Here is a 57,671-nt window from a genome sequence, read left to right as displayed (position 1 = left end):
CCGTGCCGCCGCCACGGGGTCCCGTTGCGGCACCCGCGCCGCGGCGAGGTGGAACAGCGCGGTCCAGCCGAACGGCCCGCCCTGCTCGGTGGCAGCGCCGGCGTCGTCGTCGAGGTGCCGCCGCACCGCGGTCGCGTCACCGACGGCCGCCGCGGCGTACACGCTTCGGGCCGGCAGATCGGGGTGGGCACGCAGCACGTCACCGGCCGCCGACCACCTGGCGGGACCGTCGCCCTGGGAGTACGTCAGGCAGGCCTGCGAGAGGAACCGGGCGAGCGGGTCGTCGTCGACGGTGACCGTCGGGTCGCGGCGGAGCTGCTCGGCGGTACGCAGATACGACTGCAGCCGGGGCCAGCTGCTGAAGCCGACCGCGCGGGCGACGACGTGTTGTGCGGCGGTCAGCGCGAACGTCGCCGGGTGGGCGGGCGCTCCCGCCGGGTGGTGACGCGACACGCGGGCGAGGGCCTCGGGGTCGTTCGTGCGTACCGCCCGTTGCAGTCGGCGGGCGTCGCGGCGGAACCGCTCGAGCGAGGGATTGTTGGGCAGGGACGGGGCCATGGCGGCCTCCTTTCGTCGCACCCGATGTCCGCTGCGTCGGGCCGAAAGGAGGGACGGGCCGAAACGATCGTCATCCCAGGAGGGTTGAACCCGTTTCCGCGGACCGGAGGCGCCCTGGACACCGCGGCCGACGCTACCGGATCACCCCCCGTTGGGGAACCATCGACCTTCGTACACCGTGCCGAGAACCGGAATCTCGTTGAGCCGCTCCGGATTCACGGCGTAGGGATCCTCGCCGAGCACGGTGAAGGTGGCGAGCTTGCCCACCGAGATGCTGCCCAGATCGTCCTCCATCCGCCAGGAGTAGGCGGCCTCGACGGTCACTGCGCGCAAGGCGTCGTGCACCGAGATGCGCTGCTCGGGCCCGGCGACCCGACCGCTGGGTGTTCGGCGGTTGACTGCGCACCATGCCAGGGTCAGCGGGGCCGCGGGTCCCATCGGCAGATCCGAGTGGAAGGACAGGGGGATGCCGCGGCGCAGCACCGACGCCGACCGCACCATGGCGTCCGCCCGGGCCGCACCGAGGCCGTGGGCGGCGTACCTGTCGGCGAACCCGACGGGGTAGTAGGGGTTGGCCGACACGATGGCGCCGACCCGGGCGATGCGGTCGACCTGCTCCTCGGTGGAGTTGGCGAAGTGCACGATCACGGTGCGGTGGTCCGTGCGGGGATGACGGGCCATGCACTCCTCGACGGTGTCGAGCACCAGGTCGAGCGCGGCGTCACCGTTGACGTGAACGTGCAACTGCCAGTTGGTGTTCCAGTACGCCGCGGCAAACGACCGGAACACCTCCGGCTGCATCATCCACTCGCCGTGATGACACGGATCGGGTTGACCCGCGTCGTCGAGGTACGGATCGCGCATCTGCATGAGCTGACTGATGATCGCGCCGTCGGCGAACAGCTTGACCTGCTTGGGCAGCAGCCGGACCTTCCCGGTGCTCGCGCGGGCGACTTGGCGTTCGGCGTCGGCCACCGCGTCGGCGGGATCCATCCCCGCGTCCGCCTGGCTGCGGGCGTCGACGAGGAACGTCGAGAGCAACGGGGTGTCGGCGGCGCCGAGGACGTCCAGGTAGAGCTGCCACGGCTCGACGTCCCACATGATGCCGGGCTCGTTGAACGCGGTCACGCCGTTGGCGCGCAGGTAGGCCACCATCTGCCGCAACCCCGCGGCGACCCGGTCCGGCGGCATGAAGTGCGGTGCCAGGCGAGGCAACAGCAGGTTCATGCCCGACTCCCACCAATGCCCGGCCTCGACGTCGACCATGTCGCTGGCAGGCCCGTGCCCGGACATGCCGTCGGCCGTGATGCCGAGGACGTCGACGGCAGCGGAGTTGAGGAACCACTCGTGACAACTGCGCTGCCACACCGCGATCGGCCGGGTGCGGCTGATCCCGTCGAGCACCGTGCGGTCCAGCGAGCCGTGCCACAGCCGGTGATATCCCCACGAGATCAGCCACGCCCCTGGATCGTCGAGGGCTCGCTCGGCGTCGGCAAGCCGCGCGCGGTACTCCCGCTCGGTGTCCGCGGCCGGGCACCGCCGGCCGGGAAGCTCCCAGTCCTCGGTGGCGATGACGTCGGTCATCAGGGTGGTGGCGCCGAGCACCGGATGCAGGTGCTGGTCGATCAGCCCGGGCAGCAGAACCGCATCGGCGAACCGGTCGTCGACGACACCGGCGCCACGCAGCGCCTCGACCGACCCGACTGCGGTGATCCGGTCGCCGGCCACGGCGACGGCCGTCGCGGTGGGTCGACCCGGATCCATGGTGACGATTCGACGGGCGGAGAAGATCGTCGCAGGCGCGGTCACCGGGCCATCCTGACCCATTGCGCACTCGCCGCAACCGGGAACGACGTTCAGGAATCACCCAGTGCCGGCCCATACCATCAGCGCGTGCCCAGACTTCTTCGCGCAGGTGCGTTCTCGGCGGTACTCCTGTGCGTCGGCGCGGGCACGGGCGTGAACGTGGGCGTTGCCGCCGCCGAACCCGTTCCCGTCGCCGACGTGGTCCAAGCGGCGGACACCGACGACGGCTGGCACCTCAGCGCCGCGCTGACACGGATGACGATCAACTCCGTGCCCAACATGGCCGCGACGGCCTTCACCAGGGAGGGCTTCGTCACCGGAAAGGCCGCCGCCAGCATCGACGGCAACGGCGCCGTCGCCGTGAACTCGGGCACGCTGGTCTTCGGCCTGCAACTGGGCTGCCAGATCGATCTCAGCGAGGGCGGCAGCGTCGGCGGGGACGCGGACGTCGGCATCAATCCCAACTCCAGTGGCGGCGACGTGTTGAACGACGTCGGCCCCTTCGCCGATCTGGGCGGCAACGTCTCGATCAACCTCCTGCCCGGCACCATCACCAACGTCGGGCTGGGCAAGAAGACCCTCAAGGGCCGCACCGGCGAAATCGTGGTCCACGATGCGCACGTCAAGGTCGACGCCTGCGGTGGTGCCGTGGCCATCCGGTTCTTCGCCTCGGTGATGATCGACACCGACAAGTCCGACGAGAGCGTCAACGTCTACGGCGACATCCTCTCGTTGTGAGGCCGATGCGGAGGGTCACCCGGTACGCGGCGGTCGTGCTGTGCTCGGCGGCCCTGACCATGGCACCCGCCGGTGCCGCACACGCCGACTGCACGGGCGCCGGCGACTTCGGAGCGGGATCCGGCTGTCCGCCGCCGGGGGACTCGGGCGGTTCGGGCGGCGGTGACAGCTGGCCCCCCACCAGCGTGGACTGGCCGCCCGCGCAGAGTTCGAGCTCCGGGGACTCGGACGGCGGTGACGCCCACCCGCCCGCGACGCCGATCGTGCTTCCCTTCGGCCAGGCGCCGCCGCCGCCCGCCCACCCCGTGACCTCGACGACCCCCACCCCGACGCCGATCGTTCCGGTCGCCGGAGCCTCGTAGTGCGGGCGGTTCCCGGTACGTCGATACTTGTCGTCATGGCCGATGCCCCAGATACCGCCCTCGCACCCATCGGCTCGGTGCGCCGAACCCAGGTCGGCCGGGAGGCCACCGAACCGATGCGCGAGGACATCCGTCTCCTCGGCGCCATCCTCGGTGACACCGTGCGCGAACAGAACGGCGATCACGTCTTCGACCTGGTGGAGCGGGCCCGCGTCGGGTCATTCCAGGTGCGGCGGTCCGAAATCGACCGCTCGGACCTGGCCAGCCTCTTCGACGGCATCGACGTGCACGAGGCGATTCCCGTCATCCGGGCCTTCACCCACTTCGCGCTGCTGGCCAACGTCGCCGAGGACATCCACCGCGAACGACGCCGCGCCGTGCACGTCGAGGCGGGTGAGCCACCGCAGAACAGCAGCCTGGCCGCGACGTACCTCAAGCTGGAATCGGCCAAGCTGGACTCCGAGACCGTCGCCGACGCCCTCACCGGCGCGCTGGTCTCACCGGTGATCACCGCGCACCCCACCGAGACCCGCCGCCGAACGGTGTTCGACACCCAGCACCGCATCACCGAGCTGATGCGGTTGCGGATGCACGGCCAGACCCGCACCGACGACGGTCGCAGCATCGACCTCGAGCTGCGCCGCAACATCCTGGTGCTGTGGCAGACGGCACTGATTCGCTTGTCGCGGTTGAAGATTCAAGACGAGATCGAAACGGGACTGCGGTACTACCCGGCCGCCTTCTTCGAGGTCATCCCTCAGGTCAACGCCGAGGTCCGCACCGCGCTGCAGGCGCGCTGGCCCGACGCCCACGTGCTCGAGCAGCCCATCCTGCGGCCCGGGTCGTGGATCGGCGGCGACCGCGACGGCAACCCGAACGTCACCGCCGACGTGGTCCGACTGGCCACCGGCAGTGCCGCGTACACGGCGCTGGCGCACTACTTCGTCGAGCTCACCGCGCTCGAGGAGGAACTGTCGATGTCGGTGCGGCTGGTGCACATCAGCGACGAGCTGCGGGACCTGGCCGACACCCGTGGCGAACCGGCCCGCGCCGACGAGCCCTACCGTCGCGCCCTGCGGGTGATCCACGGCCGGTTGACGGCGACGGCCACCTCGATCCTGGACCGCCAACCCGAGTACCAGCTGGACCTGGGCATGGAGCGCTACGAGACGCCCGAGCAGTTCCAGGCCGACCTCGACGTGGTGGACGCGTCCCTGCGGGCGAACGGCAGCTCCCTGCTGGCCGACGACCGACTCGCCCGGCTACGGGAAGCCGTGCACGTCTTCGGCTTTCACCTCTCGGGTCTGGACCTGCGGCAGAACTCCGACGTCCACGAAGAGGTGATGGCCGAACTCCTCGCCTGGGCCGGCGTGCACGCCGACTACGCGTCGCTGTCGGAGGCGGAGCGGGTGGACGTGCTGACCGCCGAGCTGGCTACCCGCCGGCCGCTGGTGAGCCCCGGCGCGGAGCTCTCCGAGCTGGCCCGCAAGGAACTCGACATCACCGCCGCGGCGGCCAGGGCGGTCCGAGTGTTCGGCCCGCAGGCGGTGCCCAACTACATCATCTCGATGTGCCAGTCGGTGTCGGACATGCTCGAGGCGGCGGTGTTCCTCAAGGAGGCCGGCCTGCTGGACGCCTCGGGGGACGAGCCGTACAGCCCCGTCGGCGTCGTGCCGCTGTTCGAGACCATCGACGACCTGCAGCGCGGTTCGTCGATCCTGGAAGCGGTGCTGGACATCCCGCTGTACCGGGCGCTGGTGCACGCGCGCGGCGAGCAGCAGGAGGTGATGCTCGGCTACTCCGACTCCAACAAGGACGGCGGCTACCTGGCCGCGAACTGGGCGCTGTACCGCGCCGAACTCGAACTGGTCGAATCGGCGCGCAAGACCGGAATTCGCCTGCGGCTCTTCCACGGTCGCGGCGGCACCGTGGGCCGCGGTGGCGGGCCCAGCTACGACGCGATCCTGGCGCAACCCCCTGGCGCGGTGAAGGGCTCGCTGCGCATCACCGAGCAGGGTGAGGTGATCGCGGCCAAGTACGCCGAACCGACCATCGCGCACCGCAATTTGGAGACCCTGCTCGCCGCCACGCTGGAGTCGACGCTGCTCGACACCGAGGGACTGGGCAGCGCTGCCTCACACGCCTACGAGGTGCTCGACGACCTGGCCGCCCGGGCCCAGCGCGCGTACTCCGAATTGGTGCACGAGACACCGGGTTTCGTCGACTACTTCAAGGCGTCGACGCCGGTCAGCGAAATCGGTGCGCTGAACATCGGCAGCAGGCCCGCCTCCCGCAAGCCGACGACCGCGATCTCCGACCTCCGCGCGATCCCGTGGGTGCTGGCCTGGAGCCAGTCACGGGTGATGTTGCCCGGTTGGTACGGCACCGGAACGGCCTTCGAGGAGTTCATCGCCGACGGTGAGGAGGAGGCGCGGCTGGCCGTGCTGCACGACCTCTACGAGAAGTGGCCGTTCTTCCGCTCGGTGCTGTCCAACATGGCGCAGGTGCTGGCCAAGGCCGACATGGGCCTGGCGGCCCGGTACTCCGAGCTCGTCGAGGACGAGGCGTTGCGGCACAGGGTGTTCGACAAGATCGTCGCCGAGCACGACCGGACGATCGCGATGCTGCGGCTCATCACCGGCAACGACGACCTGCTCGCCGACAACCCGGCACTGGCCCGCTCGGTGTTCAACCGGTTCCCCTACCTCGAACCGCTCAACCACCTGCAAGTCGAACTGCTGCGCCGGTACCGCTCAGGCGACGAGGACGAACTGGTCCAGCGGGGCATCCTTCTCACCATGAGCGGGTTGGCGACCGCGCTGCGCAACAGCGGCTAGGCCAGCGCCCGGTAGTCGACCCGACAAGGGTCCGCCGACCGGGCGACGCCACCGATCTGCGCGGGCACCGGACGTGGATACCGGTCCCACCCCGGCGTCATGTCGTAACGGGCGAGCAGGCGGGTCGTCGCCATGGTCATCGCCGCCAGCGAGAACGGCTGCGCCGGGCACGAGTGCCTGCCGTGCCCGAAGGCGGTCACCAGCATCGGCGACGCCAACGCGGTCGCGTCGGTCAGTCGGTACCGGTGCCACCGGCCCGGATCCCAGCTCCGCAGCCCGGGAGCGGCCGAGGTGTTGAGCAACGGAAGCAGGGTGGCGATCGTCCAGCCCGCAGGCACGTCGACGACACCGGCACCGGTGTCGAAGGCGACCGGCTTCAGCACGGTGCGCGCCATGATCGAGCGTTGCGCCAGCCGGGTGCTCTCCAACGCGCAGCGCTGGGCGAGCTCGGCGTCACCGGCGGCGACGAGGCGCGCCGCGTCGGGGTGCTCGACGAGGTCGACGAGTGCCCAGCCCAGCGCGGCCATCAGGTTCGACATCGAGGCGACGTGAATCAGCGCGACGTCCATCGCGATGCCGCGGTGGCGTACGGGCGTCGGCTCCGCCGCCCACGCCGCGACGATCCGGCCGAACAGCCCGTCGTCCTGCGAGTCTCCCGAATCGACCTGCCGCGCAGCATCTCCCACGACGTCGGCGATCTCGTCGAGCGCCGCGCGCTCGACCACCTTGCCCGAGGCGGCCACCGCCGCCATCGCGTCGGGGTGCACGAACGCCTCCGACCCGTCGAGGACGTCGAACGCGCGCACCAACCGCTCGAAGATGTCACCGTCGGCGCAGCCCGGCCCCGCCCACGACGCCAACCCCATCCGGTGACCCAGCCGCCGCGTCAGGGCGAACAGCTCGACCGAGCCCCGCTCGCCCAGTTCGGCCTCCGTCACGTCGAGGGCGTGGTTCAGATGGGCCAGATGGGACGAGACGTCGTCGCGCCGGAACAACGAGTCCGGCAGCATTCGCCGGCCCACGAACACCTCGTCGGGCAGTTTGCGCCGCAACATCAGGTAGTCGGCGACACCCTTGCTGGCCGACTCCTCGGGCAGTGCGTAGAACGACTCGACGCCGGTCGGCGAGAACGTGAACAGATGGTCGCGCCCGCCGCTGCGCACCACGAAGGAATCCCCGTACGTCGCGCGGGCCTCGGCCACGACGGCCACCGCGTCGACGACCGGCACGTCCCACGGCAGACCGACGCCGTCGGCCACCGGGAGGACCTCGAGTGGTCCGGGCACGTCGCCCTCTACAGACCGGCGCTCTTGCGCACTGCGTTGAGCGCGCCCCGCACCGCGTGCTCGGTCGCCGCCAACGGCGCCACCACGGACTCGCCGACGCTGACGATGCGTTCGACCCGGCCGACGATGGCCTCCAGACGGTCGACCACGCCAAACAGCCGGGGCGCGAGTTCGTCGATGCGGGTGATGGTGGCGTTGAAGCGCTCGAGGGTGACGTCCAGGCTGCTGGTCGACGAGTCGAGGTCGGCGAGCGTCTGGCCGAGGTCGGCCAGGATCGCCTCCACCTGCTCGACGGTGGCGTCGGCGTTCAACGCGGCGTGCGTCAACGTCCTGATGCGTTGTCGTGCCGGTGCCTGCCGTCGACGGCCGTCGCCCTTGTCTGCCATGGCAGTCAGTATGGGGGCAGCTACAGCTTCGCCGCGGCCGCTTCGTCGAGCAGCCACACCGTGGCGTCGCGGCCGAGCGCGCCCGCCGCGGGCACGTCGTCGGCCGCCGCGCCGCCCACCGCCGCGGCCACCGCGTCGGCCTTCTCCGACCCCGACACCACCAGCCACACCTCGCGGGAGCGTGCGACGGCGGGCAGCGTCAGGGTGATCCGCACCGGCGGGGGTTTGGGGGAGTCGGTGACGCCCAACACCATTCGCTCGGTCTCCGCGGTCGCCTCGGAGTGCGGGAAGAGCGAGTTGACGTGTCCTTCACCGCCCATGCCGAGCAGGTGCACGTCGAAGGCCGGCGTCGGGGAGCCGGCGGGGGCATTCGCGGCCAGCACCTGCTCGTAGGCCAGCGCGGCGGCGTCCACGTCGTCGCCGAACTCGCCGTCGCTGGCGGGCATCGCGTGCACGTTGGCCGCCGGAATGGAGACGTGGTCCAGCAGCGCTTCCCGCGCCTGCTTGTCGTTGCGCTCGTCGTCATCGGCGGAGACGTAGCGCTCGTCGCCCCAGAACAGGTGCACCTTCGACCACTCGATCGCCTCGTCGTGGTCGCCGAGGTGCTTGAGCAGCTTGATGCCGGTACCGCCACCGGTCAGGACGACGTAGGCGGCGTCGCGTTCGGCGATCGCGGCGACGATCGCGAGGACCAGCCGATCACCCGCGGCGGCGACCAGTGTGTCGGTGTCGGCGTAGGTTTCGATCACGGTCTCAGACATACTCCACCTCGGCGATTCCCTTCAGCGCCGCCAAGTAGATCTCGTCGGCGTCGAGCCTGCGCAAGTCCTCCGCCAGGCAATCGCGGGTCTCCCTGCGCGCCAACGGAAGTTTCGCCTCGGGCTTGGCGGTGCGGGACAGGGTGGCAGTGACCCCCTCCTGCGGTCGGCTGAGCGTGATCGTCTCGCTCTTGCGGACCAGCTCGACCTTCAGTTCCCCGACCGCCCGTTGCACCGGACCGTCGATCCGGCTGGCGAGCCAGCCGGCGAGGATGTCGAGCGCTGGCTCCTCCTTGCGTCCGGAGACCACGGCGGACTGGATGTCCTCGTGCGGACCCTGATCCAGAGCCGAGGTGAGCATGGCCCGCCAGTACGTGATCCGGCTCCAGGCCAGATCGGTGTCGCCGGGGGTGTAACCCTCGAGCCTGCTCTTGATGCAGGCCAACGGGTCGTCGCCGTAGGTGGCATCGGTAATGCGTCGAATGGCCAACTGGCCCAACGGGTCCTGAGCCGGTACCCGCGGCGCCAGGTCCGGCCACCAGGCCACCACCGGGGTGTCGGGCAGCAGGAACGGCGTCACGACGCTGCTGGCGTGCACCGCCAGGGGGCCGTGCAACTTGAGCACGACGACCTCACCGGCGCCCGCATCGTGGCCGACGCGGATCTGGGCGTCCAGCTTGGCGTCGGTGGCGTCGCGGTCCACGGGAAGCACCACGATCACCCGACAGGGATGCTCGCGGCTGGCCGCGTTGGCCGCCTCGATGGACTCCTCGAGAACGGTCTCGCTGTCGGGTGCGATGACGAGGGTCAAGACCCGCGCCATCGTGAACGCGCCGCCCTCTTCCCGCAGTCCGTCCAACTTCTTGTTGACCGCCGTGGTGGTGGTGGCTTCCAGGTCGACGATCACGTTAGGGCCTCCGCCATTCCCGGCCGGTCCGCGCGAGCATCTCCGATGCCGACGCCGGGCCCCAGCCGCCTGATTCGTACGGGTCGGGCTTGCCGCCCCTGGCGTCGACGGACGCCCAGTGCGTCAGCGCGGGATCGAGGATCGCCCAGGACAATTCGACCTCCTGGTTCACCGGGAACAGAGACGGCTCGCCGAGCAGGACGTCGAGGATGAGCCGTTCGTAGGCCTCGGGGGAGTCCTCGGCGAACGCCGAGCCATAGGAGAAGTCCATGTTCACGTCACGGACCTCCATGGCGTGCCCCGGCACCTTGGATCCGAAGCGCAGCGTGATGCCCTCGTCCGGCTGCACCCGGATCACCAACGCGTTCTTGCCGAGCTCGTCGGTCATGGTCGCGTCGAAGGGTAGGTGCGGAGCGCGCTTGAACACCAGGGCGATCTCGGTAACCCTGCGGCCCAAGCGCTTTCCCGTGCGCAGGTAGAACGGCACCCCGGCCCACCGCCGAGTGTCGACCTCGAGGGTGATGGCGGCGTAGGTCTCGGTGGTGGAGGTCGGCGAGAAGCCCTCCTCCTGGAGCAGGCCGACGACCTTCTCGCCGCCCTGCCAACCCTCCGTGTACTGACCGCGGGACGTGTTGTCGTCCAACGGTTCTGCGAGCCGAGTCGCCGAGAGCACCTTGATCTTCTCGGACTGCAACTCCGCGGGACTGAAGCTCACCGGCTCCTCCATGGCGGTCAGCGCCAGGAGTTGAGTCAGGTGGTTCTGGATGACGTCGCGGGCCGCACCGACGCCGTCGTAGTAACCACCCCGACCGCCGAGCCCGATGTCCTCGGCCATGGTGATCTGCACGTGGTCGACGTAGTGCGCGTTCCAGATCGGGTCGAACAGCTGGTTGGCGAAGCGCAGCGCCAGGATGTTCTGGACCGTCTCCTTGCCCAGATAGTGGTCGATGCGGAACACCGACGACTCCGGGAAGACGCTGTTGACGACCCGGTTGAGCGAGCGCGCGCTCTCCAGGTCGTGCCCGAACGGCTTCTCGATGACCACCCGACTCCACCGGTCACCCTCGGGTCGGGCCAACCCGGAGGTCGACAGCTGCTCACACACCGTGGGGAAGGCCTTGGGCGGGATCGACAGGTAGAAGGCGTGGTTGCCGCCGGTGCCGCGCTCGGCGTCCAGCTTCTCCAGCGTCTCCTTCAACCGCGCGAAGGAGTCGGCGTCGTCGAAGGTGCCTTGAACGAACCGGATTCCCTCGTTGAGCCGGTCCCAGACCTCTTGCCGGAACGGGGTTCTGGCGTGTGCCTGCACCGCCTTGAGGACGATGTTGCCGAAGTCCTCGTCCTGCCAGTCACGTCGGGCGAACCCGATCAACGAGAAGGTGGGCGGCAACAGACCTCGGTTGGCGAGGTCGTAGATCGCCGGCATCAGCTTCTTGGTGGCCAGGTCCCCGGTGACGCCGAAGATGACCACCGCACACGGTCCCGCGATCCGCGGCAAGCGCTTGTCGAGCTTGTCGCGGAGCGGGTTCTGCCACTCGTCGCCCACTGCAGTGCCAGTCAAGTCAGGACTTCTTCTGGTCCAACTGCTCCTGGGTAGCCTCGATGAGCTCACTCCACGACTTCTCGAACTTCTCCACGCCCTCGTTCTCCAGGGTGAGGAAGACGTCGGTGAGGTCGATGCCGACGTTCACCAGCCGGTCGAACAGCATCTGCGCGGCGCCGGAGGTGCCGGTGATGGTGTCGCCCTTGATCTCGCCGTGGTCGGCGACGGCGTCCATCGTCTTCTCGGGCATGGTGTTGACCGTGTTCTTGGCGACCAGCTCGGTGACGTAGAGCGTGTCGGAGTAGTCCGGGTTCTTGACGCCGGTCGACGCCCACAGCGGCCGCTGCACGCGGGCACCGTCGGCCGCGAGTGCCTCGAACCGCTCGCCACCGACGAACACCTGCTGGTAGGCGGCGTAGGCCAGGCGGGCGTTGGCCACGCCGGCCTGCCCGCGCAACTCCATGGCCTCGTCGGAGCCGATGGCCTCCAGGCGCGAGTCGATCTCGGAGTCCACCCGGGAGACGAAGAACGACGCCACCGAGTGGATCTTGGAGAGGTCGTGCCCGGCCTCCTTCGCCTTCTCCAGGCCCTCGAGGTAGGCGTCCATGACCAGCCGGTGGCGCTCCACCGAGAAGATCAGCGTGACGTTGACCGAGATGCCCTCGGCGATCACCGCGGTGATCGCAGGCAGACCCTGCTCGGTGGCGGGGATCTTGATCAGCAGGTTCGGCCGGTCGACGATCTTCCACAGCTCGATCGCCTGGGCGATCGTCTTGTCGGCGTCGCGGGCCATCCGCGGGTCGACCTCGATAGACACCCGACCGTCGACGCCGTCGCTGGCCTCATAGGTCTTGGCCAGCAGGTCACAGGCGTTGCGGACGTCGTCGGTGGTCACCGTGCGGATGGTGGCCTCGACGTCGGCGCCCCGTTCGGCCAGTTCGGCGATCTGTGCGTCGTACGCGTCGCCCTTGGACAGCGCGGCCTGGAAGATCGACGGGTTGGTGGTGACGCCGACGACGCTCTTCGTGTCGATGAGGGTCTGCAGGTTTCCGGTCTGCAGCCGCTCACGCGAGAGGTCGTCGAGCCATACGGACACGCCTTCGGCGCTGAGCGCCGCCAGGTTCGGGTTCTGAGTCATGTGTGCTCCTAGTTGTCTAGTGATCGTTCAGCAGCGGCCGCCACGGCTTCCGCCGTGAAGCCGAACTCGCGGAACAACGTCTTGTCGTCCGCCGACTCGCCGTAGTGCTCGATGGAGACGATCTCACCGGTGTCACCCACCAGCTTGTGCCAGCTCTGCGCCACCGCGGCCTCGACCGCGACCCGTGCCGACACCTCGGGGGGCAGCACGCTGTCGCGGTACTCCTTCGGCTGGCTCTCGAACCACTCGACGCAGGGCATCGAGACGACGTAGGCGGTGATGTCCTTCTCCGCCAACAACTTCTTCGCCTCCACCGCCAACTGCAGCTCCGAACCGGTGCCGATGATGATGACGTCGGCGTCGTCGGCAGGCGTACCGCCGCCGAGGACGTAACCGCCCTTGCTCACCCCTTCGAAGCTCGTGCCCTCCAGTACCGGGATGCCCTGCCGGGTCAGGATGAAACCGACCGGGCCGCTGCCGTTGCCACGCGCGACGATGCTGCGCCACGCGTACGCCGTCTCGTTGGGGTCTCCCGGCCGCACCACCGACAGGTTGGGGATCGCCCGAAGCGCGGCAAGGTGCTCGATCGGCTGGTGCGTCGGTCCGTCCTCACCGAGCCCGATCGAGTCGTGGGTCCAGATGTAGATCGTGTCGATGTCCATCAGCGACGCCAGCCGCACCGCGGGGCGCATGTAGTCGGAGAACTGCAGGAACGTCCCGCCAAATGCGCGGGTCGGACCGTGCAGCACGATGCCGGACAGGATCGACCCCATGGCGTGCTCGCGGATGCCGAAGTGCAGCACGCGGCCAAACCAGTCGGCGGTGAAGTCCTCGGTGGAGATCGACGGCGGCCCGAACGACTTCGCGTCCTTGATGGTCGTGTTGTTGCTGCCCGCCAGGTCGGCCGAGCCGCCCCACAACTCGGGCAGGTGCGGCGCCACGTCGTTGAGCACCTGGCCGAATGCGGCGCGGGTGGCGACCGCCTTGGAACCCGGCTCCCAGTACGTGATGTCGGCGTCCCAGCCGTCGGGCAGCTCCTCGGCGGTGAGGCGGTCGAGCAGTTTCTTGCGCTCGGGCTCGCGCTCGGCCCAGGCGTCGAACTCGGGCTGCCACTTCTCGTGGGCTTCCCGGCCCCGGTCGACCAGCTTGCGGGTGTGCTCGATGACCTCGTCGCGGACCTCGAACTTCTTCTCGGGGTCGAAGCCGAGGATCTTCTTGGTGGCGGCCACTTCCTCGTCGCCGAGCGCCGAGCCGTGCACCCCGCCGGTGTTCATCTTGGTGGGGGCGGGATAGCCGATGATCGTGCGCACCGAGATGAAGGACGGCTTGTCGGTGACCGACTTGGCGGCCTTGATGGCCTCCTCGATGCCGGTGACGTTCTCGCCGCCCTCGACCTCCTGGACGTGCCAGCCGTAGGCGCGGTACCGGGCCGGAACGTCCTCCGAGAGCGCGATGTTGGTGTCGTGCTCGATCGAGATCTGGTTGTGGTCGTAGAACACGATCAGGTTGCCGAGCTGCTGGGTGCCGGCGAGCGAGCTGGCCTCGCTGGTGACGCCCTCTTCCATGTCGCCGTCGGAGGCGATCACGTAGATGAAGTGGTCGAACGGGCTGGTTCCCGGCGCCGCGTCGGGGTCGAACAGACCGCGCTCGAAGCGGGCGGCCATCGCCATGCCCACGGCCGAGGCGAGGCCCTGGCCCAGGGGACCGGTGGTGATCTCGACGCCCTTGGTGTGGCGGAACTCCGGGTGGCCCGGGGTCTTCGACTTCCAGGTGCGCAGCGACTCGATGTCGGAGAGCTCGAGCCCGAATCCGCCGAGGTACAGCTGGATGTAGAGCGTCAGGCTGCTGTGGCCGCAGGACAGGATGAACCGATCCCGGCCCAGCCAGTGGACGTCGGACGGGTCGTGCCGCATCTGACGCTGGAACAGCGTGTACGCCAACGGCGCCAAGCTCATTGCGGTGCCGGGATGGCCGTTTCCGACCTTCTGTACGGCATCCGCCGCCAAGACCCGAACCGTGTCGACGGCGACCGAGTCGACGTCAGCCCAGTCTTCGGGGTGGTGGGGGCGGGTGAGGGCGGAAATCTCTTCCGTTGTGGTCACGATGGAGCTCCTCGTGTCGTCAAGCTGTCACCCAATACCCTAGTGCGGACCGTGACATCGCCGCAGGCCGCGTCACCCAAGTTGGCCGCGCGTTCACCTAGGGCCACCCCGTATTGGTGGGCACGCGGTTCCACGGTCTACCATCGTCTGTAGTAGAAGCCAGCGTGCTGCCGCGAATTCGAGGAGAACAACTGCGTGAGCATTCGCGAGCGCCGTATTTCCCGCGAGGCGCAGGGTTCGGCGTCGCCGGCCAAGCGGCTCAGCGCACGACTCCGCACCACGCTCTTGGCCTATCTGGCCTTGACGAAGCCCCGGGTGATCGAACTCCTGCTCGTCACGACGATCCCGGCGATGCTTCTCGCGCACCGCGGCACCGTCGACCCGCTCCTGATCCTGAACACGTTGTTCGGCGGGATGCTCGCGGCCGCGGGCGCCAACACGTTGAACTGCGTGGCCGACGCCGACATCGACAAGGTGATGAAGCGGACCGCGCTGCGGCCGCTGGCCCGCGCCGCCGTGCCGACCCGGCACGCCCTGGTCTTCGGTCTGGTGCTGACGATCGGATCCTTCGCCTGGCTGTGGTGGACCACCAACCTGCTCTCCGGCGTGCTGGCCGTCGCGACCATCGCGTTCTACGTCTTCGTCTACACGCTGCTGCTGAAGCGCCGGACGTCGCAGAACGTCGTCTGGGGCGGCGCGGCGGGCTGCATGCCGGTGATGATCGGCTGGTCGGCGGTCACCGGCACCATTCAATGGCCCGCGCTGGTGATGTTCGGAATCATCTTCTTCTGGACGCCGCCGCACACCTGGGCCCTGGCGATGCGCTACAAGGACGACTACAAGGCCGCGGGCGTGCCGATGCTTCCGGTGGTGGCCACCGAGCGTCAGGTCACCAAGCAGATCCTGATCTACACCTGGCTCACGGTGCTGACGACGCTGGGCCTGGGACTGGCGACGGGCTGGCTGTACGCCGCGGTCGCGCTGCTGGCCGGTGCGTGGTTCCTGACCATGGCCCACCAGCTGTACGCCGGGGTGAAGCGGGGTGAGCCGGTCAAGCCGCTGCGGTTGTTCCTGCAGTCCAACAACTACCTCGCCGTGGTGTTCTGTGCGCTCGCCGTCGACTCGGCGCTGGCGCTTCCCAAGCTGTTCGGCTAGCTCGCGTCCCAGCCTCCGCGCCGCCCCTGCTTGACCCCGCCTCGCCGCTTCTTGTCGGCCAGTCGCCGCTCCTTGGCGCCCCTGGATGGTTTCGTCGGCCTGCGGGTCGGCGGGGGAGCCGCCGCGGCGGCACGCAGCAGTCGGGCCATCCGGTCGCGGGCCGCGGCCCGGTTCTGCAGCTGGCTGCGATGCTCACTGGCAGTCACGGTCAGCACCCCGCCGGTCAACCGGCTGCGCAGCCGGCAGAGCATCTGGTAGCGCAGCCGCTCCGGCACCGCCGCCGAGCGGGCCAGGTCGAAGGACAGCTCGACCCGGCTGTCGGTGGTGTTGACCCCCTGCCCACCCGGACCCGAGGACCGGGAGAAGCGTTCAGCGAGCTCAGTCGCGGGGATCACGAAGGTCCGGGTCACCTCCAGGTCGTCTGCCACGGTGACGCTACGGAATCAGCGCCACGGAGCCCACGGTCTTGCGGCCCTGCAGGTCGCCGTGCGCCGTGGCGGCGTCGGACAGGGCGTACCGCTCGCTGACGGTGATCGACAGCGTCCCCGTGGCAATCGCGTCAAGCAGTTCGCCCGCCCGCCAGGAGAATTCGTCGGCCGTCCGGGTGAAGTGCGCCAGCGAGGGCCGGGTGAGCATCAGCGAGCCCCCACTGTTGAGGCGTTGCGGGTCGAACGGGGGGACGGGCCCACTGGATGCGCCGAACAACGCGAGCGTGCCCCGCACAGCGAGGCTGGCCAGGCTGGCCTCGAAGGTGGACGCACCGACCCCGTCGTAGACCGCGGCGACGCCGTTGCCGCCGGTGAGCTCCTTGATCGTGGCGCCGAACTCCGCCGGATCGTCGGGGTAGTCCAGCACCTCGACCGCACCCGCCTGCCGGGACAGTTCGGCCTTGGCCTCCGTCGACGTCGTCGTGATCACCTTCACGGCCATGCTGGTCGCCCACTGCGTGAGGATGAGGCCGACACCGCCGGCGCCGGCGTGCACCAGGATCGTGTCGCCCTGCTGCACCGGATACACCGACTTGAGCAGGTAGTGCGCGGTCATGCCCTTGAGCAGCGAGGACGCCGCGGCCTCGGCGGAGACGGCGTCGGGCACGTAGGCCACGAAATCCGCTGGTGCGACGGTGTACTCGGCGTAGGCGCCGTTGGCCTGGGCGGTGACCACCCGGTCACCGACGTTGAGCGCTGCGACGTCGTCGCCGACGGCGGCGACCGTGCCGCAGACCTCGGAGCCGACGACGAACGGCAGTTCGCGGGGGTACAGACCGGACCTGAAGTAGGTGTCGATGAAGTTGACGCCGATGGCGTCGGCCTTGATCAGCACCTGCCCGGGGCCGGGTGTCGGTGTGGGCTTCTCGACGTAGGTGAGGACTTCGGGGCCACCGGTTTCGGTCACTTCGATCGCGTACATGCCACCTATCATTCCAACGTGAAGCTCGCACGGCCCAACGTTCGTCATCCCCGCATCGTCCTCGCAGGTTGCAGCGCCCTCGTCGAGGGAGACGGCGACGACGCCGGCCTGGTTCCCGCCCTGCGGTCGCGGGGCCTGCACGCCCGGTGGCTGGCCTGGGACGACCCGGCCGCGCTGGAGGCCGACCTCGTCATCCCGAGGGCGACGTGGGACTACACCGAGCGACTCGAGGAGTTCCTCGCCTGGACCCGCCGCGTGCCCCATCTGGTCAACGCGCCGGCCGTGGTGGCGTGGAACACCGACAAGCGGTACCTCGCCGATCTCGAGGCGGCGGGGGTCCCGGTGGTGCCGAGCGCGTTCTTCGGGCCGGGGGAGTCGGTCCGGATTCCCGACGGACAGGTGGTGGTCAAACCCGCCATCGGGGCGGGTTCGGTGGGGGCGCAACGGTTCACCGACGCCGAGCTGGCCCGCACGCACGCCCAGGCCCTGCAGGCCGACGGGCACACCGCGCTGGTGCAGCCCTACGACCCGCGAATCGCCGACGGCGAGACCGCGCTGGTGTTCATCGGCGGCCGGCAGTCGCACGCGTTCAACAAGGGTCCGCTGTTGCCGCCGCCCGGCGAACGCGCCGCCCTCGACGAGTCCGGAACCTTCGCAGAGGAGACCCTCCGGCCGGCCGACCCGGACTTCGAGCTGTGGGACGTCGGTCATGCCGCGCTCGCCGCCGCGGCGGCCCGGCTGGGTCTCGACGTCGGCGAGTTCCTCTACGCCCGCGTCGACGTCATCGGGGGTCCGGACGACCCGCGGCTGTTGGAATTGGAACTGGTCGAGCCGTCGCTGGGCTGGCGGCAGCTCGACGAGACCGCCAGGGACCTCCGGCAGCGCGACTTCGCGCTGGCGGTCGAATCAGCCCTGGACCGGCTGAAGCTCGGACCGCTCGACCACTGAGCGGGTGCGCATCGACGCCCACAGGGCGGCCGTCGCGGCCGTGCAGATGGCGGCGCCGGCGACGTGCACGGCCACCAGGACGGCGGGCACCCCGGTGAAGAACTGGACGGTTCCGACCATGCCCTGAAGGGCCACCGCCACCAGCAGCACGACGACCCGCATCGTGACCGGTCGGGGCGCACGTACGGCGAGCAGCCCGAAGGCGAGGCCGATCAGCAGCGCCAGGTAGGCCGCCACCAGGGCGGAGTGTCGGTAGACCAGCGTGACGATGTCGAGCATGAGCCGGGGCACCGGTGCCTCGATGCTCTTGTCGCCGGCGTGCGGTCCGGCGCCGGTGACCATCGTGCCGGTGACGAGCACCACCGACAGCGCGACGCCGCAGAGCGCCGTCAACTGGCGCAGCGGGTTGGGCACCGACGGGGCGGCGAGTCCGTCGTCGGGCTCGCCGATCTTGACGAACAGCAGCACCGACAGCCAGACCATTGCCATGGACACCAGGAGGTGGATCGCGACGGTCCACCACAGCAGTCCGGTGAGGACGGTGATGCCGCCAAGCACGGCCTGCAACACCGTCGAGGCGGGCATCAGGCAGGCGTAGACGATCACTTCCCGGCGTCGCCGGGCACGGACTACCGCGAGCACCGCCAACGCCGCGGTGAGCACGACGAGGAACGTGATCAGACGGTTGCCGAACTCGACGGCCTGATGGACGATCGGCACCTCGGCCACCGGTACCGGCACGAAGCTGCCCGGGAAGCACTGCGGCCAGGTGGGGCAGCCGAGCCCCGAGGCGGTGACCCGGACGATCGCGCCGGTGACCGCGATGCCGCCCTGGGTGAACACGACGGCGGCGGCGATGATGCGCTGAGTGCGCAGGCTGGGCAGCGGAAGCACGTCCACGACCCGCAGTAGGGAGCGTCCGACGGCCATGGCCCGATCGTAGAGCAGCTCGAACTACAGATCGTAGTAGGGGCGGCTCACGTGAAGCGGAACCACCGCAACGCGCACAGCGCGGACAGAGCGCCCCACGCGGCCAACACCGCCACCCCGAACCAGTCCACCGACACCGTCATCGCCTGCCCGAGCGCTTCGGTCAGCGCCCCCGACGGGGTGAGGCGAGCGATGAACCGGACGGTGTGCGAGACCACTCCGCCGTCGACCTCGCTCTCCAGGGTGAGGGCGCCCAGTCCGGCGAACACGAACCACAGCAGGTTGGCGATCGCGAGCACGATCTCGGCCTTGAGCGTGCCGCCGAGCAGCAGCCCCAGGGCGGCGAAGGCGGCCGTGCCGAGCGCGATGATCACCGCGCCGAGCGCCAGCCCGGCGACCGCCGGCCGCCACCCCAGCCCGACGCCGATGGCGCCCAGCAGGATGGATTGCAGGAACACCACGGTGACGACGGCGAGCGACTTGCCGGCGATGATGCCCCACACCGGAAGGGCCGTCGCCCCGAGCCGCTTGAGGGCGCCGTATCTGCGGTCGAACGCCACCGCGATGGCCTGGCCGGTGAACGCCGTGGAGATCACCGCCAGTGCCATGATCGGAGGAGCGAACGTCGCCGCGCGATTCGGCCCGAACGAACCCAGCGGCAGCAGGGTCATCCCGACCAGCAGCGTGATCGGGATGAACATCGTCAGCAGCAACTGCTCGCCGTTGCGCAGCAGCAGCTTGAGCTCGAGGCGGAACTGGGCGGCCAGCATGCTCGGCACGCTCGCCGGTCGCGGATCCGGGGTGAACGTGCCCGGCTCGAACCGATTGGTGGTCACGACCGCAGCTCCCGCCCCGTGATGTCGAGGAACACGTCCTCGAGGCTGCGCTGCTCCACGCGCATGTCGGTGGCCAGCACGTTGAGCCGTGCGCACCACGCGGTCACGGTGGCCAGCACCTGTGGGTCGACCAATCCCTCGACCAGGTACTCGCCTGGGCTGACCTCGGTGGCGACATAGGTTTCGGGCAGCGCGGTCACGAGCAGCGAGAGGTCGAGCTTCGGTGGGGCGGAGAAGCGCAGCTGGTTCTCCGCGCCGCGACCCATCAGCTCTGCGGGGGTGCCCCTGGCCACGGCGACGCCGTTGTCGATGATCACCAGGTGGTCGGCCAGCTGCTCGGCCTCGGTGAGCTGATGGGTGGTGAGGACGATCGTCACGCCGTCGCGCCGCAAGCCGTCGATGAGGTCCCACACGACGATCCGCGCATGGGCGTCCATGCCGGCGGTCGGTTCGTCGAGGAACACCAGCTCCGGTCGTCCGACGACGGCACACGCCAGCGCCAGGCGTTGCTGCTGACCGCCGGACAGCCGGCGATAGGTGGTCTTCGCCGCGTCGGTCAAGCCGAGGGTGTCCAGCAGCCACTTCGGGTCGAGGGGATTGGCCGAGTAGGCGGCGACCAGGTCCAGCATCTCGCCGGCCCGCGCCGCGGGGTAGCCGCCGCCGCCCTGCAACATGACCCCGATGCGTTCGCGGACCCGGGCGTTGTCGGCGACGGGGTCGAGCCCCAGGATCTCGATCGACCCCGAATCGGCCTTGACGAATCCCTCGCACATCTCGACGGTCGTCGTCTTGCCCGCGCCGTTGGGTCCGAGCAGAGCCAACACCTCGGCGCGCTGCACGTCCAGATCGAGTCCGTCCACGGCGGTCGTCGACCCGTAGCGCTTGGTGACCCCGCGCAGTCGCACCGGGGCGTCCGACGAGCGCTCGCGCGAGGAGCCAGCTGTCACGACACGGGAGGTCACGGTGTCTCAGCGTAGGCGTCGGAGTTGGCGACCGGTGGCACCGGTGGCGACGACGCGCGGTCGTCGACGCCGTCGGCCTCGGGCAACGGGCGCCAGGGCAGTCGGGTGTAGGTGATGGCGATGAGGAGCGCCACGATGACGGTGCTCGCGATCGTGGCGTCGAAGATCTGGAAGAGGGCGAAGCGGTCGCCGTTGGCCGTCGGTCCGAATATGCCCACGAGCAGCGTCATTGCGATCGCGGTGCCCCGGAATCCCGGCCGCGACGCCCACGTGGCCAGCGGGATGATCGCCCACAGCAGGTACCACGGCTGCACGACGGGTGCCAGCAGCACGGTGACGCCGAGGGCGACGCCGAGCCCGCCGACGGGGTGCAGCCGACCCCGCAGCACCGACAGCAGAAGCCACGTCACGAGGATTGCGATGATGATCACACCGATGGCTCGGGTGAGGCCCAGTACGGCGGTGGTGTGGTCACCCAGCCCCAGCAGATTGCCCACCTGACCCGTCCCCAGTGCGACGAGCGTGGGCGGCGACATCCAGGAGCGCACGACGTTGGCGGTGCCGAGGGTGAACAGCCAGCCGAAGCCCAGGCCGCTGCTCCACCCGATGAGCGCCGTGACCGCGACCGCGATGGCCCCCATGGACCCGCCCGCGACGAGCAGCGCCCGCAACGATCCGCCCCACTTGGCGGCGAGGGCGACGGCCACGAACCCGACCGCCAGGAGGGCGGGCAGCTTCACCTGGGAGGCCATCGTGATCAGGACGGTCCCGGCGATCAGCATCGCCAGCGGTTTCCACCGCAACCAGTCGGCCCGGTCGTGCGGCCATCGCAGCGGGCGCGGCACCAGCGGACCGGCCGGGTAGTTGTCCCGCGTGCGGCTGATGGCGCGCAGCGCGAACTCGGTACCAGTGAGCATCAGACCAAGCATCAGTGCCTCGTTGTGGATGCCGGCGACCAGGTGCATGAACAGCAGGGGATTGCACGGTCCCAGCCACAGGGCGCTGACCTCCGCGACGCCGCACCGACGGGCCAGCCGCGGGGTGGCCCACACGATCAGACCGACGCCGACCAGGACGACCAGGCGGTGGCACAGAACGGCGGCGACGATGTTGTCGCCGGTGATCTCCGAGATGCCCCGGCCGATCCAGAGGAACAGCGGGCCGTAGGGCGCCGGCGTGTCACGCCACAGGCTCGGCACCGACAGGGTGAACACGTGGTCCAATCCCAGTCCCGGTGCGGGCCCGACGCGGTACGGGTCCAGGCCGAGGCGGGCGATCTGACTCTGCGCGAGGTAGGAGTAGACGTCCTTGCTGTACATCGGCGGGGCGAACAGCAGCGGCAGCGCCCAGATGAGCAACGTGCGGTCCAGCTGGCCGCGTGACATGCGGCGGTCGCCGAGAGCGAACCGCCCCAGCATCAGCCAGGCGAGCGCCATCATGACCGCACCGGTCGTCGTCATGGTCAACGACACGGTCTGAATGCGGGAGGGCAGGTTGAGCAGGCGCACCCCGAACGTCGGATCCTGGACGACCGGCCGGGCACCCGCGCCGAGGGCGCCGATGGCCATCAGCACCGTGCCGGTGGCGCCGAAGACCCGCGTCCGCCGGAGGAACGCGACCTCCGAGGCGATCAGCGGGGAGCCGACCGTCGTCTCGTCCGCGTGCCACCGCGCGACGGCGGTGCTCAGCGACGGTCGGCGGGCGGCCATCAGTGCAGGGTAGTAAGTCGACCAGCTAAGGGTTGCCTTGCTAGACCCATATCTCGAATTCCGTCACAATGGTGTTGTGAAAATCCGAACGGAGACTCTTGCTGTCGGCGGGGCATCCGCCGGCACGGCGTCGACGTCCGACGGACACACCCGCCGCGCCATCGTGCAACTGCTGCTCGAAGGCCCGACGACCGCCGGCGACATCGGCGACCGGTTGGGCATTTCCGCAGCTGGGGTGCGTCGGCACCTCGACGCCCTGGTCGACGGCGGCGACGCCGAATCCGTCGCCGCGGCGTCCTGGCAGCACCACGGTCGGGGGCGTCCCGCCAAACGGTACCGGCTCACCGCCGCGGGCCGGGGCAAGCTCGACCACGCCTACGACGACCTGGCCGTGGCGGCCATGCGGCAGCTGCGCGAGGTCGGCGGTGACGACGCGATCCGCACCTTCGCGCGCCGGCGCATCGACACCATCCTCGCGGGAGTAACCACCGGCCCCGGCGACGTTGCACACACTGCCGACCAAGTCGCCTCCGCCCTCACCGGCGCCGGCTACGCCACCACCACCACGCGGGTGGCCGGCCCGATCGACGGCGTTCAGATCTGCCAACACCACTGCCCCGTCTCGCACGTGGCCGAGGAGTTTCCCGAACTGTGCGATGCCGAACGGGCAGCGTTCGCCGACATCCTCGGTACCCACGTCCAGAGGCTGGCGACGATCGTCAACGGCGACTCCGCGTGTACCACGCACGTCCCGCTCCACCCCGAACCCGCCCGGCGCACGGCCCGCGCCGACACCCGTCCATCAGCCATCGAGAATCAAGGAGCGTCGAAATGACGACCACACCCGAAGCGCCTCAGCTGACCCAAGAGGAGACCATCGCCTCGTTGGGCACCTACGGCTACGGCTGGTCGGACTCCGACGTCGCAGGCGCCAGTGCCCAGCGCGGGCTGTCCGAAGCCGTCGTGCGGGACATCTCCGCCAAGAAGAGCGAGCCCGAGTGGATGCTGGAGATGCGGCTCAAGGCGCTGCGCACCTTCGACAAGAAGCCGATGCCGAACTGGGGTTCAGACCTCGAGGGCATCTTCTTCGACAACATCAAGTACTTCGTGCGCTCCAGCGAGAAGCAGGCCGCCACGTGGGACGATCTGCCCGCCGACATCAAGAACACCTACGACCGCCTCGGCATCCCGGAGGCGGAGAAGCAGCGCCTGGTCTCGGGCGTCGCGGCGCAGTACGAGTCCGAGGTGGTCTACCACTCGATCCGTGAGGATCTCGAGGCGCTCGGCGTCATCTTCCTCGACACCGACTCCGCCCTCAAGCAGCATCCCGAGCTGTTCCAGAAGTACTTCGGCACCGTGATTCCGGCCGGGGACAACAAGTTCTCCGCGCTCAACACCGCGGTGTGGTCGGGCGGATCGTTCATCTACGTCCCCAAGGGCGTGCACGTCGACATCCCGCTGCAGGCCTACTTCCGGATCAACACCGAGAACATGGGGCAGTTCGAGCGCACGCTGATCATCGTCGACGAGGACGCCTACGTGCACTACGTCGAGGGCTGCACGGCGCCGATCTACAAGAGCGACTCGCTGCACTCCGCGGTCGTCGAGATCATCGTCAAGCCCGGTGGCCGGTGCCGCTACACCACCATCCAGAACTGGTCGAACAACGTCTACAACCTGGTGACCAAGCGGGCGCGCGCCGAGGCCGGCGCCACCATGGAGTGGGTCGACGGCAACATCGGCTCCAAGGTCACGATGAAGTACCCGGCCGTGTGGATGACCGGCGAGCACGCCAAGGGCGAGGTGCTCTCGGTGGCATTCGCCGGCGAGGGCCAGCACCAGGACACCGGCGCCAAGATGCTGCACCTGGCACCCAACACGTCGAGCAACATCGTGTCGAAGTCCGTCGCCCGCGGCGGTGGCCGGGCGTCCTACCGCGGCCTGGTGCAGATCAACAAGGGGGCCCACGGTTCCCGGTCCAGCGTGAAGTGCGATGCGCTGCTGGTGGATTCGATCAGCCGCAGCGACACCTACCCCTACGTCGACATCCGCGAGGACGACGTCACGATGGGCCACGAGGCCACCGTCTCCAAGGTCAGCGCCGATCAGCTCTTCTACCTGATGAGCCGCGGCATGACCGAGGACGAGGCCATGGCGATGGTGGTGCGCGGCTTCGTCGAGCCCATCGCCAAGGAGCTTCCGATGGAGTACGCGCTGGAGCTCAACCGGCTCATCGAACTGCAGATGGAGGGCGCAGTCGGATGACCCAGGATCTGACAGCTGCCGTCGAGGGCGGCGCCAAACCAGGCTCCGCACTCGCCGGTGCGAACAAGGGGGAGCAGTTCAGCTCCTTCGACGTCGACGCCTTCGAGGTGCCCGGCGGCCGGGACGAACTGTGGCGGTTCACGCCGCTGAAACGGCTGCGTGGTCTGCACGACGGATCGGCCCCCGCGACCGGCTCCGCGACCGTCGAGGTCGGCGAGCGCCCCGGCGTGACGGTGGAGACCGTCGGCCGTGACGACGAGCGCCTCGGCCAGGGTGGTGTGCCCGCCGATCGCGTTGCCGCCCAAGCGTTCTCGTCCTTCACGACCGCGACCGTCGTCACGGTCGGACGTGAAGTCGAGGTCGCCGAGCCCGTCGAGATCGTCGTCACCGGACCCGGTGAGGGCCTCACCGCCTACGGCCACCTGCAGATCCGCCTCGAGGCCATGGCGCGGGCGACCGTCGTCGTCGACCTGCGCGGCAGCGGTACCTACGCCGACAACGTCGAGCTCATCGTCGGTGACGCGGCCAATCTCGGCGTGATCTGGATCGCCGACTGGGCCGACGACACGGTCCACGTCAGCGCCCATCACGCCACGCTCGGCAAGGACGCGGTACTGGGGCACGTCAACGTGACCCTCGGCGGCAACGTCGTGCGCACCTCGGCGACGGTGCGGTACACCGGCCCCGGCGGCGACGCCAAGCTGCTCGGCACCTACTTCGCCGACGACGGTCAGCACTTCGAGTCGCGCCTGCTGGTCGACCACTCCCAGCCCAACTGCACGTCCGACGTGCTGTACAAGGGTGCGCTGCAAGGCGATCCGGACTCCGACCGGCCCGACGCGCACACCGTGTGGGTGGGCGACGTCCTGATCCGCGCGGAAGCCACCGGCACCGACACCTACGAGGCCAACCGCAACCTGGTGCTCACCGACGGGGCCCGCGCCGACTCGGTGCCCAACCTGGAGATCGAGACCGGTGAGATCGTCGGGGCCGGACACGCCAGTGCCACCGGACGTTTCGACGACGAGCAGTTGTTCTACCTACGGGCCCGCGGCATCCCGGAGGAACAGGCGCGACGCCTCGTGGTGCGCGGCTTCTTCGGCGAGATCATCGCCAAGATCGCCGTCCCCGCGGTACGCGAGCGACTCACTGAAGCCATTGAACGAGAACTAGCCATCACGGAAGCAAGAGACAGCTGATATGACCACACTCGAAGTCAAGGACCTGCACGCCTCCGTCGTCTCCGCCGAGGGCGGCGCCGACGTGGAGATCCTCAAGGGCGTCAACCTCACCGTGAAGTCGGGGGAGACCCATGCGGTGATGGGGCCCAACGGTTCCGGCAAGTCGACGCTGTCCTACGCGATCGCCGGCCACCCCAAGTACACCGTCACGTCGGGGTCGATCACCCTCGACGGGCAGGACGTCCTCGAGATGACCGTGGACGAGCGCGCCAGGGCCGGCCTCTTCCTGGCCATGCAGTACCCGATCGAGGTACCCGGCGTGTCCATGTCGAACTTCCTGCGGACCGCGGCGACCGCAGTGCGCGGCGAAGCCCCCAAGCTGCGGCACTGGGTCAAGGAGGTCAAGACCGCGATGAGCGATCTCGACATCGACCCGGCGTTCAGCGAGCGCAGCGTCAACGAGGGCTTCTCCGGTGGCGAGAAGAAGCGCCACGAAATCCTGCAGCTGGGTCTGCTCAAGCCCAAGATCGCGATCCTCGACGAGACCGACTCGGGCCTCGACGTCGACGCGCTGCGCGTGGTCAGCGAGGGCGTCAACCGCTACGCCGAGGCCGAGAACGCCGGCGTGCTGTTGATCACGCACTACACCCGCATCCTGCGCTACATCCAGCCGCAGTACGTGCACGTCTTCTTCGACGGCCGGATCATCGAGTCCGGTGGGCCGGAATTGGCCGACGAGCTCGAAGCCAACGGCTACGAGCGCTTCACCCAGGCGGTCGAGGCCTGAGATGACGGCTGCGTCCACGACGCTGGATCTGCTCCGCATTCGGGCGGACTTCCCGATCCTCGACCGGGTGATGCGCGGCGGAAGTCGGCTGGCGTACTTGGACTCCGGTGCGACGTCGCAGAAGCCGCTGCAGGTGCTCGACGCCGAGCGGCAGTTCCTGACCACCTCCAACGGGGCGGTTCACCGCGGCGCGCACCAGCTGATGGAGGAGTCCACCGACGCCTACGAGCAGGGCCGCGAGGACATCGCCCGGTTCGTCGGCGCCGACGCGGACGAGCTCGTCTTCACCAAGAACGCCACCGAGGCGCTCAACCTGGTGTCCTACGTGCTGGGTGACGACCGCTTCGCGCGCGCCCTCGGGCCGGGCGACGTCATCGTCACCACCGAGCTGGAACACCACGCCAACCTGATCCCGTGGCAGGAGCTCGCCCGCCGCACCGGGGCCACCCTGCGGTGGTACGGGGTCACCGCAGACGGCAAGATCGATCTCGACTCGCTGCAGCTCGACGAGCGGGTGAAGGTCGTCGCCTTCAGCCATCATTCGAACGTCACCGGTGCGATCGCGCCGGTTGGCGAGCTGGTGTCGCGGGCCAAGGCCGTCGGAGCGTTGACGGTCCTGGACGCCTGCCAGTCGGTGCCGCACGAGCCGGTCGACTTTCACGGCCTCGACGTCGACTACGCCGCGTTCTCGGGCCACAAGATGTTGGGGCCCACGGGCATCGGCGTTCTCTACGGTCGGCGTGAGCTGCTCGACGCCATGCCACCGTTCCTCACCGGCGGATCGATGATCGAGACGGTGACGATGGAGGCCACGACGTACGCGCCGGCGCCGCAGCGGTTCGAGGCGGGCACCCCGATGACGTCTCAGGTCGTCGGATTGGCCGCGGCCGCAAGGTATCTCAGTGCGATCGGGATGGACGTGGTGGCCGTTCACGAACGCGAACTGGTTGCCGTCGCCATTCAGGGTCTGTCGGACATTCCAGGTGTTCGCATCATCGGACCGACTCGGATGGCTCACCGCGGTTCGCCGGTGAGCTTCGTGGTCGACGGGATCCACGCGCACGACGTCGGCCAGGTGCTCGACGACGACGGCGTGGCCGTGCGGGTGGGACACCACTGCGCGTGGCCGCTGCACGAGCGCTTCGGCGTGGCCGCGACCGCGCGCGCGTCGTTCGCGGTGTACAACACGCTCGACGAGGTGGACCGCCTGGTGGCGGGCGTCCGGCGGGCCGTCGACTTCTTCGGGCGGGAGTGAGGCTTCCGTGCGAATGGAACAGCTGTACCAGGAAGTGATCCTGGACCACTACAAGCACCCTCATCACCGCGGCTTGCGTGAACCGTTCGCGGCGGAGGTGCACCACGTCAACCCCACCTGTGGTGACGAGGTGACGCTGCGCGTGACGCTGTCCGAGGACGGCGAGACCGTCGTCGACGTCTCCTTTGACGGACAGGGCTGTTCGATCAGCCAGGCCGCCACGTCCGTGCTGACCGACCAGGTGATCGGCCAGAGCGTGGGTGCGGCGCTGAAGACCGTGGCGGCGTTCTCCGAGATGATCTCCTCACGGGGCAACGTCGACGGCGACGAGGACGTGATCGGCGACGGCATCGCCTTCGCGGGGGTGGCGAAGTACCCGGCGCGGGTGAAGTGCGCACTGCTGGGCTGGATGGCGTTCAAAGCTGCCCTGGCGGAGGCCAGGCCGATGGACCAAGCGCTGGCGCAGGCCGGCGACGACGAGGAGGACCGACGATGAGCGACACCGTTTCGGACGAAGTGCTGGCCGATCTCGAAGAGGCCATGCGTGACGTGGTGGACCCCGAACTGGGCATCAACGTCGTCGACCTCGGACTGGTCTACGGGCTGAACGTCGAGGAGGGCGACGCCGGCGCGAAGGTCGCGCTGATCGACATGACGCTGACCTCGGCCGCTTGCCCGTTGACCGACGTCATCGAAGACCAGTCCCGCACGGCGCTGGTCGGTTCGGGGCTGGTCAACGAGATCAAGATCAACTGGGTGTGGAATCCGCCGTGGGGCCCCGACAAGATCACCGAGGACGGGCGCGAGCAGCTCAGGGCGCTCGGCTTCACCGTCTAGATTCAGCCACCCTGCTTGCCCTGGCAGCGGCCGTCGTCGGACGGCCTGACGCTGACGGCGGCAGCCTGCACGTCTCCCGTGGTGCCGGCGGTGCCGCGGGCGGTCAGGCATTGACCCACCGCGATCGCGGCTGGCGTTGCCGTGGTGCGGGACGTGTAGCGGGTGTCGGGAGTAACCGTGACGGTCACCGTGGGTTGCGCGGCCTCGGTGACCGCTACCGTATTGCCCGTGATCGACGCTACGGTGCCGATCACGGCCCTGCCGCCGTGGCCGCATCGACCGTCCTTGGCCAGGGCGAACTGCACCGAGGCGGCGGTCACCGTCGGCGGCGCCCCGCCATCCTTGGTGGGATGCACCACGACGCAGTCGCCGACGGCGAGGTTGGTGAGCTGGCTCGGCACGATCTGGGTGACGTGGGTGGACGGCGAGACGTCGACGGTGCCGGCGCCCTTGGACCCGCTCAGCGTGACGGTGCCACCCGAGACGGTGGCGACGAGCCCGGATGCGCGGACCTTGCCCGCGGCAGGCGCCACGCTCGAAGTCGACGCCGCAGTCGACGACGGTGCCGACGCGGAGGGGGTGGTGTCCGACGACCCGCAGGCCGCCAGCACTGACACGGTGAGGCCGACGAGGACGATTGCCCCGCAACGGTTCCGGCACGACGATGTACTCATGTCCTCACGGTGCGTGCGTCGACTGTCGATGCGCTTGACCGGTGATGTGAGGTCGCTACCAAGGCGGGTGACCTACGCTGACACCGATGGACAGCAACGCGTACGTCACCACCCGCCGCCAGCTCCGCGGCATCGCCGAGAGCTTCATCGCCGGACCTCAGTACCGGTCGGCCCAGACCATCCGGCTGGCCGTCCGCCCCGACGGCTTCACCGGTGTCTCCATACCCGTCGCGGTACGAGGCACCGAGCTCGTGTGGGGTGACGCGGGCGCACCGCTGACCGGGACCGTCGGGGCACTCGCCGCGGCGACCGATCTGGACGTGGGCCCACCCACCGGCGCCTACGAGATCGTCGACCCGCTCACCGCCGACACCGTCCTCGACGTCGACCCCGAGGCCGCCGAACTCGTCCACCGGAGTCTGTACGCCGGCGGCTTCGCGTTGAAGAGCGCTCTGCCCGAACAACATCCGGTGTTGTGGCCCGAACACTTCGACGTGGCCGTCACGGCCGACGAGGTGAACTACGGCGTGTCGACCGGCGACGACTTCCATCCGCTGCCGTACGCCTACGTCGGCCCGTGGACGTCCCGCATCGGGGCGTTCTGGAACGCGCCGTTCGGTGCCTTCCAGTCACTCGACCCGTCACGGGACGTCGACCAGCTCGCCGCCGACGTCACGGACTTCTTCGAACGCGGGCGCGCCGAACTGTGACGTCCGCGCGGCTCGGAATCCCCCAGCCGACGACCGTGTTGAACCGCTTCATGAGTCCCGCCACCGAGCTGTTCCGACCGCTGACCGTCCGGTCCATGACCATTCCCAACCGCTTCGCCATGGCCCCCATGACCCGCCAGGCGTCGCCGGGCGGGGTGCCCGGGCCCGACGTCGCGGCGTACTACGCACGCCGCGCAGCGGGCGGGGTGGGCCTCCTCATCACCGAAGGAGTGCGGCTGCCCGACCCCGCCGCCGGCTTCCCCGAATCGGTCCCGACCCTCGCCGGAGACGACGTGCTGACCGGGTGGCGCAGGGTCACCGATGCCGTGCACGCCGAAGGCGCGGTCATCGCCGCCCAGCTGTGGCATCAGGGTGGCGAGCGCAGCGACGCCGACGGCGTGGAGCCCGTCAGTCCGTCCGGGGTGGACGGCACCGGACAGCCGAAGGGCCGCGCCCTGGAAGCGCGCGAATTGCCCTCGATCGCAGCAACATTCGCCTTGGCGGCCCGCAACGCCCGAGACGCGGGATTCGACGCCGTCGAACTGCACGGCGCCCACGGGTACCTGCTCGACGAGTTCCTCTGGACCACGACCAACCTGCGCACCGACGAGTACGGCGGCTCGGCGGCGGCGAGAACGCGGTTCCCCGCCGAGGTGGTCGCCGCCGTCCGCGCTGCCGTCGGACCCGACTTTCCGATCATCTTCCGCTTCTCGCAGTGGAAGGCGGCCGACTACGACGCGACCATCGCCGCCGACCCCACCGAACTCCAGGAGGTCCTGGCGCCGCTGACCGACGCCGGCGTCGACGTCTTCCATCCGTCCACGCGTCGCCACTACGCGGCGGCCTTCCCCGACGTCGACCCGGAACTCAGCCTGGCCGGCTGGACCAAGAAGGTGACCGGGGCGCCGGTCATCGCGGTCGGATCGGTCGGACTGGACACCGCGTTCCGCGACGAGGGTCCCCGCACGGAGATCGCCCCGGCCCCCGCGGACCGGGTGATCGCGCAGTTCGAGGCGGGCGAGTTCGACGTGATCGCGATCGGCCGGGCCTTACTGGCCGACCCGACGTGGGTCAACCGACTGCGCGACGGCACATTGGACGGGTTCGACGGCTACGAACCAAGGGCGGCGCTCAGCACGCTGCACTGACACACTTGAAATGGCCCCAAAGCGGGAACAAGCACCTGGGAAACGACGTTGGGAGAAAAGTGACCACGCAAGACATCACCACCGAACAGTTCAACGACACCATCACCGACAACGAGATCGTGCTCGTTGACTTCTGGGCGGAGTGGTGCGGTCCGTGCCGCGCATTCGCGCCGACCTACGCCGCGTCGTCCGAGCAGCATCCCGACGTCGTACACGCCAAGGTCGACACCGAGGCCGAGCAGGGCCTCGCCGCCGCCGCGGAGATCCAGGCGATCCCGACTCTGATGGCCTTCAAGAAGGGCCACATGGTGTTCCGGCACTCCGGCATGCTGCCCGCCAAGGATCTCGACGCGGTCATCGGCCAGATCAAGGAGCTCGACGTCGACGCCGCGATCGCCGAGCAGGCCAAAGCCGAAGAGGCCTAGAGGTCGCACGCGATAGCGTGCATCCGTGACCGAGCAGAGCGACACCCTGGTTCTCGTCGACCGCCCACGCCCGCACGTGGCGCTGGTGACGCTGAACCGGCCCGAGCGCATGAACTCGATGGCGTTCGACGTGATGGTGCCGCTACGGGACGCCCTCGACGAGCTGACCACCGACAACGGCGTACGCGTCGTGGTGCTCACCGGTGCCGGCCGCGGCTTCTCCTCCGGCGCCGACCACAAGTCCGCCGGTTCGGTGCCGCACGTCGCCGGGTTGACCCGGCCCACGTTCGCGTTGCGCTCCATGGAAGTGCTCGACGACGTGATTCTCGCCATACGGAAACTGCACCAACCGGTCATCGCCGCGGTCAACGGCGCCGCCATCGGAGGCGGGCTGTGTCTGGCGCTGGCATGCGACGTCCGGGTCGCCGCCGGCGGTGCGTACTTCCGCGCCGCGGGTATCAACAACGGCCTGACCGCCAGCGAGCTGGGCCTGTCCTACTTGCTGCCCAAGGCAATTGGCACCTCGCGCGCGTTCGAGATGATGCTCACCGGACGCGACGTCGACGCCGAGGAAGCCGAACGAATCGGGTTGGTGTCGCGGACGGTGCCCGGCGAGGACCTCCTGGAGACCTGTTACGAGATGGCCGCGCGCATGGCGTCGTTCTCCCGGCCGGGCATCGAGTTGACCAAGCGCACGCTCTGGAGTGGACTGGAGGCCGGTAGCCTAGAGGGTCACATGCAGGCCGAAGGTCTGGGGCAACTCTACGTGCGCCTGCTCACCGCCAACTTCGAGGAAGCGGTCGCCGCGCGCGCCCAGAATCGGCCCGCCGTGTTCACCGACGAGAAGTAGAACGAATGAGGAGTACAGCGTGATCACCGCAACGGACCTCGAGGTCCGCGCTGGCGCGCGTACGCTGCTGGCCATCGAGGGCTCCGCGCTGCGCATCCAGCCGGGAGACCGGATCGGCCTGGTCGGCCGCAACGGTGCCGGCAAGACCACCACGATGCGCATTCTCGCCGGCGAAGGCGAGCCGTATGCGGGTTCCATCGAGCGAACCGGTGAGATCGGTTATCTGCCACAGGATCCCAGAGAGGGCGACCTCGACATGCTGGCCCGTGACCGGGTCCTCTCGGCGCGTGGCCTCGACACCCTGCTCTCCGATCTGGAGAAGCAGCAGGCGATCATGGCCGAGGTCGCCGACGACACCGCCATGGAGAAGGCGGTCCGCAGGTACGGGGAGCTCGAGGAGCGGTTCGCCGCCCTCGGCGGATACGCCGCGGAGAGCGAGGCGGGCCGCATCTGCGCCAGCCTCGGCCTGCCCGAGCGAATCCTGACCCAGGCCCTGCGGACGCTGTCGGGCGGGCAGCGGCGCCGCGTCGAATTGGCGCGCATCCTGTTCGCCGCGTCCGACACCGGATCCGGGTCGGACACGACGCTGCTCCTCGACGAGCCCACCAACCACCTCGACGCCGACTCCATCGGGTGGCTGCGGTCATTCCTGCAAAACCACACCGGCGGGCTCGTCGTGATCAGCCACGACGTCGCCCTGCTGGCCGACGTGGTCAACCGGGTCTGGTTCCTCGACGCCGTCCGCGGCGAGGCCGACGTCTACAACATGGGCTGGCAGAAGTACCTCGACGCCAGGGCCACCGACGAGCAACGCCGCCGCCGGGAACGCGCCAACGCGGAGAAGAAGGCGTCGGCGCTGCGGACCCAGGCCGCGAAGATGGGCGCCAAGGCCACCAAGGCCGTCGCCGCGCAGAACATGCTGCGCCGGGCCGAACGGATGATCGCCGATCTCGACGACGAGCGGGTGGCCGACAAGGTCGCCAAGATCAGGTTCCCCACGCCCGCGGTCTGCGGGCGCACCCCGCTGGTCGGCAAGGGGCTGACCAAGACCTACGGCTCGCTGGAGATCTTCACCGGCGTCGACCTCGCCATCGACAAGGGATCCCGCGTCGTCGTGCTGGGTCTCAACGGTGCGGGCAAGACGACCCTCCTCCGGATCCTGGCGGGCACCGAGGCGGCCGACGCTGGCGCCATCGAGCCCGGCCACGGGCTGAAACTGGGCTACTTCGCCCAGGAACACGACACCATCGACGGCCTCGCTTCGGTCTGGGAGAACATTCGCCATGCCGCGCCCGACACCGGGGACCAGGATCTTCGCAGTCTGCTGGGTGCGTTCATGTTCACCGGTCCTCAGCTCGACCAGCCGGCCGGCACGCTGTCCGGCGGCGAGAAGACGCGGCTGGCCCTGGCTGGTCTGGTGGCGTCGACGGCCAACGTGCTTTTGCTCGACGAGCCCACCAACAACCTCGATCCCGCATCGCGTGAACAGGTGCTCGACGCGTTGCGCAGCTACCAGGGTGCGGTGGTCCTGGTGACCCACGATCCGGGCGCCGCCGAGGCGCTCGACCCGCAGCGAGTGGTGCTGCTACCCGACGGTACCGAGGACTACTGGTCTGACGACTACCGCGACCTGATCGAACTCGCTTGACGTCGTGGGTGATTGAGATCTCCCTCCCTGGGTATCTGTCCTCCACAGCCAGATTGGGGAGTGCAGATGACCGAATTGGACAGGTCCAGGGACGAACTGCTCGACGAGTTGCGCAGCGCCTACGAGAAGGGTGCCAGCATCCGCACCCTGGTTGCCACTACCGGGAAGTCCTACGGGTCGATTCACAGCATGTTGCGCGAATCCGGAACGACGATGCGGAGCCGTGGCGGCCCGAATCATCGCCGCAGGCAGCACTAGTCACTGCTGCCGGACGGACGCCTCGACCAAGTCGAGGACGGCGCTGAGCTTCTCCGGGTCGTCACCGGTGGCCAACCGGGCGACCAGCCCGTCGAGGACGAGATCCAAATAAGTGTGCAGGACGTCGCTCGGCACGTCGCCGCGCAACCGTCCGGCCTGCTTTTGTTGCCGCAACCGCTCGGTGGTCGCATCGCTCAACTCTGCCGACCGCTCGGCCCAGCCCTTGTGAAACGCCGGGTCGTTGCGCAGCTTTCGCGCGATCTCCAGCCGGGTGGCCAGCCAGTCGAATTGTTCGGGCGCGGCCAGCAGATCGCGCATGACCTGGATGAGCCCCTCGCGGGACGCGACGTCGGCCATCCGTTCGGCGTCCTCGCGCGCCAGCTCGAAGAACAGCGTGTCCTTGTCGCGAAAGTGGTGGAAGATGGCGCCGCGCGACAGCCCGATCGTCTGCTCGAGCCGCCGCACGGTCGCACCCTCGTACCCGTACTGCGCGAAACACCTGCGGGCGCCGTCGAGGATCTGACGACGGCGCGCCGCGAGGTGGTCTTCGGTCACCCGTGGCAACGGAGGGCCTCTTCTCTCTGGGTGTGCCGAAGACGGGTGGACTAGGCCTTGAGCATGTTGCGAAGGACGTACTGCAGGATGCCGCCGTTGCGGTAGTAGTCCGCTTCACCGGGTGTGTCGATGCGCACGACGGCGTCGAACTCCACCGTCGAGCCGTCCTGCTTGGTGGCCGTCACGTGCATGGTCTTCGGCGTCTTGCCCTCGTTGAGGTCGGTGATGCCCGAGATGTCGAACACTTCGGTGCCGTCGAGCTTCAGCGACGCCGCGGACTCGCCGGCGGGGAACTGCAGCGGGACGACGCCCATGCCGATCAGGTTGGAGCGGTGGATGCGCTCGAACGACTCGGTGATGACGGCTCGCACGCCCAGCAGGCTGGTGCCCTTGGCCGCCCAGTCGCGCGACGATCCCGATCCGTACTCCTTGCCGCCCAGCACGACCAGGGGAGTGCCCTGGGCCGCGTAGTTCTGGGCCGCGTCGTAGATGAACGCCTGCGGCGCGTCCTCCTTGGTGAAGTCGCGCGTGTAGCCGCCGGAGACGTCGTCGAGCAGTTGGTTCCGCAGCCGGATGTTGGCGAAGGTGCCGCGGATCATCACCTCGTGGTTGCCACGGCGCGAACCGTAGGAGTTGTAGTCCTTCTTCTCGACGCCGTGCTCTTCGAGGTACTGCGCGGCGGGCGTGCCCGCCTTGATGTTGCCGGCCGGCGAGATGTGGTCGGTGGTCACCGAATCACCCAGCAGTGCGAGCACTCTGGCGCCGGTGATGTCGGTGACCGGCTCCGGGTCGGCGGGCATGCCGTCGAAGTACGGAGGCTTGCGCACGTACGTCGACTTCGGGTCCCACTCGAAGGTCTTGCCCTCGGGGGTGGGCAGGTTCCGCCAGCGGTCGTCGCCCTTGAACACGTCGGCGTAGCTGTCGACGAACATCTTCCGGTCGATCGAGGAGGCGATGACGTCGGAGATCTCTTGCGACGACGGCCAGATGTCCTTGAGGAAGACGTCGTTGCCGTCGGTGTCCTTGCCGAGGGGCTCGGTCTCGAAGTCGAAGTCCATCGTTCCCGCGAGTGCGTAGGCGATGACCAGGGGCGGGGACGCCAGGTAGTTCATCTTGACGTCGGGGGAGATGCGGCCCTCGAAGTTGCGGTTGCCCGAGAGCACCGCGGTGACCGAGAGGTCGTTGTCGTTGATGGCCTTGGAGATGGCCTCGGGCAGCGGGCCAGTGTTGCCGATGCAGGTGGTGCAGCCGTAGCCGACCAGGAAGAAGCCCAGCTTCTCCAGGTACGGCCACATGCCCGCCTTGTCGTAGTAGTCGCTGACCACCTGGGAGCCGGGTGCCATGGAGGTCTTCACCCACGGCTTGGAGGTCAGCCCCTTCTCGACGGCGTTGCGGGCCAGCAGCGCCGCGCCGAGCATCACCGACGGGTTGGACGTATTGGTGCAGGAGGTGATGGCGGCAACCACGACGGCACCGTGATCCAGCACGAACTCGCCCTGCTCGTCGGACTTCACCGTCACGGGCTTGGTGGGCCGACCCTCGGCGCCGGTGGCCGCGGAGTGGACGGCGACCGCGTCGTCGTCGGCGAAGGACAGGGAGACCGAATCGCTGGCCGGGAAGGACTCGTCGACGGCCTCGTCGAGCTTGGTGCACTCCGCCGGGTGGTTCTCCTCGACGTAGTTGTGGATGTCCTTGCGGAACGCGATCTTGGACTCCGACAACAGGATTCGGTCCTGTGGACGCTTGGGTCCGGCGATCGAGGGCACCACGTCACCGAGATCCAGCTCGAGGTACTCGGAGTAGACGGGCTCCTTGTCGGCGTCGTGCCACATGCCCTGAGCCTTGGCGTAGGCCTCGACCAGCGCGAGCTGCTCGTCGGTGCGGCCGGTCAGGCGCAGGTAGTCGACGGTGACCGAGTCGATGGGGAAGATCGCGGCGGTGGAGCCGAACTCGGGGCTCATGTTGCCCAGGGTGGCGCGGTTGGCCAGTGGTACCTCGGCGACGCCGGCGCCGTAGAACTCGACGAACTTGCCGACGACGCCGTGCTTGCGCAGCATGTCGGTCACGGTCAGGACGACGTCGGTCGCGGTGACGCCGGGCTTGATCTCACCGGTCAGCTTGAAGCCGACGACGCGGGGGATGAGCATCGACACGGGCTGGCCCAGCATCGCGGCCTCGGCCTCGATGCCGCCGACGCCCCAGCCGAGCACGCCGAGGCCGTTGACCATCGTGGTGTGGCTGTCGGTGCCGACGCAGGTGTCGGGGTAGGCCACGCCGTCACGGACCATGACGGTGCGGGCGAGGTACTCGATGTTGACCTGGTGGACGATGCCGGTGCCCGGGGGGACCACGCTGAAGTCGTCGAAGGCACCCTGTCCCCACCGGAGGAACTGGTAGCGCTCGCCGTTGCGGGCGTACTCGATCTCGACGTTGCGCTCGAACGCGTCGCGCTTGCCGAACACGTCGACGATCACCGAGTGGTCGATCACCATCTCCGCGGGAGCGAGGGGGTTGACCTTGTTCGGATCGCCGCCGAGGTCGCCGACGGCCTCGCGCATGGTGGCCAGGTCGACGATGCAGGGCACGCCGGTGAAGTCCTGCATGATCACCCGGGCCGGGGTGAACTGGATTTCGACGCTGGGATCGGCCGACGGATCCCAGTTGGCGATGGCCTCGATGTGGTCCTTGGTGATGTTGGCACCATCCTCGGTGCGCAGCAGATTCTCCGCCAGCACCTTGAGGCTGTAGGGAAGTTTCTCGGTACCCGGTACCGCGTCCAGGCGGTAGATCTCGTAGGCCTCGTCCCCGACGTTCAACGTGTCGTGGGCTCCGAACGAATTAACGCTGGTCACATCAACTCCCGCTTCGATCTTCGCCGCGACGGGCTGTGTCGCGGCGGTAACACTTCTAACAGTACGCTTGTCCTGTAAGACTCCTCAACGCGGGTGCCAGTCTTCTCCTCGTGCGGCCGTGCTGCCACCGGATCGCCCGTTGTTGGCGGTACCGTCTGGCAGGTGACGACTCCGCAGGTGCCGCTGTTCATCCCGTCGCAGGTGTGCGACATCGTCGGCAAGGACCCCGGCACGACGGCGCCCGACGTGTGCATGGGCCTCGTCGAGGCCGATCTCCGTGACGACGGGGTGAGCGCTCCCGACGTGCCGGCCAACGCCGGGCTGGCACAGGTGGTGGCCGACGCCAAGCAGAAGGGCATCGACCTCAAGATCGTCGTGCTCGACCAGAACCCGGCCATCGACACCCCGCTGCGTGACGTCGCCACCGAGGTGGGCAAGGAATTCCCCGGTGCGACGGTGCTGGTGCTGAGCCCCTCGTTCGCCGGGACGTACAGCCCGACGTTCGACCGCGTGACCCTCGAAGCCGGCCAGGACATCGCAAAGGTGAGCGGTACGCCGGTGGTGGCCGCACAGAATTTCGTGACCGAATTGACGACACCCCATTTCCCGTGGACGCCCTTTACGATCGTGCTCGTTCTCGGTGTTGCGGTGGCGGCCGTGGGCACACGGTTGTTGCAGGTCCGGGCCCGAAAAGCCGACGCGGGGAAATCGCCGGCCGCGGCCGATTCCCAGACCGTCTGACGGCCATTCTTTTATCGAAAGTCACCATTCGATAACAACGTTTCAATTACAAACGTGTAATTTCTTCCTGCCGTTTCCTTGGCGCTTCTCGTGACGTACGGTGCAGAAGGCACCTGCTGTTGCAGCTGTGATCCATGTGACTCCTGCGAACACGAGAGCCCGATGGATGTGCCCCACGTTCGCGTTGAGCCCTAGGAGACCGGAGTCCAATGAGACGCAGCTTTCGCGCCTCCGTTGCGGGGTCGCTGACATGCGGTGTACTCGTCGCATCGGCGTTCACCCATGGCGTCGGCTTCGGCATCGGAGCGGCCTCCGCAGAGCCCGTCACGACCCCCCAGGGGATCGCCGGCCTGGTCGCCGCCGTCGCCAACGCCGACCAGAAACTCCAGGACCTCGGAGCCAACATCCAGGCCGAGCAGGAGGGCGTCAACAAGGCCATCCTCGCCGTCCAGACCGCACGCGACAACGCCGCCGCCGCCCAGGGTGACGTCGACGCCAGCCAGGCGGCGCTCAAGGACGCGACCGCCGCCATCTCGTCCGCACAGGACCGCTTCGACACCTTCGCCGCGTCGGCCTACGTCAACGGGCCCTCGGCCTCGTACGTGACCGCCAAGGACCCCGCCGACGTCCTCGCCACCGCCGCCACCGGGGAGACGCTCACCGCCAGCACCCAGCAGGCCATCGCCGACCTCCAGCGCGCCCGCACCGAGCAGGTCAACCGGGACTCCGCCGCCCGCCTCGCCAAGCAAAGGGCCGACCAGTCCGTGGTCGACGCACAGGCCAGCCAGGACGCGGCCGTGGCGTCGCTGACGCAGGCTCAGCAGACCTTCAAGGACCAGCAGGCTCAACTCGACCAGCTCACCGCGGAACGGTCGGCCGCCCAGGCAAGGCTCGCCGCGGCCAGTCCCGCACCGACGCCGGCGGTCGCCGTTGCCGCCAAGACCGTGCCCGGCGCGGCGCCGGCCGTCGCCGCGGCCAATCCGTCGACCGACTGGGACCGCGACCCCGCCGCCGCGGCACCGGGCAACTCGAAGTGGGACGTCGCCTGGGATCCCACGCTGCCCGCGATCCCCAGTGCGTTCGTCAGCGGCGACCCGATCGCCATCCTCAACACCGTGCTCGGGATGGCCACCACCTCCACCCAGGCCACCCAGCAGATGGGCCGCAGTTTCCTGCAGAAGCTCGGAATCATCCCGACGCCAAGCGGATTCACCAACGGTGCGATACCACGCGTCTACGGCAGGCAGGCCTCGGAGTACGTCATCAAGCGGGCTGGCAGCCAGATGGGCGTGCCGTACTCGTGGGGCGGCGGCAACGCCGTCGGACCCAGCCGGGGCATCGACTCGGGCGCGGGCACGACCGGCTTCGACTGCTCGGGTCTGATCCTGTACGCCTTCGCCGGCGTCGGCATCAAACTGCCGCACTACTCGGGCGCACAGTACGACCTGGGCCGCAAGATCCCGACGTCTCAGGCGCGCCGCGGCGACGTCATCTTCTACGGCCCCGGCGGCGCCCAACACGTCGCCCTCTATCTCGGCAACGGCCAGATGCTGGAGGCCCCGTACACCGGTTCGACCGTCAAGGTCTCGCCCGTCCGCACCAGCGGCATGACGCCCTACGTCGTCCGCTACATCGAATACTGATGGTGGTTGTCTTGCCCTTGTCGTTCCTTCGTCGTGTCGTGATGCTCGTGGCGATCCTCGCCGCGTCCGTCGCCTTCGGAACCGCCGCACCGGCCGCCGCCGACCCCGGTGACCCGGGCTGGGATCCGACCCTGCCGCAGCGGCCCAGCTCCGGCGCTCCCGGTGACCCCGTCGCGATCGCCAACGCGTCCTTCCAGGCGAGCGCCATTGCTCTGCAGACCACCAAGAGCCTCGGTCAGCAATTCCTGTCCAGCATCGGTCTCGGTGGCGCGCCCACCGCGGCAGCAGGCGGTCGGGTCCGCGGACCCGCGGCCATCGAGTACGTCATCAAGAGGGCGGGCTCCCAGATGGGCGTGCCGTACTCGTGGGGTGGCGGCGCGCTCAACGGCCCCAGCGAGGGCGTCGACTACGACACCGGCAAGATCGGCTTCGACTGCTCCGGGCTGACCCGCTACGCGTTCGCCGGTGTCGGCGTGCCGATCCCGAAGTACTCCGGTGACCAGTACGACTCCGGACGGCCGATCGCGCCGTCGCAGGCCAAGCGCGGCGACCTCATCTTCTACGGTCCCGGCGGCAGCCAGCACGTGGCGATCTTCCTCGGCGGCGGGCGGATGCTGGAGGCCTCCGGAAGCGCCGGCAAGGTCACCGTGAGCCCGGTTCGCACGGCGGGAATGTCGCCGCACCTGGTCAGGTTCATCGAGTCCTGATCGACCCCCTCCCGCGGGAGGGCACGTCGACGGATTCCGAACTGCCTGGAATAGTTGACGGCAGAGCGTCCGCCGAGTGGTTTGGCGCCACTTGACCAAGCAAGACCAGCGGTCTACATCGAACGCCGGACCAGAACACGTGGGAGGAACTGAATGACGTCACCGAGTGGGCCGCCGCAGGGCGCCGGAGGTTTCCCCGGGCAGGCCCCGACGCAGGGCTTCCCGCCTGGCGGTGCCCAGCAGGCACCGTCCACCAACGGCGGCCTGCAGAGCGAGGTGCACACCCTGGAACGGGCGATCTTCGAGGTCAAGCGGATCATCGTCGGTCAGGACCAGCTCGTCGAGCGCATGCTCGTCGGCCTGCTCGCCAAGGGACACGTGCTCCTCGAGGGCGTGCCCGGCGTGGCGAAGACCCTCGCGGTGGAGACGTTCGCCAAGGTCGTCGGCGGCACGTTCGCGCGCATCCAGTTCACCCCCGACTTGGTGCCCACCGACATCGTCGGTACCCGCATCTACCGGATGGGCAAGGAGGAGTTCGACATCGAACTCGGGCCCGCCATGGTCAACTTCCTGCTCGCCGACGAGATCAACCGCGCGCCCGCCAAGGTGCAGTCGGCGCTCCTGGAGATCATGGCCGAGCGCAAGATCTCCCTCGGTGGCAAGACCTTCGCGCTGCCGAGCCCGTTCCTCGTCATGGCCACGCAGAACCCCATCGAGCAGGAGGGCGTGTACTCGCTGCCCGAGGCGCAGCGAGATCGCTTCCTGTTCAAGCTGAACGTCGACTACCCGACGCCCGAGGAAGAGCGCGAGATCATCTACCGCATGGGTGTCGCCCCGCCGACGCCCAAGCAGATCCTCAACACCGGAGACCTGCTGCGCCTGCAGGGCATCGCGGCGTCGGTGTTCGTCCACCACGCCCTCGTCGACTACGTCGTCCGCATCGTGACCTCCACGCGTGAGCCGGAGAAGTTCGGCATGCCCGACGCCAAGGCGTGGATCGCCTACGGCGCCTCGCCACGCGCCTCGCTCGGCATCATCGCCGCGTCACGGGCCCTGGCCCTGGTCCGCGGCCGCGACTACGTCATCCCGCAGGACGTCGTCGAGGTCATCCCCGACGTGCTGCGGCACCGCCTCGTCCTGACCTATGACGCGCTCGCCGACGAGGTGTCCGCCGAGACGGTGATCAACCGCATCATGCAGACCGTCGCCCTACCTCAGGTGAACGCCATTCCGCAGCAAGGCCATTCGGTGGCGCCGGCGATGCCCACCCCGGCCGCGGCCGGCGGTCGGTGACCCAACCGTCAGGGCGCGTGGATCTTCCGTCGCTGCAGCGCGGCCAGATTCGGGATCCCGAGCTCTCGGCCGCACTACGCAAGCTCGAGCTGACGGTCCGCCGCAAGCTCGACGGCGTGCTGCACGGCGACCACCAGGGCCTGGTCCCCGGACCCGGTTCCGAGCCGGGGGATTCGCGCGTCTACCAACCCGGTGACGACGTCCGACGCATGGACTGGTCGGTGACCGCCCGTACCACGACCCCGCACGTTCGGCAGATGATCGCCGACCGGGAGCTGGAGACCTGGCTGGTCGTCGACGTGTCGGCGAGCCTGGACTTCGGCACCGCCGGCTGCGAGAAGCGCGATCTCGCGGTGGCGGCAGCGGCGGCCATGGCGTTCCTCAACAGCGGTGGCGGCAACCGCCTCGGCGCCGTGATCACCAACGGCCAGACCACCAAGCGGGTGCCTGCGCTCAGCGGCCGAATCCACGAGCACGAACTGCTGCGCGCGATCGCCACCATGCCGCAGGCGCCGCTCGGGGTGCGCGGTGACCTGTCCGCCGCAATCGACGCGTTGCGCCGGCCCGAGCGGCGGCGCGGCATGGCGGTGATCATCAGCGACTTCCTGGGTCCGATCAACTGGATGCGACCGCTGCGGGCCATCGCGGGACGGCACGAGGTGCTCGGCGTCGAGGTCATCGACCCGCGTGACGTCGAACTGCCCGACGTCGGCGACGTGATCCTGCAGGACACCGAATCCGGGGTCACGCGGGAGTTCACCATCGACGCCCAGCTGCGTGCCGACTTCGCCAAGGCGTCGGCGGCGCACCGCGAGGACGTGGCCAGGACGCTGCGCCGGTGCGACGCACCGCTGCTCACCCTTCGTACCGATCGGGACTGGATTGCCGACGTGGTGAGGTTCGTGGCGAACCGTCGCCGAGGCGCCCTGGCTGGCCGATGAGCGTTCGCGCGAAGAGGAAACAGGCACCCCTGATAACTGAAATGACAACTAGCACATGACTTTACCGTTCTTCGGCCCCATGAGTCTCTCGGGATTCAAGAGCCCGTGGTTCTTCCTGTTCCTTCTGGTCGTCGTCGGCCTTGTCGCCCTGTACGTCATCGTCCAGTCTGCGCGGCAGAAGCGGATGCTGCGCTTCGCCAACATGGAACTCCTGGAGAGCGTCGCGCCCAAGCGGCCCGCCCGCTGGCGGCACCTGTCCGCAGTCCTCTTGGTGCTGTCGCTGGTGGTGTTCACCGTCGCGATGGCCGGGCCCACCAACGACGTCCGGATTCCGCGGAACCGGGCCGTGGTCATGTTGGTGATCGACGTGTCGCAGTCGATGCGCGCCACCGACGTCGCACCCAGCCGGCTGGCCGCCGCGCAGGAAGCGGCCAAGCAGTTCGCCGACCAGCTGACCCCCGGCATCAACCTCGGGTTGATCGCGTACGCGGGCACGGCCACCGTGCTGGTGTCGCCGACGACCAACCGCGACCCCACCAAGGCGGCCATCGACAAGCTGCAGCTCGCCGATCGCACCGCGACCGGCGAGGGCATCTTCACCGCGCTACAGGCCATCGCCACCGTCGGCGCCGTCATCGGCGGCGGCGACGCACCACCCCCGGCGCGCATCGTGCTGATGTCCGACGGCAAGGAGACCGTGCCGTCGAATCCGGACAACCCCAAGGGCGCGTACACCGCGGCGCGGACGGCCGACGACCAGGGCGTGCCGATCTCCACGGTGTCCTTCGGCACGAAGTACGGCTACGTCGAGATCCAGGATCAGCGCCAGCCCGTGCCGGTCGACGACGAGATGTTGCGCAAGATCGCCGAACTGTCCGGCGGAAACGCCTACACGGCGTCCAGTCTGGAGCAGCTCAAGGCCGTCTTCACCTCGTTGCAGGATCAGATCGGCTACGAGACCACCAAGGGCGACGCCAGCGTGGGATGGCTGCGGCTTGGCTCCCTGGTGCTCGCGCTCGCCGCCTTGGCCGCCCTGCTGATCAACCGTCGCCTGCCCGGGTGAGGTCGGCGGCCGATTTCGGCCATCGCCAGGTGAGGCGATAGGTTGGCGGACATGCCTGAGTTCGTTTCCCGCTCCGTTCTGGTCACCGGCGGCAACCGAGGCATCGGTCTCGCGATCGCCCAACGCCTGGCCGCCGACGGGCACAAGGTCGCCGTCACGCACCGCGGATCCGGGGCCCCCGAGGGGCTGTTCGGCGTGGAGTGCGACGTGACGGACAACGCCGCCGTCGACCGGGCCTTCACCGAGGTCGAGGAGCACCAGGGTCCCGTCGAGGTGCTGGTGTCCAACGCCGGCATCTCGAAGGACGCCTTCCTGATGCGGATGACCGAGGAGCGGTTCACCGAAGTCATCAACGCCAATCTCACCGGGGCGTTCCGGGTGACGCAGCGGGCGTCGCGCAGCATGCAGCGCAAGCGCTTTGGGCGCATCATCTACATCGGCTCGGTGTCTGGCATGTGGGGCATCGGCAACCAGGCCAACTACGCCGCCGCCAAGGCCGGTCTGATCGGCATGGCGCGCTCGATCTCCCGTGAACTGTCCAAGGCCGGCGTCACCGCCAACGTGGTGGCCCCCGGTTACATCGACACCGAGATGACGCGTTCGCTCGACGAGCGCATCCAGGCCGGCGCGTTGGACTTCATCCCCGCCAAGCGCGTCGGCACCGCCGACGACGTCGCAGGCGCGGTCAGCTTCCTGGCCTCCGAGGACGCCGGTTACATCGCCGGCGCCGTCATCCCGGTCGACGGCGGCATGGGCATGGGCCACTAATTCTCATCGACATCCTTTGAACAGTAAGGACTTTCACATGGCAGGGTTTCTCGACGGCAAGCGCATCCTCGTCACGGGGATCATCACCGACTCGTCGATCGCGTTCCACATCGCGAAGGTCGCCCAGGAGGCCGGCGCCGAACTGGTGCTGACCGGCTTCGACCGGATGAAGCTGATCCAGCGCATCGCCGACCGGTTGCCCAACCCGGCGCCGCTCCTCGAGCTCGACGTGCAGAACTCCGAGCACCTCGCGAGCCTGGGGGAGCGCGTCACCGAGGTGATCGGCGAGGGCAACAAGCTCGACGGCGTCGTGCACTCGATCGGGTTCATGCCGCAGACCGGAATGGGGATCAACCCGTTCTTCGACGCGCCGTACGAGGACGTCGCCAAGGGCATCCACATCTCCGCGTACTCGTATGCGGCCCTTGCCAAGGCGCTGCTGCCGATCATGAACCCGGGTGGCGGCATCGTCGGCATGGACTTCGACCCGACCCGCGCGATGCCCGCCTACAACTGGATGACGGTCGCCAAGAGCGCGTTGGAGTCGGTGAACCGCTTCGTCGCGCGCGAGGCCGGCCAGTACGGCGTCCGCTCCAATCTCGTTGCCGCCGGACCCATTCGGACGCTGGCGATGAGCGCCATCGTCGGTGGTGCCCTTGGTGCCGAGGCCGGCGACCAGATGAAGCTGCTCGAAGAGGGCTGGGATCAGCGCGCGCCCCTGGGCTGGAACATGAAGGATCCGACGCCGGTCGCAAAGACGGTGTGCGCGTTGATGTCCGATTGGTTGCCCGCCACCACCGGCACCGTCGTCTACGCCGACGGCGGCGCCAGCACCCAGTTGCTGTAAATGGAATTCGACGCGCTGCTGCTGCTGTCCTTCGGTGGTCCCGAGGGGCCCGAGCAGGTACGTCCGTTCCTGGAGAACGTGACCCGCGGTCGCAACATCCCGCCGGCGCGGCTCGACGCCGTGGCCGAGCACTATCTGCACTTCGGTGGCGTCTCGCCGATCAACGGCATCAACCGGGCTTTGATCGAGCAGATCGAACGACAGCTCGCCGAACGCGGAACACCCGTGCCGGTGTACTTCGGCAACCGCAACTGGAACCCGTTCGTCGAGGACACCGTCGCCGCCATGCGTGACGACGGGATCCGCCGGGCCGCGGTGTTCACCACCTCGGCGTGGGGCGGCTACTCGGGGTGCACCCAGTACCAGGAGGACGTCTTCCGGGCCAGGGCCGCGGTCGGACCGGAGGCGCCGGAATTGGTCAAGCTGCGCCAGTACTTCGACCATCCGCTGTTGGTCGAGATGTTCGCCGACGGCATCGCCGAGGCCGCCGCCACCCTTCCCGACGAGCTCCGCGCCGACGCGCGCCTGGTCTTCACCGCGCACTCCATCCCGTTGCGCGCCGCGTCGCGGTGCGGCCAAGACCTCTACGCCCGGCAGGTCGCACACTCCGCCGGCCTGGTCGCCGCCGCCGCGGGCTACGCCGAGTACGACCAGGTGTGGCAGTCCCGGTCCGGCCCGCCGCAGGTGCCGTGGCTGGAGCCCGACGTCTCCGATCAGCTCACCGCGCTGGCCGAGGCAGGCACCCGCGCCGTCATCGTGTGTCCCATCGGATTCGTCGCCGACCACATCGAGGTGGTCTGGGATCTGGACAACGAGCTCAAGGAGCAGGCCGACGCGGCGGGGGTGGTCTTGGCGCGGGCCACCACGCCGAACGCGCAGCCGCGGTTCGCCCGGCTCGCACTCGACCTCCTCGACGAGGTGCGCGAGGGCCGCGAACCGGTCAGGGTCGGCGGGGGACGCGTGCCCGGGTACGGGTTCAGCGTCAATGGTTCGCTGTGTACGCCGAACTGTTCTAGCGACGCCAGGCCGACTGCAGAATCGCGCTGACGGCCGCCATCCGCGCCGACCGCACCACCCCGACGAGGGGTCGCAGCGCGTCGTTGGCGATCTGCATCTCCGAGGACGACTGAAGTCCGATCGGCATCAGCCCGGAGCTGACCGTGATGATCGCGTCGACGTGCGCGGCGTTCTCCAGGACCCGCAGCGCGCGCTCCGGTGCGTGATCGGGCGCCCGATGCAGGCGGGCCGACTCGAGCACCTGCTCGACGAGCCCGCGCGGGTCGGCGACGTCGGCGGAGGTCATCCCGGCCCGCAACGTCACCAGGGCGTCGGCGGCCGAGCGGACGGCGGAGCGCAGTTCGTACTCTTCGTGACCGAGGTCGAGATGTTCGCGCAGGGGCACCTCTGGCATCGAGTACACCGTCCACGCCAGCGCGATCGGCTCCGGGTAGTGGTCGGTCGACTCGTCGTCGGTGAGGTCGTAGTCAGGATCGGTTTCGTCGTAGGCGAACTCGGGCACCAAGCCGACCGCGCTGGTCGTGCCGTGCGACACGATGAGCGCCTCACCGGCGGAGATCGCGTCGACGGTGAACTGGGTGCCCGCGGGGAGTCCGCGGACGTCTCCTGGGACGGGCAGGGCGACGGCCATCGCGGGCTCGCCGGTCGGTGGCCCCGCTGCCGTGCGCAGCGTCTGCAGCAGTGACACGGCGCCCGCGTCGGTGAGATCGGGCCACGGCAGGCCGGTCCGGTCGGCCGCGACGGAATCGTACGCGGTGACGGAATGCCTTGGCGCCCATAGCGACAACGCGTCCAAGACGTCGTCGGGCGCGGCGACGCCGGCGAGCCAGGCGTTCGCCCAGACCGACAGGGAGACACTGGGGCACCACATGATCCACGGAGTGTAGTCGTCGACGGCTTGGCGAGGGAGATTGCCAGTAGGCTGTGAAGATGGGCGCGCTGATCTGGCTGGTGGCAGCGTTGGCGCTGGCCGGTGCCGAAGCGCTGACCGGCGATCTCTTCCTGCTGATGCTCGGTGGCGGAGCGTTGTCGGCCGCCGGTGCCAACGCGGTGTTCGGCGGCCCGGTCTGGGTCGACGGCATCGTGTTCGCCGTCGTCTCGATCCTGCTTCTGGTGGCGGTTCGGCCCGCGTTGCGACGGAGGTTCGCCGCGGGCACCGGCCTCCCGGAGCCGATGAAGGCACTCGAAGGCAAGAGTGCGCTGGTGCTCGACAGGGTTGCGCGTCACGAGGGCCAGGTGAAGCTCGACGGACAGGTCTGGACGGCCCGGCCCCTCGACGACGACGAAGTGTACGAACCAGGTGACCACGTGACGGTGGTGCGCATCGACGGCGCCACCGCGGTCGTCTTCAAGGTCATCTGAACCTAGGGAGGAACGGCTCATGGATGGTGCTTTGTTCGGGCTGATCGTGGCGGCGGTGCTGGTGATCTTCGCGATCATCGTGGTCGTGAAGTCGGTGAAGGTGATCCCGCAGGCCGAGGCGGCGGTGATCGAACGCCTCGGCCGCTACAGCAAGACCGTCTCGGGTCAGCTGACGTTGCTGTTGCCGTTCGTCGACAAGATTCGCGCCAGGGTCGACCTGCGGGAGCGGGTCGTGTCGTTCCCGCCGCAGCCGGTCATCACCGAGGACAACCTGACCGTCAACATCGACACGGTCGTCTACTTCCAGGTCACCGAGCCCCAGGCCGCGGTGTATGCGATCAGCAACTACATCGTCGGCGTGGAGCAGTTGACCACCACCACGCTGCGCAACGTGGTCGGCGGCATGACCCTCGAGCAGGCCCTGACCTCGCGCGACCAGATCAACGGTCAGCTCCGCGGAGTGCTCGACGAGGCCACCGGCCGCTGGGGCCTTCGCGTGGCCCGGGTCGAACTGCGCAGCATCGACCCGCCGCCGTCCATCCAGGACTCGATGGAGAAGCAGATGCGGGCCGACCGCGAGAAGCGCGCCATGATTCTGACCGCCGAGGGCAACCGGGAGGCCTCGATCAAGCAGGCCGAGGGCCAGAAGCAGGCCCAGATCCTCTCCGCGGAGGGCGCCAAGCAGGCGGCGATTCTGGCGGCCGAGGCGGACCGGCAGTCCCGGATGCTGCGGGCCCAGGGCGAGCGCGCCGCGTCCTACCTCCAGGCGCAGGGTCAGGCCAAGGCCATCGAGAAGACGTTCGCGGCGATCAAGGCGGGTCGTCCGACCCCCGAGATGCTGGCCTACCAGTACCTGCAGACCCTGCCGCTGATGGCGAAGGGCGAGGCGAACAAGGTCTGGTTGGTGCCCAGCGACTTCGGGACGGCGCTGCAGGGCTTCACCAAGATGCTGGGCGCCCCCGGCGAAGACGGCGTGTTCCGCTATCAGCCGTCCCCGGTGGAGGAGGACCTGCCCAAGCCGGAGGACGACTCGGCCGAGGTCGCGGAGTGGTTCAACACGAAGTCCGATCCGGAGATCGCCCAGGCCGTCGCGCAGGCGGTCGCCGAGGCGCGTACGCCCGTCCAGGGTGCGATCGACGGGACGCCGCAGTACGCCCCGCTGTCGCAGCAGGCGCAGCCGCCCGCGACCGACTACTCGCAGCCTCGCCACGGGAACCGGGACCACGAGTGAGCGCGCTGACGTCGACGCGGACCTACGCGGCCCTCGCGGCGATGCAGGCCGGCGACGCCGTGGCATGCGCCCTGATGGTCGCACCCATCAAGAAGGCCTTCGACGACGTCGGCCTGGCCGAGGAACTGCGGCCGGTGATCCCGGTCGTCAAGGCCGCCTCGGCCGTCGGCCTGCTGTCGGTGTACCGCTTCCCGCGGCTGGCCCGCCTGACCACGTTCATGTTGACCGTGTACTTCGTGCTGGCCGTGGCCTTCCACGTTCGGGCCAGGGACTGGAGCCCCGGCCTCGTCGCCGCGACGTCGTTCCTTGGCTTGTTCGGCGCGATGACCGTCAGGGGGCCGGAGTCGCGCTAGGCAACGGGTCGGCGTCGGCCTGCTTGGCGTGGCGGCGGTGGCTGCGGATCTCGTAGAAAAGTCCCGCGACGCCCAAGCTGGCGGTGGCCGCGGACACCAGGAACAGCAGCGGGCTGACGTTTCCCGTCAGGGCGTCGCCCAGGATCACGATCGCCGCCGTGCCGGGCAGCAGACCGACGAACGACGCGACCGCGAACGGCACGGGCCGGACGGCCGACGCGCCTGCGGCGTAGTTGAGTACCGAGAACGGCACCGCGGGGATCATGCGCATGGAGAGCACCGTCGGCCACCCGCGCTGCCGCAGTCGTGCGTCGACCATCTCCACCCGCGGGTGCGACACCAGCCGGTTGAGCTGAAGTCCGGCGGCGCGGACCAGGAACAGTGCGACCACCGCGCTGATCGTGGACGCCACGACGGCCAGTGACACGCCGAGCCAGGGGCCGAACAGCAGACCCGCCGACAGGGTGAACGCGGTCCTCGGGAACGGGAAGATGGTGACGACCACGTGGGCGAGGAAGAACGCCAGGGGGAACCACGGACCCGCGGACGTGGCCCAGTCGCGCATCTGCACCGCGGTGGGCAAGGGGACCAGATAGGCGACTGCGACGAGAATCACAGCGGCGGCCACGACGGCCACCAGCTTGCGCCGCGGAACCTGGGCCGCGGTGGCCACGATTGCGCCCCGCACCGCACGCAACGTGCTGACTGTCCGCTTCACGTCTCCCGAGAGTACGGGGCGTCGGGCAGTCCTTCGAGACGACGCGACGGAGCTACCCGTCAGTAGCCTCGGGTCTGCCGGTTCGCGCCGTGACGGCGATCATTTAGCCTGATGGACAGTTGTCAAGTCACACGCTGCATCAAGGTCGATGACAGGGGAGTCAACAGTGTCCGAACAGGTGTCCAGTTCGAGACTCGGCGTCGTCGAGTCCGACCGTGATCAGTGGCGCGCTGCCGTTGCCGGGGTGTTGGCCAAGAGCAGCCGCAAGGATCCCGCCGACCTGGGCGCCGAACCCGAGCGGCTTCTGGACTCACCCACCTACGAGGGCTTTCCCGTCCGCCCGCTGTACACCGCCCTCGACGCGCTCCCCGAGCCCTCGCTGCCGGGTCACTGGCCCTACGTGCGAGGCGGTGACGCCCGTCGCGACGTCACCTCGGGATGGAAGGTTGCCGAGTCGTTCCCGATCGCCGGGCAACCGGCGGTCTCCGACGGCAACGACGCCGTGCTGAGCGCGCTCGTCGACGGGGTGAGCGCGCTGGTGCTGCGGGTCGGCGGGGCGAACGAGGTCCCCGTGGCCGAGCTCGACCGGCTGCTCGAGGGAGTGTTCCTCGACCTGGTTCCGGTGATCCTGGAGGCCGGCGCGGACTACGTCGCCGCCGCCCAGGCCGTGCTGGCACTGGTGTCCGGCTTCGACGGCGACGCGCGCCGGAGCCTGTCGGTCGACCTCGGCGCCGATCCGCTGACGGCCGTGCTAGCCGACCGCGACGCGCCGACCGTCGACGAGGTGGTGACGACCGCCGCCACGCTGACCGACTTCGGCGGTGGCGTGCGGGCCGTGACCGTCGACGGGGCCGGTCTGCACGACCTCGGCGCCAGCGCGTCGTGGGAGCTCGCCGGGGCCGTCGCCGCCGGGGTGTCCTACCTTCGCCTGCTGTGCGACGGCGGTGTCTCCGCCCCAGATGCGCTCGCGCAGATCGCGTTCCGCTACGGCGCCGACGACGACCAGTTCATGACCATCGCCAAGTTGCGGGCCGCCCGGCAACTCTGGGCCAGGGTGGCCGAGGTCGTGGGACATCCCGAGGCGGGCGCGGCGACGATTCATGCCGTCACCTCGCGAGCCATGATGGCCCAGCGCGACCCCTGGGTGAACATGCTGCGCACCACGCTCGCCGCCTTCGGCGCGGGGGTGGGCGGGGCCGACACCGTCCAGGTGCACGAGTTCGACAGCTCCATCCCCGGTGGATTGCCTGCGGTGGCACGGACTTTCGCGCGTCGAATGGCACGCAACACCCAACTTCTGCTGCTGGAGGAGTCGCACCTCGGCCGCGTGCTCGACCCGGCCGCCGGCTCCTGGTTCGTCGAGGACCTGACCCGCCGGCTCACCGAAGAGGCCTGGCGACACTTCCAGGACGTCGAGGCCCGAGGCGGATTCGTCGACGCCCGCGACCACGTCGCCACCCAGATCGGCCTGGTCCGCGACGCCAGGAGCGACGACGTCGCACACCGGCGCACCGCGCTGACCGGGGTCAACGAATATCCCAATCTCGCCGAAGCACCGCTCCCGCCATCCGACTCGACGTCGTCGGTGGCGCGCTACGCCGCGGGTTTCGAGGCCCTGCGTGACCGGTCGGACGCCCACCTGGCCGCCCACGGCGCCCGGCCGCAGGCACTGCTGCTCCCGGTGGGACCGCTGGCCGAACACAACGTTCGCACCTCCTTCGCCGCCAACCTGCTGGCCTCCGGGGGAGTCGAGACCGTCAACCCCGGCACGGTGAGCGCGGCCGGCGTGGCCCAGGCCGTCACCGAGGCCGGGGAGCCGGCCGCCGTGGTGATCTGCGGAACGGACGCGCGCTACGCCGAGGAGGCATCCGAGGTGGTGCGCGCCGCGCGCGACGCCGGCGTCGCCCACGTCTACCTGGCCGGACCGGCAACGGCCGTCGCCGACGCGACCGACCCACCCGACGAATACCTCACCGCCAAGATCGACGCGATCGACGCGCTGTCGACGCTGCTCACACGATTGGGGGCCTGACATGACGGCTTTGGAGCCCAGGATCGTCAACTTCGCCGACGTCCCCCTGCACGGTGACGTGACCCCGGCCGCGCCGACCCACGAGGACGTCGACCAACTGGTGTCCGCCGCGGCGGCCGCGCACGGTTACACCGCCGATCAGCTCGACTGGCTGACCCCGGAGGGCGTCGAGGTCAAACCGGTCTACGTCGCCGCCGATCGGGACGCCGTCGTCGAGGCCGGCTACCCACTCGAGAGCTTTCCCGGTGCACCGCCGTTCGTGCGCGGCCCGTACCCGACGATGTACGTCAACCAGCCGTGGACCATCCGGCAGTACGCCGGCTTCTCCACCGCTGCCGAGTCCAACGCCTTCTACCGGCGCAACCTCGCCGCGGGACAGAAGGGGTTGTCGGTCGCGTTCGACCTGGCGACCCACCGCGGCTACGACTCCGACCACCCCCGGGTGGCGGGCGACGTCGGCATGGCCGGGGTGGCCATCGACTCGATCCTCGACATGCGACAGCTGTTCGACGGCATCGACCTGTCGACGGTGTCGGTGTCGATGACCATGAACGGCGCCGTCCTGCCGATTCTGGCGCTGTACGTCGCCGCCGCCGAGGAGCAGGGCGTGCCGCCGGAGAAGCTGGCGGGGACCATCCAGAACGACATCCTCAAGGAGTTCATGGTCCGCAACACCTACATCTATCCGCCCGAGGCGTCGATGCGGATCATCTCCGACATCTTCGGATACACCAGCGTCAAGATGCCGAAGTACAACTCGATCTCCATCTCCGGCTACCACATTCAGGAAGCCGGTGCGACGGCCGACCTGGAGCTGGCCTACACCCTCGCCGACGGCGTCGAGTACATCAAGGCGGGCCTGGACGCCGGTCTGTCCATCGACAAGTTCGCGCCGCGACTGTCCTTCTTCTGGGGCATCGGGATGAACTTCTTCATGGAGGTGGCGAAGCTGCGCGCCGGCCGCCTGCTGTGGAGCGAACTCGTCGCCCAGTTCGACCCGAAGAGCGACAAGTCACTCTCGCTGCGCACGCACTCGCAGACCTCCGGGTGGTCGTTGACGGCGCAGGACCCGTTCAACAACGTCGCCCGCACCTGCATCGAGGCCATGGCCGCCACCCAGGGGCACACCCAGTCGCTGCACACCAACGCCCTCGACGAGGCGCTCGCGCTGCCGACGGACTTCTCGGCCCGCATCGCCCGCAACACGCAGTTGCTGCTGCAGCAGGAGTCCGGCACCACCAGGCCCATCGACCCCTGGGGTGGGTCGTACTACGTGGAGTGGCTTACCCACCAGCTGGCCGAGAAGGCCCGCGCCCACATCGCCGAGGTCGCCGAGCACGGCGGCATGGCGCAAGCCATCAGCGAGGGCATCCCCAAGCTGCGCATCGAGGAGGCGGCGGCACGCACCCAGGCGCGCATCGACTCCGGGGCCCAGACCGTCATCGGCATCAACAAGTACCAGGTGGACTCCGACCAGGAAGTCGAGGTCCTCAAGGTCGAGAACAGCCGGGTGCGGGCCGAGCAGATCGCCAAGCTGGAGCAGCTGCGGGCTGACCGTGACGAGGCGGCCACCCAGGCGGCGCTGGCGGAATTGTCAAGAGCCGCAGCTGCTTCCGGCATTGCCGGTGAGGACGGCCTCGGCAACAACCTGCTGGCGCTGGCCATCGACGCCGCGCGGGCGAAGGCGACGGTGGGGGAGATCTCCGACGCCCTGGAGAAGGTCTACGGCCGCCACCAGGCCGAGATTCGCACCATCGCCGGTGTCTACCGCGACGAGGTGGGGAAGGGCCAAAACGTGCGAAACGTCTCAGCGGCAACGGAATTGGTCGAGAAGTTCGCCGAGGCCGACGGCCGTAGGCCCCGCATCCTGGTCGCCAAGATGGGCCAGGACGGGCACGACCGCGGCCAGAAGGTGATCGCCACCGCGTTCGCCGACATCGGCTTCGACGTCGACGTCGGCTCGCTGTTCTCCACTCCCGACGAGGTCGCCCGTCAGGCGGTCGACAACGACGTGCACGTCGTCGGGGTGTCCTCGCTGGCGGCGGGCCACCTCACGCTGGTCCCGGCGCTACGTGACGCCCTCGCCGAGGCCGGCAGGCCCGACATCATGGTCGTGGTCGGCGGGGTGATCCCACCGGGCGACTTCGACGAGCTGTACGCCGCGGGCGCCACCGCCATCTTCCCGCCGGGCACCGTCATCGCCGACGCCGCGATCGGTCTGTTGCAGAAGCTGGCCGAGCGGCTGGGATACGACCTCCCGTAGATGGACCCCTCCGAGCTCGCCTCCGCCATCCGCGGCGGGGATCGATCCGCGCTGCCACGGGCGATCACGCTCGTCGAGTCCACCAGGGCCGACCATCGGGAGAACGCTCAGCGGCTGCTGATGGAGCTGATGCCCGACGCGGGGAAGGCCGTGCACGTCGGCATCACGGGTGTGCCGGGGGTGGGGAAGTCGACCATCATCGAAGCGCTCGGCATGTCACTCATCGAGCAGGGCCACCGGGTGGCGGTGCTGGCCGTCGACCCGTCGTCGACGAGGACCGGCGGCTCGATCCTCGGCGACAAGACCCGGATGGCCCGGCTGGCCGTTCATCCCGACGCCTACATCCGGCCGTCGCCGACCTCGGGCACCCTCGGTGGCGTCGCCAAGGCCACTCGCGAGACGATCGTCCTGCTCGAGGCGGCCGGTTACGACGTCGTTCTGGTCGAGACCGTGGGCGTCGGCCAGTCGGAGGTGACGGTCGCCAACATGGTCGACACATTCGTCTTCCTGACCCTGGCGCGCACCGGCGACCAGCTCCAGGGCATCAAGAAGGGCGTCCTGGAACTCGCCGACGTCGTCGTGGTGAACAAGGCGGACGGGCGACATGCCACCGAGGCCAAGGCCGCCGCACGAGAGCTCAGCGGCGCGATCAGACTGCTCTATCCACGCGAGACCCTCTGGCGCCCACCGGTGCTCACCGCGAGCGCACTGGAGGGCACCGGCCTCTCGGAGCTCTGGGGCACCGTGCTGGAGCATCGCCGGGTACTGACCGAGGCGGGGGAGTTCGACGCGCGCAGAAGCCGTCAGCAGGTCGAGTGGATGTGGTCGATGGTCCGCGACGCCGTACTGGACAAGGTGTCCTCCAACGCCGGGGTGAAGGCCATCCGCGCCGACGTCGAGCAACGGGTGCGGGACGGACTGCTGACCCCGGCGCTGGCTGCCCAGCAGATCCTCGATCTCGTCTACTGAGTTGGCCGGGCGGGCCCAGGTGGAGCGAGACCGCGCGAATCGCTAACGGATCGGTAAACAGCCGTTGAGTTTGCCGGATTACCGGTAATTTCGATCATCGTGATTCATGCCATTGTCGGCGAGCGCAGCGCGGCGCTCCCGCGCAACGTCCGCGGCGAGGCGGATCCCAGTTTTGCCTGCGCGGTTCGGGCCTTCGCCCAGCTCTTCCCGGGCAAACGCTTCGGCGGAGGAGCGCTGTGCGTCTACCTCGACGGGCAACCCGTCGTCGACGTCTGGACGGGGTGGGCCGACCGGCGGGGGACCAGGCCGTGGACCGCCGACACCGGCGCGATGGTGTTCTCGGCAACGAAGGGCATGGCCTCCACGGTGATCCACCGGCTCGCCGACCGCGGTCTGATCGACTACGACGCACCGGTCGCGGAGTACTGGCCGGCGTTCGCTGCCAGGGGCAAGGGCGGGGTCACCGTGCGCGACCTGATGCGGCACCGTGCCGGGTTGTCCCAGCTCAACGGTGTTAGCGGGGCCGACATGATGGATCACCTCCTAATGGAGGAACGGATGGCCGCGGCCCCGATGGGATGGCTCAAGGGCAAACCGTCGTATCACGCGCTGACCTATGGCTGGCTGATGTCGGGCTTGGCGCGTGCCGTCACCGGACGTGGAATGCGGGAGCTGTTCCGGACGGAGCTCGCCGAGCCGCTGGACGTCGACGGCATCCACCTCGGCAGGCCGCCGGCCGACGCGCCGACCCAGCCGGCTCGAATCATCGGACCGCAGAGCAGGTTTCAGAATCCGGTCGTCAACCTGGTGACGCCGCGGATCGCGGCGCTGCCGTTCTCCGGCGGCTTGGGGTCGATGTACTTCCCCGGCATGAAGTCGACCGTGCAGGGCGACATGTCGTTGCTCGACACCGAGTTGCCGGCCGCCAACGGCGTCGCGACTGCCAGGGCGCTGGCCCGGATGTACGGGGCCATCGCCCACGGTGGCCAGCTGGACGGCGCGGGGTTCCTGTCGTCGGAGCTGGTGGCCTCGCTCAGCGGCCCGCCGAGCCTGCATCTGGACGGCGGCCTCATCATGCCGCTGTCGTTCCATCTCGGATACCACGGCCTGCCGCTGGGGGGCATCCTGCCCGGATTTGGCCATGTTGGCCTGGGCGGCTCGCTGGGTTGGGCCGACCCCCGCAGCGGCCTGGCCTTCGGTTTCGTCCACAATCGGCTGCTGACCCCGATGCTGGTGAGTGACCAGGCGGGGTTCGTGGCGACCGCCGCCTTGATCAGAAGAGGTGTTTTCCGAGCCCGCAGGGACGGGTATAACACCGTCACCAAGCTGGGCGCTTCATTCTCCAGGCTCTCCGCGGCGGTTTAACTCCGTCGGGCAGTTGAGTTGTTCACTAATTTTCGCCCGGCCCTCGAGAGGGGCTAACGTGCCGACAACGCGTGTTGTCCGACTACTTGCTCTGTGGCGTAACCGTTTTGGGCTGAGCCGGCGCGCTAGGCGCCAGAATGGGCTTGGTATTTGACGCGCGCGTCGAGCAATGTTGCCAGAGTGACGGCAGGTGCCCCTGTCGCTATCGGGCTCGGGATTGCCAGCGCGACGACTGCGGAAGGGGGTCAGGTGGTCCGAACGGCCGTCGACGGGGGACCGGAAGAGCGCGTGGACTCCCAGCCGGGGTGCGTCGACGAGGCCTCGAGCAGCACGTATGAACGGAAGATGAATCACGCGTGACGAAGTCTGACGACAGTGACAACGTCGATGGTCGAATTCGGGTGCCGAGACAAAATATTTGCCAGAAACATCGGCGGCGAAACGTGACGAACGTGGTGAAGTGGTCGCCAGAAACGATCATCCGCGTCAATTTTCGGCGTTTCTGCAGCGTATGCGCCTAAACGAGGTTGTTGGGACGAATAGGT

General features: G+C 68.9%; 54 protein-coding genes (1 of these 54 only partly in view). 34 read left to right on the top strand and 20 right to left on the bottom strand.

Features of this window, described 5'->3' with window-relative positions:
• Positions 1 to 558, bottom strand: the start of a protein-coding gene (locus H7J06_RS24315) for an ankyrin repeat domain-containing protein (RefSeq protein WP_264041868.1). It extends 714 nt beyond the left edge of the window; 558 of the gene's 1,272 nt are visible here — the first part of the coding sequence; it begins with the start codon at positions 556 to 558; its stop codon lies off the left edge, out of view.
• Positions 559 to 699: 141 nt separating this feature from the next.
• On the bottom strand, positions 700 to 2,367 hold the full coding sequence (locus tag H7J06_RS24310) for an amidohydrolase (protein WP_264041867.1): 1,668 nt from the start codon (positions 2,365 to 2,367) through the stop codon (positions 700 to 702).
• Positions 2,368 to 2,517: 150 nt separating this feature from the next.
• On the opposite strand from H7J06_RS24310, the gene H7J06_RS24305 reads away from it, so the two are divergent.
• From H7J06_RS24305 to ppc, 3 genes are read left to right on the top strand one after another with little or no spacing between them, the layout of a single operon-like run.
• Complete coding sequence (locus tag H7J06_RS24305; RefSeq protein ID WP_264041971.1) at positions 2,518 to 3,102, top strand: MspA family porin; 585 nt, start codon at positions 2,518 to 2,520, stop codon at positions 3,100 to 3,102.
• A gap of 5 nt (positions 3,103 to 3,107) precedes the next feature.
• The gene (locus tag H7J06_RS24300; protein WP_264041866.1) at positions 3,108 to 3,464 is read left to right on the top strand and encodes a hypothetical protein; all 357 of its coding nucleotides are present in this window, start codon (positions 3,108 to 3,110) and stop codon (positions 3,462 to 3,464) included.
• Positions 3,465 to 3,499: 35 nt separating this feature from the next.
• Entirely contained in the window at positions 3,500 to 6,301 is a 2,802-nt protein-coding gene (ppc, locus tag H7J06_RS24295; RefSeq protein ID WP_264041865.1) for a phosphoenolpyruvate carboxylase, read from the top strand.
• Here ppc and H7J06_RS24290 read toward each other — a convergent pair.
• The 7 genes from H7J06_RS24290 to tkt are packed head-to-tail and all read right to left on the bottom strand — an operon-like array spanning position 6,298 to position 14,418.
• Complete coding sequence (locus tag H7J06_RS24290; RefSeq protein ID WP_264041864.1) at positions 6,298 to 7,587, bottom strand: cytochrome P450 family protein; 1,290 nt, start codon at positions 7,585 to 7,587, stop codon at positions 6,298 to 6,300. The genes ppc and H7J06_RS24290 overlap by 4 nt on opposite strands.
• Before the next feature lie 8 nt (positions 7,588 to 7,595).
• On the bottom strand, positions 7,596 to 7,973 hold the full coding sequence (locus H7J06_RS24285) for an ATPase (protein ID WP_264041863.1): 378 nt from the start codon (positions 7,971 to 7,973) through the stop codon (positions 7,596 to 7,598).
• Between the two features lie 20 nt (positions 7,974 to 7,993).
• Entirely contained in the window at positions 7,994 to 8,734 is a 741-nt protein-coding gene (gene pgl, locus H7J06_RS24280; RefSeq protein ID WP_264041862.1) for a 6-phosphogluconolactonase, read from the bottom strand.
• Positions 8,727 to 9,638 (bottom strand): glucose-6-phosphate dehydrogenase assembly protein OpcA, encoded by a 912-nt coding sequence (opcA, locus tag H7J06_RS24275; RefSeq protein WP_264041860.1) that lies wholly within the window; start codon positions 9,636 to 9,638, stop codon positions 8,727 to 8,729. The genes pgl and opcA overlap by 8 nt, the downstream gene beginning before the upstream one ends.
• A 1-nt stretch (position 9,639) precedes the next feature.
• On the bottom strand, positions 9,640 to 11,196 hold the full coding sequence (zwf, locus tag H7J06_RS24270) for a glucose-6-phosphate dehydrogenase (protein ID WP_264041859.1): 1,557 nt from the start codon (positions 11,194 to 11,196) through the stop codon (positions 9,640 to 9,642).
• Position 11,197: 1 nt separating this feature from the next.
• A complete protein-coding gene (tal, locus tag H7J06_RS24265) occupies positions 11,198 to 12,316 on the bottom strand; it encodes a transaldolase (RefSeq protein ID WP_264041857.1) in 1,119 nt (372 codons plus the stop codon).
• An 8-nt stretch (positions 12,317 to 12,324) separates the two neighbouring features.
• The gene (gene tkt, locus H7J06_RS24260) at positions 12,325 to 14,418 is read right to left on the bottom strand and encodes a transketolase (RefSeq protein ID WP_264041855.1); all 2,094 of its coding nucleotides are present in this window, start codon (positions 14,416 to 14,418) and stop codon (positions 12,325 to 12,327) included.
• A 195-nt stretch (positions 14,419 to 14,613) separates the two neighbouring features.
• Between tkt and H7J06_RS24255 the strand changes: the two genes are divergently transcribed.
• Positions 14,614 to 15,573: a heme o synthase gene (locus H7J06_RS24255; RefSeq protein ID WP_372515405.1), complete on the top strand. Its 960-nt coding sequence runs from the start codon at positions 14,614 to 14,616 to the stop codon at positions 15,571 to 15,573.
• On the opposite strand, the gene arfB is transcribed toward H7J06_RS24255, so the two are convergent.
• Both arfB and H7J06_RS24245 read right to left on the bottom strand, forming a co-directional pair.
• A complete protein-coding gene (gene arfB, locus H7J06_RS24250) occupies positions 15,570 to 16,001 on the bottom strand; it encodes an alternative ribosome rescue aminoacyl-tRNA hydrolase ArfB (protein WP_264041854.1) in 432 nt (143 codons plus the stop codon). The two genes, H7J06_RS24255 and arfB, sit on opposite strands and share 4 nt — an antisense overlap.
• Before the next feature lie 7 nt (positions 16,002 to 16,008).
• On the bottom strand, positions 16,009 to 16,983 hold the full coding sequence (locus H7J06_RS24245) for a quinone oxidoreductase family protein (protein WP_264041853.1): 975 nt from the start codon (positions 16,981 to 16,983) through the stop codon (positions 16,009 to 16,011).
• 18 nt (positions 16,984 to 17,001) lie between these two features.
• Here H7J06_RS24245 and H7J06_RS24240 point away from each other — a divergent pair, with 18 nt between their 5' ends.
• Entirely contained in the window at positions 17,002 to 17,931 is a 930-nt protein-coding gene (locus H7J06_RS24240; protein WP_264041852.1) for an ATP-grasp domain-containing protein, read from the top strand.
• Here H7J06_RS24240 and H7J06_RS24235 read toward each other — a convergent pair.
• From H7J06_RS24235 to mptB, 4 genes are read right to left on the bottom strand one after another with little or no spacing between them, the layout of a single operon-like run.
• On the bottom strand, positions 17,890 to 18,861 hold the full coding sequence (locus tag H7J06_RS24235) for a COX15/CtaA family protein (protein ID WP_264041850.1): 972 nt from the start codon (positions 18,859 to 18,861) through the stop codon (positions 17,890 to 17,892). The two genes, H7J06_RS24240 and H7J06_RS24235, sit on opposite strands and share 42 nt — an antisense overlap.
• Positions 18,862 to 18,908: 47 nt before the next feature.
• On the bottom strand, positions 18,909 to 19,697 hold the full coding sequence (locus tag H7J06_RS24230; RefSeq protein WP_264041849.1) for an ABC transporter permease: 789 nt from the start codon (positions 19,695 to 19,697) through the stop codon (positions 18,909 to 18,911).
• Positions 19,694 to 20,659: an ABC transporter ATP-binding protein gene (locus tag H7J06_RS24225; RefSeq protein WP_308205830.1), complete on the bottom strand. Its 966-nt coding sequence runs from the start codon at positions 20,657 to 20,659 to the stop codon at positions 19,694 to 19,696. Before H7J06_RS24225 ends, H7J06_RS24230 begins: the two co-directional genes overlap by 4 nt.
• Positions 20,656 to 22,368 carry a polyprenol phosphomannose-dependent alpha 1,6 mannosyltransferase MptB gene (gene mptB, locus H7J06_RS24220; protein ID WP_264041847.1) on the bottom strand — a complete coding sequence of 571 codons (1,713 nt, stop codon included), beginning with the start codon at positions 22,366 to 22,368 and terminating at the stop codon, positions 20,656 to 20,658. The genes H7J06_RS24225 and mptB overlap by 4 nt, the downstream gene beginning before the upstream one ends.
• Before the next feature lie 76 nt (positions 22,369 to 22,444).
• On the opposite strand from mptB, the gene H7J06_RS24215 reads away from it, so the two are divergent.
• From H7J06_RS24215 to H7J06_RS24185, 7 genes are read left to right on the top strand one after another with little or no spacing between them, the layout of a single operon-like run.
• Positions 22,445 to 23,203 (top strand): helix-turn-helix transcriptional regulator, encoded by a 759-nt coding sequence (locus tag H7J06_RS24215; RefSeq protein WP_264041846.1) that lies wholly within the window; start codon positions 22,445 to 22,447, stop codon positions 23,201 to 23,203.
• Positions 23,200 to 24,633 carry a Fe-S cluster assembly protein SufB gene (gene sufB, locus H7J06_RS24210; RefSeq protein ID WP_149479235.1) on the top strand — a complete coding sequence of 478 codons (1,434 nt, stop codon included), beginning with the start codon at positions 23,200 to 23,202 and terminating at the stop codon, positions 24,631 to 24,633. The genes H7J06_RS24215 and sufB overlap by 4 nt, the downstream gene beginning before the upstream one ends.
• Positions 24,630 to 25,832, top strand: a complete 1,203-nt coding sequence (gene sufD / locus H7J06_RS24205; RefSeq protein ID WP_264041845.1) for a Fe-S cluster assembly protein SufD — start codon at positions 24,630 to 24,632, stop codon at positions 25,830 to 25,832. Before sufB ends, sufD begins: the two co-directional genes overlap by 4 nt.
• Before the next feature lies 1 nt (position 25,833).
• Complete coding sequence (sufC, locus tag H7J06_RS24200) at positions 25,834 to 26,601, top strand: Fe-S cluster assembly ATPase SufC (RefSeq protein ID WP_264041843.1); 768 nt, start codon at positions 25,834 to 25,836, stop codon at positions 26,599 to 26,601.
• A 1-nt stretch (position 26,602) separates the two neighbouring features.
• A complete protein-coding gene (locus H7J06_RS24195) occupies positions 26,603 to 27,856 on the top strand; it encodes a cysteine desulfurase (RefSeq protein ID WP_264041842.1) in 1,254 nt (417 codons plus the stop codon).
• A gap of 7 nt (positions 27,857 to 27,863) precedes the next feature.
• Positions 27,864 to 28,352, top strand: a complete 489-nt coding sequence (sufU, locus tag H7J06_RS24190; protein WP_264041841.1) for a Fe-S cluster assembly sulfur transfer protein SufU — start codon at positions 27,864 to 27,866, stop codon at positions 28,350 to 28,352.
• Complete coding sequence (locus tag H7J06_RS24185) at positions 28,349 to 28,693, top strand: metal-sulfur cluster assembly factor (RefSeq protein ID WP_263997769.1); 345 nt, start codon at positions 28,349 to 28,351, stop codon at positions 28,691 to 28,693. Before sufU ends, H7J06_RS24185 begins: the two co-directional genes overlap by 4 nt.
• A gap of 2 nt (positions 28,694 to 28,695) precedes the next feature.
• Here H7J06_RS24185 and H7J06_RS24180 read toward each other — a convergent pair whose 3' ends face one another.
• Positions 28,696 to 29,367 carry a DUF5666 domain-containing protein gene (locus tag H7J06_RS24180; RefSeq protein WP_264041840.1) on the bottom strand — a complete coding sequence of 224 codons (672 nt, stop codon included), beginning with the start codon at positions 29,365 to 29,367 and terminating at the stop codon, positions 28,696 to 28,698.
• Between the two features lie 86 nt (positions 29,368 to 29,453).
• On the opposite strand from H7J06_RS24180, the gene H7J06_RS24175 reads away from it, so the two are divergent.
• The 6 genes from H7J06_RS24175 to H7J06_RS24150 all read left to right on the top strand — a co-directional run bounded on the left by H7J06_RS24175 (position 29,454) and on the right by H7J06_RS24150 (position 34,406).
• The gene (locus H7J06_RS24175; RefSeq protein WP_264041839.1) at positions 29,454 to 30,077 is read left to right on the top strand and encodes a hypothetical protein; all 624 of its coding nucleotides are present in this window, start codon (positions 29,454 to 29,456) and stop codon (positions 30,075 to 30,077) included.
• Between the two features lie 50 nt (positions 30,078 to 30,127).
• Positions 30,128 to 31,225: an oxidoreductase gene (locus H7J06_RS24170; RefSeq protein ID WP_264041838.1), complete on the top strand. Its 1,098-nt coding sequence runs from the start codon at positions 30,128 to 30,130 to the stop codon at positions 31,223 to 31,225.
• Positions 31,226 to 31,284: 59 nt separating this feature from the next.
• Positions 31,285 to 31,650: a thioredoxin gene (gene trxA / locus H7J06_RS24165; protein ID WP_264041836.1), complete on the top strand. Its 366-nt coding sequence runs from the start codon at positions 31,285 to 31,287 to the stop codon at positions 31,648 to 31,650.
• A gap of 25 nt (positions 31,651 to 31,675) precedes the next feature.
• A complete protein-coding gene (locus H7J06_RS24160; RefSeq protein ID WP_264041835.1) occupies positions 31,676 to 32,500 on the top strand; it encodes an enoyl-CoA hydratase in 825 nt (274 codons plus the stop codon).
• A gap of 19 nt (positions 32,501 to 32,519) precedes the next feature.
• A complete protein-coding gene (locus H7J06_RS24155; RefSeq protein WP_264041834.1) occupies positions 32,520 to 34,148 on the top strand; it encodes an ABC-F family ATP-binding cassette domain-containing protein in 1,629 nt (542 codons plus the stop codon).
• A gap of 66 nt (positions 34,149 to 34,214) precedes the next feature.
• Positions 34,215 to 34,406: a helix-turn-helix domain-containing protein gene (locus H7J06_RS24150; protein ID WP_264041833.1), complete on the top strand. Its 192-nt coding sequence runs from the start codon at positions 34,215 to 34,217 to the stop codon at positions 34,404 to 34,406.
• On the opposite strand, the gene H7J06_RS24145 is transcribed toward H7J06_RS24150, so the two are convergent.
• Positions 34,407 to 34,970, bottom strand: coding sequence for a TetR/AcrR family transcriptional regulator (locus H7J06_RS24145; RefSeq protein ID WP_264041832.1), 564 nt, complete (start codon positions 34,968 to 34,970; stop codon positions 34,407 to 34,409).
• 41 nt (positions 34,971 to 35,011) lie between these two features.
• Positions 35,012 to 37,813, bottom strand: a complete 2,802-nt coding sequence (gene acnA, locus H7J06_RS24140) for an aconitate hydratase AcnA (RefSeq protein ID WP_308205829.1) — start codon at positions 37,811 to 37,813, stop codon at positions 35,012 to 35,014.
• Between the two features lie 162 nt (positions 37,814 to 37,975).
• Here acnA and H7J06_RS24135 point away from each other — a divergent pair, with 162 nt between their 5' ends.
• The 9 genes from H7J06_RS24135 to H7J06_RS24095 all read left to right on the top strand — a co-directional run bounded on the left by H7J06_RS24135 (position 37,976) and on the right by H7J06_RS24095 (position 46,863).
• On the top strand, positions 37,976 to 38,554 hold the full coding sequence (locus H7J06_RS24135) for an Rv1476 family membrane protein (RefSeq protein WP_264041831.1): 579 nt from the start codon (positions 37,976 to 37,978) through the stop codon (positions 38,552 to 38,554).
• Positions 38,555 to 38,763: 209 nt separating this feature from the next.
• Positions 38,764 to 40,197, top strand: a complete 1,434-nt coding sequence (gene ripA, locus H7J06_RS24130; RefSeq protein ID WP_264041830.1) for an NlpC/P60 family peptidoglycan endopeptidase RipA — start codon at positions 38,764 to 38,766, stop codon at positions 40,195 to 40,197.
• A 41-nt stretch (positions 40,198 to 40,238) separates the two neighbouring features.
• A complete protein-coding gene (gene ripB, locus H7J06_RS24125) occupies positions 40,239 to 40,904 on the top strand; it encodes an NlpC/P60 family peptidoglycan endopeptidase RipB (protein ID WP_264041963.1) in 666 nt (221 codons plus the stop codon).
• A 153-nt stretch (positions 40,905 to 41,057) separates the two neighbouring features.
• Positions 41,058 to 42,197, top strand: a complete 1,140-nt coding sequence (gene moxR1, locus H7J06_RS24120; RefSeq protein ID WP_264041828.1) for a chaperone MoxR1 — start codon at positions 41,058 to 41,060, stop codon at positions 42,195 to 42,197.
• Complete coding sequence (locus H7J06_RS24115; protein WP_264041827.1) at positions 42,194 to 43,138, top strand: DUF58 domain-containing protein; 945 nt, start codon at positions 42,194 to 42,196, stop codon at positions 43,136 to 43,138. Before moxR1 ends, H7J06_RS24115 begins: the two co-directional genes overlap by 4 nt.
• 55 nt (positions 43,139 to 43,193) lie before the next feature.
• Positions 43,194 to 44,201 (top strand): VWA domain-containing protein, encoded by a 1,008-nt coding sequence (locus tag H7J06_RS24110; protein WP_264041826.1) that lies wholly within the window; start codon positions 43,194 to 43,196, stop codon positions 44,199 to 44,201.
• Positions 44,202 to 44,252: 51 nt separating this feature from the next.
• Positions 44,253 to 44,969 carry a 3-oxoacyl-ACP reductase FabG1 gene (gene fabG1 / locus H7J06_RS24105; RefSeq protein WP_149479255.1) on the top strand — a complete coding sequence of 239 codons (717 nt, stop codon included), beginning with the start codon at positions 44,253 to 44,255 and terminating at the stop codon, positions 44,967 to 44,969.
• A 37-nt stretch (positions 44,970 to 45,006) separates the two neighbouring features.
• Positions 45,007 to 45,816 (top strand): NADH-dependent enoyl-ACP reductase InhA, encoded by an 810-nt coding sequence (gene inhA / locus H7J06_RS24100; protein WP_264041825.1) that lies wholly within the window; start codon positions 45,007 to 45,009, stop codon positions 45,814 to 45,816.
• Positions 45,817 to 46,863, top strand: coding sequence for a ferrochelatase (locus tag H7J06_RS24095; protein WP_264041824.1), 1,047 nt, complete (start codon positions 45,817 to 45,819; stop codon positions 46,861 to 46,863).
• On the opposite strand, the gene H7J06_RS24090 is transcribed toward H7J06_RS24095, so the two are convergent.
• On the bottom strand, positions 46,829 to 47,704 hold the full coding sequence (locus H7J06_RS24090) for an Rv1486c family protein (protein ID WP_264041823.1): 876 nt from the start codon (positions 47,702 to 47,704) through the stop codon (positions 46,829 to 46,831). The two genes, H7J06_RS24095 and H7J06_RS24090, sit on opposite strands and share 35 nt — an antisense overlap.
• 59 nt (positions 47,705 to 47,763) lie before the next feature.
• Here H7J06_RS24090 and H7J06_RS24085 point away from each other — a divergent pair, with 59 nt between their 5' ends.
• The 3 genes from H7J06_RS24085 to H7J06_RS24075 are packed head-to-tail and all read left to right on the top strand — an operon-like array spanning position 47,764 to position 49,779.
• A complete protein-coding gene (locus tag H7J06_RS24085; RefSeq protein ID WP_264041821.1) occupies positions 47,764 to 48,195 on the top strand; it encodes an NfeD family protein in 432 nt (143 codons plus the stop codon).
• A gap of 19 nt (positions 48,196 to 48,214) precedes the next feature.
• Positions 48,215 to 49,426, top strand: a complete 1,212-nt coding sequence (locus H7J06_RS24080) for an SPFH domain-containing protein (protein WP_264041820.1) — start codon at positions 48,215 to 48,217, stop codon at positions 49,424 to 49,426.
• The gene (locus tag H7J06_RS24075; RefSeq protein ID WP_264041819.1) at positions 49,423 to 49,779 is read left to right on the top strand and encodes a DoxX family protein; all 357 of its coding nucleotides are present in this window, start codon (positions 49,423 to 49,425) and stop codon (positions 49,777 to 49,779) included. The genes H7J06_RS24080 and H7J06_RS24075 overlap by 4 nt, the downstream gene beginning before the upstream one ends.
• On the opposite strand, the gene H7J06_RS24070 is transcribed toward H7J06_RS24075, so the two are convergent.
• Entirely contained in the window at positions 49,757 to 50,497 is a 741-nt protein-coding gene (locus tag H7J06_RS24070) for a TVP38/TMEM64 family protein (protein WP_264041818.1), read from the bottom strand. The genes H7J06_RS24075 and H7J06_RS24070 overlap by 23 nt on opposite strands.
• 178 nt (positions 50,498 to 50,675) lie before the next feature.
• Between H7J06_RS24070 and mutA the strand changes: the two genes are divergently transcribed.
• The 4 genes from mutA (at position 50,676) to lipL (ending at position 57,126) form a co-directional block, all read left to right on the top strand.
• Positions 50,676 to 52,529, top strand: a complete 1,854-nt coding sequence (mutA, locus tag H7J06_RS24065; protein ID WP_264041817.1) for a methylmalonyl-CoA mutase small subunit — start codon at positions 50,676 to 50,678, stop codon at positions 52,527 to 52,529.
• Position 52,530: 1 nt separating this feature from the next.
• Positions 52,531 to 54,792, top strand: coding sequence for a methylmalonyl-CoA mutase (scpA, locus tag H7J06_RS24060; protein ID WP_264041816.1), 2,262 nt, complete (start codon positions 52,531 to 52,533; stop codon positions 54,790 to 54,792).
• The gene (gene meaB / locus H7J06_RS24055) at positions 54,793 to 55,761 is read left to right on the top strand and encodes a methylmalonyl Co-A mutase-associated GTPase MeaB (RefSeq protein WP_264041815.1); all 969 of its coding nucleotides are present in this window, start codon (positions 54,793 to 54,795) and stop codon (positions 55,759 to 55,761) included.
• A 99-nt stretch (positions 55,762 to 55,860) separates the two neighbouring features.
• Entirely contained in the window at positions 55,861 to 57,126 is a 1,266-nt protein-coding gene (gene lipL, locus H7J06_RS24050) for an esterase/beta-lactamase LipL (protein ID WP_264041813.1), read from the top strand.
• Positions 57,127 to 57,671: the final 545 nt, after the last annotated feature.

It is taken from the genome of Mycolicibacterium hodleri, assembly GCF_025822245.1.
Taxonomy (GTDB): Bacteria; Actinomycetota; Actinomycetes; order Mycobacteriales; family Mycobacteriaceae; genus Mycobacterium; species Mycobacterium hodleri.
The sequence above is the reverse complement of the archived record's forward strand: the minus strand, read 5'-3'. Positions and strand labels throughout refer to the sequence as shown.

Coding starts and splice junctions, on each gene's coding strand:
- scpA (WP_264041816.1), top strand. CDS start 52,531: ATGACGGCTTTGGAGCCCAGGATCGTCAACTTCGCCGACGTCCCCCTG.
- sufD (WP_264041845.1), top strand. CDS start 24,630: ATGACCCAGGATCTGACAGCTGCCGTCGAGGGCGGCGCCAAACCAGGC.
- H7J06_RS24180 (WP_264041840.1), bottom strand. CDS start 29,367: ATGAGTACATCGTCGTGCCGGAACCGTTGCGGGGCAATCGTCCTCGTC.
- H7J06_RS24245 (WP_264041853.1), bottom strand. CDS start 16,983: ATGTACGCGATCGAAGTGACCGAAACCGGTGGCCCCGAAGTCCTCACC.
- H7J06_RS24285 (WP_264041863.1), bottom strand. CDS start 7,973: ATGGCAGACAAGGGCGACGGCCGTCGACGGCAGGCACCGGCACGACAA.
- moxR1 (WP_264041828.1), top strand. CDS start 41,058: ATGACGTCACCGAGTGGGCCGCCGCAGGGCGCCGGAGGTTTCCCCGGG.
- H7J06_RS24175 (WP_264041839.1), top strand. CDS start 29,454: ATGGACAGCAACGCGTACGTCACCACCCGCCGCCAGCTCCGCGGCATC.
- H7J06_RS24150 (WP_264041833.1), top strand. CDS start 34,215: ATGACCGAATTGGACAGGTCCAGGGACGAACTGCTCGACGAGTTGCGC.
- fabG1 (WP_149479255.1), top strand. CDS start 44,253: ATGCCTGAGTTCGTTTCCCGCTCCGTTCTGGTCACCGGCGGCAACCGA.
- sufB (WP_149479235.1), top strand. CDS start 23,200: ATGACGACCACACCCGAAGCGCCTCAGCTGACCCAAGAGGAGACCATC.
- H7J06_RS24170 (WP_264041838.1), top strand. CDS start 30,128: ATGAGTCCCGCCACCGAGCTGTTCCGACCGCTGACCGTCCGGTCCATG.
- inhA (WP_264041825.1), top strand. CDS start 45,007: ATGGCAGGGTTTCTCGACGGCAAGCGCATCCTCGTCACGGGGATCATC.
- mptB (WP_264041847.1), bottom strand. CDS start 22,368: ATGGCCGCCCGCCGACCGTCGCTGAGCACCGCCGTCGCGCGGTGGCAC.
- H7J06_RS24095 (WP_264041824.1), top strand. CDS start 45,817: ATGGAATTCGACGCGCTGCTGCTGCTGTCCTTCGGTGGTCCCGAGGGG.
- sufC (WP_264041843.1), top strand. CDS start 25,834: ATGACCACACTCGAAGTCAAGGACCTGCACGCCTCCGTCGTCTCCGCC.
- meaB (WP_264041815.1), top strand. CDS start 54,793: ATGGACCCCTCCGAGCTCGCCTCCGCCATCCGCGGCGGGGATCGATCC.
- H7J06_RS24110 (WP_264041826.1), top strand. CDS start 43,194: ATGACTTTACCGTTCTTCGGCCCCATGAGTCTCTCGGGATTCAAGAGC.
- H7J06_RS24185 (WP_263997769.1), top strand. CDS start 28,349: ATGAGCGACACCGTTTCGGACGAAGTGCTGGCCGATCTCGAAGAGGCC.
- H7J06_RS24195 (WP_264041842.1), top strand. CDS start 26,603: ATGACGGCTGCGTCCACGACGCTGGATCTGCTCCGCATTCGGGCGGAC.
- H7J06_RS24235 (WP_264041850.1), bottom strand. CDS start 18,861: ATGGCCGTCGGACGCTCCCTACTGCGGGTCGTGGACGTGCTTCCGCTG.
- ppc (WP_264041865.1), top strand. CDS start 3,500: ATGGCCGATGCCCCAGATACCGCCCTCGCACCCATCGGCTCGGTGCGC.
- tal (WP_264041857.1), bottom strand. CDS start 12,316: ATGACTCAGAACCCGAACCTGGCGGCGCTCAGCGCCGAAGGCGTGTCC.
- ripB (WP_264041963.1), top strand. CDS start 40,239: ATGCTCGTGGCGATCCTCGCCGCGTCCGTCGCCTTCGGAACCGCCGCA.
- H7J06_RS24090 (WP_264041823.1), bottom strand. CDS start 47,704: ATGTGGTGCCCCAGTGTCTCCCTGTCGGTCTGGGCGAACGCCTGGCTC.
- H7J06_RS24080 (WP_264041820.1), top strand. CDS start 48,215: ATGGATGGTGCTTTGTTCGGGCTGATCGTGGCGGCGGTGCTGGTGATC.
- ripA (WP_264041830.1), top strand. CDS start 38,764: ATGAGACGCAGCTTTCGCGCCTCCGTTGCGGGGTCGCTGACATGCGGT.
- pgl (WP_264041862.1), bottom strand. CDS start 8,734: ATGTCTGAGACCGTGATCGAAACCTACGCCGACACCGACACACTGGTC.
- H7J06_RS24300 (WP_264041866.1), top strand. CDS start 3,108: ATGCGGAGGGTCACCCGGTACGCGGCGGTCGTGCTGTGCTCGGCGGCC.
- H7J06_RS24085 (WP_264041821.1), top strand. CDS start 47,764: ATGGGCGCGCTGATCTGGCTGGTGGCAGCGTTGGCGCTGGCCGGTGCC.